This window comes from Rhodococcus sp. NBC_00294, from assembly GCF_036163995.1.
Lineage (GTDB): Bacteria > Actinomycetota > Actinomycetes > Mycobacteriales > Mycobacteriaceae > Rhodococcoides.
The window spans coordinates 2,870,219-2,927,889 of the sequence record NZ_CP108043.1; the positions used below are offsets into that span (position 1 = coordinate 2,870,219).

Annotated in this window: 54 protein-coding genes (2 of these 54 running past the window's edge); 39 read left to right on the forward strand and 15 right to left on the reverse strand. The window is 69.0% G+C overall.

All coding sequences use genetic code 11. The annotated features are described in order from the left end of the window. The 3 genes from OHB23_RS13470 to OHB23_RS13480 all read right to left on the reverse strand — a co-directional run. A protein-coding gene (locus OHB23_RS13470) for a fused (3R)-hydroxyacyl-ACP dehydratase subunits HadA/HadB (RefSeq protein WP_056444959.1) crosses the window boundary here: on the reverse strand, positions 1-951 show its 5' portion. 132 nt of this gene lie to the left of the window's left edge; 951 of the gene's 1,083 nt are visible here — the first part of the coding sequence; it begins with the start codon at positions 949-951; its stop codon lies off the left edge, out of view. 120 nt (positions 952-1,071) lie between these two features. Then, entirely contained in the window at positions 1,072-2,241 is a 1,170-nt protein-coding gene (locus tag OHB23_RS13475) for an NAD(P)/FAD-dependent oxidoreductase (RefSeq protein ID WP_328809702.1), read from the reverse strand. Continuing rightward, complete coding sequence (locus OHB23_RS13480) at positions 2,238-2,567, reverse strand: bifunctional 3-phenylpropionate/cinnamic acid dioxygenase ferredoxin subunit (protein ID WP_027505091.1); 330 nt, start codon at positions 2,565-2,567, stop codon at positions 2,238-2,240. Before OHB23_RS13480 ends, OHB23_RS13475 begins: the two co-directional genes overlap by 4 nt. A gap of 212 nt (positions 2,568-2,779) precedes the next feature. On the opposite strand from OHB23_RS13480, the gene OHB23_RS13485 reads away from it, so the two are divergent. From OHB23_RS13485 to OHB23_RS13550, 14 genes are all read left to right on the forward strand, one after another. After that, positions 2,780-5,254, forward strand: coding sequence for a GcvT family protein (locus OHB23_RS13485; protein ID WP_328809703.1), 2,475 nt, complete (start codon positions 2,780-2,782; stop codon positions 5,252-5,254). Then, entirely contained in the window at positions 5,251-6,393 is a 1,143-nt protein-coding gene (gene solA / locus OHB23_RS13490) for an N-methyl-L-tryptophan oxidase (protein ID WP_027505093.1), read from the forward strand. Before OHB23_RS13485 ends, solA begins: the two co-directional genes overlap by 4 nt. Next, a complete protein-coding gene (locus OHB23_RS13495) occupies positions 6,390-7,547 on the forward strand; it encodes an aromatic ring-hydroxylating oxygenase subunit alpha (protein ID WP_056444954.1) in 1,158 nt (385 codons plus the stop codon). The genes solA and OHB23_RS13495 overlap by 4 nt, the downstream gene beginning before the upstream one ends. A gap of 23 nt (positions 7,548-7,570) precedes the next feature. After that, positions 7,571-9,100, forward strand: a complete 1,530-nt coding sequence (locus OHB23_RS13500) for an aldehyde dehydrogenase family protein (RefSeq protein ID WP_051613194.1) — start codon at positions 7,571-7,573, stop codon at positions 9,098-9,100. 30 nt (positions 9,101-9,130) lie between these two features. After that, complete coding sequence (locus OHB23_RS13505; RefSeq protein ID WP_027505096.1) at positions 9,131-10,675, forward strand: APC family permease; 1,545 nt, start codon at positions 9,131-9,133, stop codon at positions 10,673-10,675. Further along, a complete protein-coding gene (locus OHB23_RS13510; protein ID WP_027505097.1) occupies positions 10,672-12,189 on the forward strand; it encodes a GMC family oxidoreductase in 1,518 nt (505 codons plus the stop codon). Before OHB23_RS13505 ends, OHB23_RS13510 begins: the two co-directional genes overlap by 4 nt. Continuing rightward, complete coding sequence (locus OHB23_RS13515; RefSeq protein ID WP_328809704.1) at positions 12,167-14,071, forward strand: DUF294 nucleotidyltransferase-like domain-containing protein; 1,905 nt, start codon at positions 12,167-12,169, stop codon at positions 14,069-14,071. The genes OHB23_RS13510 and OHB23_RS13515 overlap by 23 nt, the downstream gene beginning before the upstream one ends. A 31-nt stretch (positions 14,072-14,102) precedes the next feature. After that, positions 14,103-14,936 (forward strand): IclR family transcriptional regulator, encoded by an 834-nt coding sequence (locus OHB23_RS13520; protein WP_037185313.1) that lies wholly within the window; start codon positions 14,103-14,105, stop codon positions 14,934-14,936. Positions 14,937-15,056: 120 nt separating this feature from the next. After that, on the forward strand, positions 15,057-15,776 hold the full coding sequence (locus OHB23_RS13525; protein WP_222637672.1) for an AMP-binding protein: 720 nt from the start codon (positions 15,057-15,059) through the stop codon (positions 15,774-15,776). Positions 15,777-15,830: 54 nt separating this feature from the next. Continuing rightward, positions 15,831-18,524, forward strand: coding sequence for an MGH1-like glycoside hydrolase domain-containing protein (locus tag OHB23_RS13530; protein WP_027505101.1), 2,694 nt, complete (start codon positions 15,831-15,833; stop codon positions 18,522-18,524). Between the two features lie 9 nt (positions 18,525-18,533). After that, positions 18,534-19,640 carry a zinc-binding dehydrogenase gene (locus tag OHB23_RS13535; protein ID WP_056444936.1) on the forward strand — a complete coding sequence of 369 codons (1,107 nt, stop codon included), beginning with the start codon at positions 18,534-18,536 and terminating at the stop codon, positions 19,638-19,640. A 35-nt stretch (positions 19,641-19,675) separates the two neighbouring features. Then, positions 19,676-20,428 (forward strand): 4-hydroxy-tetrahydrodipicolinate reductase, encoded by a 753-nt coding sequence (gene dapB, locus OHB23_RS13540; protein WP_027505103.1) that lies wholly within the window; start codon positions 19,676-19,678, stop codon positions 20,426-20,428. Between the two features lie 70 nt (positions 20,429-20,498). Continuing rightward, positions 20,499-20,921 (forward strand): hypothetical protein, encoded by a 423-nt coding sequence (locus OHB23_RS13545; protein WP_197027766.1) that lies wholly within the window; start codon positions 20,499-20,501, stop codon positions 20,919-20,921. Then, the gene (locus tag OHB23_RS13550; protein WP_328809705.1) at positions 20,918-21,370 is read left to right on the forward strand and encodes a flavodoxin family protein; all 453 of its coding nucleotides are present in this window, start codon (positions 20,918-20,920) and stop codon (positions 21,368-21,370) included. Before OHB23_RS13545 ends, OHB23_RS13550 begins: the two co-directional genes overlap by 4 nt. On the opposite strand, the gene OHB23_RS13555 is transcribed toward OHB23_RS13550, so the two are convergent. After that, positions 21,371-22,024, reverse strand: a complete 654-nt coding sequence (locus OHB23_RS13555) for a DUF3105 domain-containing protein (protein WP_328809706.1) — start codon at positions 22,022-22,024, stop codon at positions 21,371-21,373. A 38-nt stretch (positions 22,025-22,062) separates the two neighbouring features. Further along, positions 22,063-22,833 (reverse strand): trans-aconitate 2-methyltransferase, encoded by a 771-nt coding sequence (locus tag OHB23_RS13560; RefSeq protein WP_056444928.1) that lies wholly within the window; start codon positions 22,831-22,833, stop codon positions 22,063-22,065. A 122-nt stretch (positions 22,834-22,955) separates the two neighbouring features. Here OHB23_RS13560 and OHB23_RS13565 point away from each other — a divergent pair, with 122 nt between their 5' ends. From OHB23_RS13565 to OHB23_RS13585, 5 genes are read left to right on the forward strand one after another with little or no spacing between them, the layout of a single operon-like run. After that, positions 22,956-23,876, forward strand: coding sequence for a DMT family transporter (locus tag OHB23_RS13565; protein WP_328809707.1), 921 nt, complete (start codon positions 22,956-22,958; stop codon positions 23,874-23,876). After that, positions 23,869-25,110 carry a winged helix-turn-helix domain-containing protein gene (locus OHB23_RS13570; protein ID WP_328809708.1) on the forward strand — a complete coding sequence of 414 codons (1,242 nt, stop codon included), beginning with the start codon at positions 23,869-23,871 and terminating at the stop codon, positions 25,108-25,110. Before OHB23_RS13565 ends, OHB23_RS13570 begins: the two co-directional genes overlap by 8 nt. A 26-nt stretch (positions 25,111-25,136) precedes the next feature. After that, positions 25,137-25,910 carry an FAD-dependent thymidylate synthase gene (thyX, locus tag OHB23_RS13575; protein WP_222630876.1) on the forward strand — a complete coding sequence of 258 codons (774 nt, stop codon included), beginning with the start codon at positions 25,137-25,139 and terminating at the stop codon, positions 25,908-25,910. A 57-nt stretch (positions 25,911-25,967) separates the two neighbouring features. Continuing rightward, positions 25,968-26,924, forward strand: a complete 957-nt coding sequence (dapA, locus tag OHB23_RS13580; RefSeq protein WP_081821173.1) for a 4-hydroxy-tetrahydrodipicolinate synthase — start codon at positions 25,968-25,970, stop codon at positions 26,922-26,924. Continuing rightward, positions 26,924-28,948 carry a ribonuclease J gene (locus OHB23_RS13585; protein ID WP_328809709.1) on the forward strand — a complete coding sequence of 675 codons (2,025 nt, stop codon included), beginning with the start codon at positions 26,924-26,926 and terminating at the stop codon, positions 28,946-28,948. Before dapA ends, OHB23_RS13585 begins: the two co-directional genes overlap by 1 nt. A gap of 78 nt (positions 28,949-29,026) precedes the next feature. Here the strand turns inward: OHB23_RS13585 and OHB23_RS13590 are convergent, their stop codons facing one another. After that, positions 29,027-29,800 carry a sulfite exporter TauE/SafE family protein gene (locus OHB23_RS13590; protein ID WP_056444919.1) on the reverse strand — a complete coding sequence of 258 codons (774 nt, stop codon included), beginning with the start codon at positions 29,798-29,800 and terminating at the stop codon, positions 29,027-29,029. Between the two features lie 36 nt (positions 29,801-29,836). Here OHB23_RS13590 and OHB23_RS13595 point away from each other — a divergent pair, with 36 nt between their 5' ends. The 3 genes from OHB23_RS13595 (at position 29,837) to OHB23_RS13605 (ending at position 34,597) form a co-directional block, all read left to right on the forward strand. After that, complete coding sequence (locus OHB23_RS13595; protein ID WP_056444917.1) at positions 29,837-30,466, forward strand: TIGR03085 family metal-binding protein; 630 nt, start codon at positions 29,837-29,839, stop codon at positions 30,464-30,466. 66 nt (positions 30,467-30,532) lie between these two features. Next, complete coding sequence (locus tag OHB23_RS13600) at positions 30,533-33,244, forward strand: DNA translocase FtsK (protein WP_328809710.1); 2,712 nt, start codon at positions 30,533-30,535, stop codon at positions 33,242-33,244. Between the two features lie 264 nt (positions 33,245-33,508). Then, a complete protein-coding gene (locus OHB23_RS13605) occupies positions 33,509-34,597 on the forward strand; it encodes a TerC family protein (protein WP_328809711.1) in 1,089 nt (362 codons plus the stop codon). A 76-nt stretch (positions 34,598-34,673) separates the two neighbouring features. Here OHB23_RS13605 and OHB23_RS13610 read toward each other — a convergent pair whose 3' ends face one another. Continuing rightward, positions 34,674-34,958 carry a YciI family protein gene (locus tag OHB23_RS13610; protein ID WP_027505116.1) on the reverse strand — a complete coding sequence of 95 codons (285 nt, stop codon included), beginning with the start codon at positions 34,956-34,958 and terminating at the stop codon, positions 34,674-34,676. A 37-nt stretch (positions 34,959-34,995) separates the two neighbouring features. Then, positions 34,996-35,478, reverse strand: a complete 483-nt coding sequence (locus OHB23_RS13615) for an amino-acid N-acetyltransferase (protein WP_027505117.1) — start codon at positions 35,476-35,478, stop codon at positions 34,996-34,998. Between the two features lie 284 nt (positions 35,479-35,762). Here OHB23_RS13615 and pgsA point away from each other — a divergent pair, with 284 nt between their 5' ends. The 9 genes from pgsA to OHB23_RS13660 all read left to right on the forward strand — a co-directional run bounded on the left by pgsA (position 35,763) and on the right by OHB23_RS13660 (position 42,407). Further along, entirely contained in the window at positions 35,763-36,317 is a 555-nt protein-coding gene (gene pgsA / locus OHB23_RS13620) for a CDP-diacylglycerol--glycerol-3-phosphate 3-phosphatidyltransferase (protein ID WP_328811642.1), read from the forward strand. 201 nt (positions 36,318-36,518) lie between these two features. Then, positions 36,519-36,869, forward strand: a complete 351-nt coding sequence (locus OHB23_RS13625; RefSeq protein ID WP_027505119.1) for a helix-turn-helix domain-containing protein — start codon at positions 36,519-36,521, stop codon at positions 36,867-36,869. Between the two features lie 161 nt (positions 36,870-37,030). Continuing rightward, entirely contained in the window at positions 37,031-37,849 is an 819-nt protein-coding gene (pspA, locus tag OHB23_RS13630; protein WP_027505120.1) for a phage shock protein PspA, read from the forward strand. A 31-nt stretch (positions 37,850-37,880) separates the two neighbouring features. After that, positions 37,881-38,720: a phage shock envelope stress response protein PspM gene (gene pspM, locus OHB23_RS13635; RefSeq protein ID WP_328809712.1), complete on the forward strand. Its 840-nt coding sequence runs from the start codon at positions 37,881-37,883 to the stop codon at positions 38,718-38,720. A gap of 198 nt (positions 38,721-38,918) precedes the next feature. Beyond that, positions 38,919-39,092 (forward strand): hypothetical protein, encoded by a 174-nt coding sequence (locus OHB23_RS13640; protein WP_027505123.1) that lies wholly within the window; start codon positions 38,919-38,921, stop codon positions 39,090-39,092. Between the two features lie 34 nt (positions 39,093-39,126). Next, the gene (locus OHB23_RS13645; RefSeq protein WP_328809713.1) at positions 39,127-40,305 is read left to right on the forward strand and encodes a glycosyltransferase; all 1,179 of its coding nucleotides are present in this window, start codon (positions 39,127-39,129) and stop codon (positions 40,303-40,305) included. A gap of 35 nt (positions 40,306-40,340) precedes the next feature. Continuing rightward, positions 40,341-40,535 carry a DUF3046 domain-containing protein gene (locus OHB23_RS13650; RefSeq protein ID WP_027505125.1) on the forward strand — a complete coding sequence of 65 codons (195 nt, stop codon included), beginning with the start codon at positions 40,341-40,343 and terminating at the stop codon, positions 40,533-40,535. Between the two features lie 166 nt (positions 40,536-40,701). Beyond that, a complete protein-coding gene (recA, locus tag OHB23_RS13655; RefSeq protein ID WP_027505126.1) occupies positions 40,702-41,748 on the forward strand; it encodes a recombinase RecA in 1,047 nt (348 codons plus the stop codon). A 17-nt stretch (positions 41,749-41,765) separates the two neighbouring features. Further along, the gene (locus OHB23_RS13660) at positions 41,766-42,407 is read left to right on the forward strand and encodes a regulatory protein RecX (protein WP_373425217.1); all 642 of its coding nucleotides are present in this window, start codon (positions 41,766-41,768) and stop codon (positions 42,405-42,407) included. 4 nt (positions 42,408-42,411) lie between these two features. Here OHB23_RS13660 and OHB23_RS13665 read toward each other — a convergent pair whose 3' ends face one another. The 4 genes from OHB23_RS13665 to gluA all read right to left on the reverse strand — a co-directional run bounded on the left by OHB23_RS13665 (position 42,412) and on the right by gluA (position 45,698). Next, complete coding sequence (locus tag OHB23_RS13665) at positions 42,412-43,335, reverse strand: amino acid ABC transporter permease (RefSeq protein ID WP_082544487.1); 924 nt, start codon at positions 43,333-43,335, stop codon at positions 42,412-42,414. Next, entirely contained in the window at positions 43,332-44,012 is a 681-nt protein-coding gene (locus tag OHB23_RS13670; protein ID WP_027505128.1) for an amino acid ABC transporter permease, read from the reverse strand. Before OHB23_RS13670 ends, OHB23_RS13665 begins: the two co-directional genes overlap by 4 nt. A gap of 86 nt (positions 44,013-44,098) precedes the next feature. After that, positions 44,099-44,932: a glutamate ABC transporter substrate-binding protein gene (locus OHB23_RS13675; protein WP_027505129.1), complete on the reverse strand. Its 834-nt coding sequence runs from the start codon at positions 44,930-44,932 to the stop codon at positions 44,099-44,101. A gap of 37 nt (positions 44,933-44,969) precedes the next feature. Beyond that, positions 44,970-45,698, reverse strand: coding sequence for a glutamate ABC transporter ATP-binding protein GluA (gene gluA, locus OHB23_RS13680; RefSeq protein WP_027505130.1), 729 nt, complete (start codon positions 45,696-45,698; stop codon positions 44,970-44,972). A 184-nt stretch (positions 45,699-45,882) separates the two neighbouring features. Between gluA and miaB the strand changes: the two genes are divergently transcribed. Beyond that, entirely contained in the window at positions 45,883-47,424 is a 1,542-nt protein-coding gene (gene miaB / locus OHB23_RS13685; RefSeq protein WP_328809714.1) for a tRNA (N6-isopentenyl adenosine(37)-C2)-methylthiotransferase MiaB, read from the forward strand. Then, positions 47,412-47,993 (forward strand): Rv2732c family membrane protein, encoded by a 582-nt coding sequence (locus OHB23_RS13690; RefSeq protein WP_037185326.1) that lies wholly within the window; start codon positions 47,412-47,414, stop codon positions 47,991-47,993. Before miaB ends, OHB23_RS13690 begins: the two co-directional genes overlap by 13 nt. Before the next feature lie 10 nt (positions 47,994-48,003). On the opposite strand, the gene OHB23_RS13695 is transcribed toward OHB23_RS13690, so the two are convergent. Next, a complete protein-coding gene (locus tag OHB23_RS13695; protein WP_051613197.1) occupies positions 48,004-49,461 on the reverse strand; it encodes a DUF349 domain-containing protein in 1,458 nt (485 codons plus the stop codon). Between the two features lie 155 nt (positions 49,462-49,616). On the opposite strand from OHB23_RS13695, the gene OHB23_RS13700 reads away from it, so the two are divergent. From OHB23_RS13700 to OHB23_RS13725, 6 genes are all read left to right on the forward strand, one after another. Then, entirely contained in the window at positions 49,617-50,339 is a 723-nt protein-coding gene (locus OHB23_RS13700; RefSeq protein WP_328809715.1) for a hypothetical protein, read from the forward strand. Continuing rightward, positions 50,336-51,250, forward strand: coding sequence for a tRNA (adenosine(37)-N6)-dimethylallyltransferase MiaA (miaA, locus tag OHB23_RS13705; protein WP_197027758.1), 915 nt, complete (start codon positions 50,336-50,338; stop codon positions 51,248-51,250). Before OHB23_RS13700 ends, miaA begins: the two co-directional genes overlap by 4 nt. Then, positions 51,247-52,101, forward strand: coding sequence for a TrmH family RNA methyltransferase (locus OHB23_RS13710; protein ID WP_328809716.1), 855 nt, complete (start codon positions 51,247-51,249; stop codon positions 52,099-52,101). The genes miaA and OHB23_RS13710 overlap by 4 nt, the downstream gene beginning before the upstream one ends. A 4-nt stretch (positions 52,102-52,105) precedes the next feature. Next, positions 52,106-52,978, forward strand: coding sequence for a diaminopimelate epimerase (dapF, locus tag OHB23_RS13715; protein ID WP_328809717.1), 873 nt, complete (start codon positions 52,106-52,108; stop codon positions 52,976-52,978). An 84-nt stretch (positions 52,979-53,062) separates the two neighbouring features. Further along, positions 53,063-54,526, forward strand: a complete 1,464-nt coding sequence (gene hflX, locus OHB23_RS13720) for a GTPase HflX (RefSeq protein WP_027505135.1) — start codon at positions 53,063-53,065, stop codon at positions 54,524-54,526. Further along, entirely contained in the window at positions 54,523-55,569 is a 1,047-nt protein-coding gene (locus OHB23_RS13725; RefSeq protein ID WP_328809718.1) for a hypothetical protein, read from the forward strand. The genes hflX and OHB23_RS13725 overlap by 4 nt, the downstream gene beginning before the upstream one ends. Before the next feature lie 65 nt (positions 55,570-55,634). Here the strand turns inward: OHB23_RS13725 and OHB23_RS13730 are convergent, their stop codons facing one another. Next, positions 55,635-55,892 carry an HPr family phosphocarrier protein gene (locus OHB23_RS13730; protein ID WP_027505136.1) on the reverse strand — a complete coding sequence of 86 codons (258 nt, stop codon included), beginning with the start codon at positions 55,890-55,892 and terminating at the stop codon, positions 55,635-55,637. 73 nt (positions 55,893-55,965) lie between these two features. Further along, on the reverse strand, positions 55,966-57,671 hold the 3' portion of the coding sequence (locus OHB23_RS13735) for a PTS fructose transporter subunit IIABC (protein WP_222649157.1). The gene runs 331 nt beyond the window's last position; the window shows 1,706 of its 2,037 coding nt (coding positions 332-2,037); its start codon lies beyond the right edge, outside the window; it ends in the stop codon at positions 55,966-55,968.

Sequence of the window (57,671 nt, forward strand, 5' to 3'; positions counted from 1 at the left end):
CGACTTGGACACCGGGTCGACCATGACGGGGCTGGTGAAGCGCACGGTGCAGTCCTTCAGGGCACCCGGGTCGCCGAGCCACTCGGACACGAAGCCGGTGCCGAGGCCCATGGTGAGCATGCCGTGGGCGACGACGGTGTCGAGCTCGAGCAGCGACGCGAAGTGGTCGCTCCAGTGCACGGGGTTGTTGTCGCCGACCACGCCCGCGTAGTTCACGAGATCGCCGCGCGAGAGCAGCACCGTCCTGGTGGGCAGTGCGTCGCCGACCGCCACGTCCTCGAAGCGCCGACGGGCATGGCCGGTGTGCGGGACGACGACGGGCGGGGCGTAGACCGTCTCGAGGTCGTCACCGCCGGGATTGACGTCGGCCACCTCGTCGGACGTGGACAGGGTGAACATGCCGTTCATGACCATGCCGCGCGCGACGTCCGCGATGCTGTCGTCGCCGTCGTCGGCGCGCCCGATGAGCAGTGTGGTGTACGTGATCTGCGCCAGCTCGTTGCGCTGGTTGGTGATGACGGTCTTGGTCACCATCATGTCGCGGCCGACGACCGTGCGGAAGGAGTCGAGCGAGACGTCGCACGTGAGCCGGTCGCCCGCCAGGATCGGCGCGAAGTACTCGGCATGCTGGTCTGTCTGCAGCATCCGGCTGAGGTCGTATCCGGTGGCGATGCGCTCGAGCAGCTTCTGCTGGGCGATGATGCCGACCAGCGAGAAGAACGTGGGCGGCGCCATCAGCGCCGGATAGCCGACCTCGAGTGCGCCCTCCTCGGTCCAGTGGACCGGATGGAAGTCGCGGACGGCTTTCGCGTACTCCCGCACCTTCTCGCGGCCGACCTCGTAGTAGTCGTCGGCGCGGTAGTGGTAGCCCACCATGTCCAGCGCATGCTGCGCCGGGTCGAACGTGGTGTCGCTCGCGACGGCGTCGGTGGCCAGGATCTCGGCAGTCATGACGGCAACCTAACCCCGGCGACGAGCGCTGTGCAGTGCCAACGGAGTTCTCCGGGCTGATCACAGAAAAGCGACTTCGAGATTGTTATACGCACCCAATGCTGATCGGCATGCGGAGAATCAGGCCCCGAGGCTCTTCCTCATCCTGGTGAACGATCGGGCGTTGTTCATCGCCAGGACGGCGACGACGTCGTCCGCTCGCTCGTACACGGCGACGAACGAGCCGGCCTCCGGGTCGCCCTCGACCACGCGCACCGAATCGGTCGACTGGCGACGGCCGGCGAACTGGATGCGAGAGCCGTACTGGTCCGACCAGAAATACGGAGCACCGGACGGCGCGGGCTGCGCCCCCACGATCGACCGCGCCACTCGCCGAGCCTGGGTGACCGCGTGCGACCAGTGTTCGCTGCGATGGTGGTCCTGCAGCACCTCGTCGAACGCGCGAGCGCAGTCCCCGATCGCGTAGACGCCCGGAACGGTGGTGCGGCACTGCGCGTCGGTGACGAAACCGCCGTCGATGGCGAGGCCGGACGCTGCCGCCCACTCCGTGTTGGGGATCGATCCGATTCCGATCACCACGACGTCGGCGGGCAGTACCGTCCCGTCCCCGAGCAGGACGGAGGTGACGGCCCCGTCGCGGCCCTCGAGAGAGTCGACGGCGGCGCCGAGCAGGAGGGTCACGCCGTTCGCACGATGCAGATCGACGCAGACCTCCGCCATCGTCAGGCCGAGCGGGCCGGACAGGGGAGCGGTGGACGCCTCGACGATGGTGACGGAGATGCCGAGGCCGGCGGCCGTGGAGGCCACCTCGGCTCCGATGAATCCCGCGCCGATCACCACCATGGTGGTCGCCGTGGCCAGCGACGAGCGCAGTGCGGCGGCGTCGTCCAACGTGCGCAGCGTGTGAACGCCGCGGAGGTCGTCGGCGCCCAGCAGGGTCCGTGCGCGCGCGCCGGTCGCGATGACGACGACGTCGGCACTCACCTCCCGCCCGTCCGCGAGCTCCACGCTCCGACCGGTCATGCCGACAGCCGGTGTCCCGAGCACCCAGTCGACGTCGAGCGCATCGGGTTCGGGAACGAGCCACGGGTCGGGAGCCGATCCCTGCAGGAAGGCCTTGGAGAGGGGCGGGCGATCGTACGGCAGGTGGGGCTCGTCGCCGACGACGGTGACGCGACCCGTGAACCCGTCCTCGCGGAGAGCGGTCGCGACGGTCGAGCCCGCGAGCGACGCCCCGACGACCAGGACGGAGTTCACCGTCTCGACGTCGGGCCTGTCGGGGGTCGTCACGAGCCGGGGAGGTCGAGCACGACCGCGCCGTCGACGACGTGCACCGCATATGTCCGAACGGGAGTCTTCGCCGGTGTGCCCGAGGGGGCGCCGGTCCGCAGATCGAAGCACGACTCGTGGAGCGGGCACTCGACCGCGCAGTTCTCCACCCATCCGTCGGCGAGCGAGGCGTCCTGGTGTGTGCACGTGTCGTCGATCGCGAAGAGGCCCTCCTCGGTGTGGAAGACGGAGATCGCGGTGTGACCCGGCGGGGTGACGGTGGCGACCTCGCCGACGGGGAGGGCCGATGCGGAGCAGACGGCGACGCGATGAACGGTGTCCGGCATGATGCCTCCCGCAAGTGTGACGGTGTTGCGTCGATCGCAACTGTGATCGATCTGCGCAACAGGATGCACCAGGACGATCCACCACGTCAATCGCTGCACCGGTGTGTCGAACCACAGCGTGCCGGGTTGACAGCCCGGCCCGGGGCGTCGAGTCTGTGTTGCGTAAACCACCCATCGTTGCGCTGATCGCAACAGGTCCCAGGGGGACGCTCGTGACACCTCGTATCGTCGTCATCGGCGCCGGCATCGTCGGGACCTCCCTGGCGGAAGAACTGACCGCCCGTGGGTGGACTGACGTCACCGTGCTCGACCAGGGGCCGCTGTTCTCCACCGGCGGATCCACCTCGCACGCCCCCGGGCTGGTGTTCCAGACGAATCCCTCGCGCTCCATGGCCCACTTCGCGGCCTACACGGCCGACAAGTTCCGCGCACTCACGCACGACGACGGGCCGTGCTTCGACACGCTCGGCGGCCTCGAGATCGCGACGACCGAAGCTCGGTGGACGGATCTGCAACGCAAGGCCGGGTGGGCGCGCTCGTGGGGCATCGAGGGACGGCTCGTCGACGCCGCGGCCGCAGCGGCTCTGCACCCGCTCGTGGACCCGGACGTCGTGCTCGGCGCGTTCCACACTCCGAGCGACGGTCTCGCCCGGGCGGTGCGGGCCGCCGAGATGCAGGCGCGTGCGGCGCAGGCCCGCGGGGCGGTGTTCCGGGGGGACAGTCCGGTGACCGAGATCCTCCAGGCGAGTGGACGTGTGACGGGAGTGCGGACCCCGCACGGCGACGTGCCGGCGGACATCGTCGTGTCGGCCGCGGGCTTCTGGGGTGCCGAGCTCGGGCGCACGGTGGGCCTCACGGTTCCCCTGGTCCCGATGGCGCACCAGTACGCCTACACTGGACAGATCGAGGTGCTGGTCGGCCGGAACACCGGTGCGACGGACGCGAGTCTGCCGATCCTTCGTCACCAGGACGGCGACCTCTACTACCGGGAGCACGGGGATCGTCTCGGTATCGGCTACTACGGCCACGACCCGATGCCCGCGGACATGGGCGCGCTGTCGTGGGACGCGGACGGTGACGCGTCGTCCGTGGCACCCCCACCGATGCCGTCGATGCTGCCGTTCACCGAGGACGATTTCGCGCCGGCCTGGCGTGAGTCCGCGAGAGTGCTTCCGGCGCTGCGGGAGTCGAAGGTCGAATCCGGATTCAACGGCATCTTCTCCTTCACTCCCGACGGTCACTCGATCGTCGGGGAGCACCGGGATCTGGCCGGCTTCTGGGTGGCGGAGGCGGTGTGGGTGACGCACTCCGCCGGTATCGCGCGCGCTCTCGCCCAGACCCTGATCGACGGCGCCTCGGAGATCGACCTCCACGAGTCCGATCTGTATCGCTTCGAATCGGTCGAGCGCAGTCCCGCCTTCATCGCCGCCACCAGCGCCCAGGCGTTCGTGGAGGTGTACGACATCGTGCACCCCCGCCAGCAGCGCACGGCGCTGCGAGGACTGCGGCGCAGCCCGTTCCACGCCGCGGAGGTCGCGCTGGACGCCCGCTTCGTCCAGGGCGGAGGCTGGGAGCGCCCCGCCTGGTACGAGAGCAACGCGGGCGAACTCGCGGCGCTCCTCGAGACCGGGTTCCACCTTCCGGCCCGCGACGAGTGGTCCGCGCGTCACTTCTCCGACATCGCCGTGGCCGAGGCCGCGGCGACGCGGAGCCGGGTCGCGATGTACGACATGACACCGCTCACCCGGTACGACGTGGAGGGACCCGGCGCAGCCCACTTCCTGCAGCACCTCACCACCAACGACGTGGACACCGCGATCGGCCGTGTCACCTACACGCTGATGCTCGACGAGAGAGGCGGGATCCGCAGCGACCTCACGGTCGCGCGACTCGGCGCCGATCACTATCGCGTCGGAGCGAACGGTCCACTCGACCTCGATGCGATGCTGCGCCGCGCCAGGGCGGGAACGCCCGACGGTCCGGTGACGGTGCGGGACGTCACCGGAGCGACGTGTTGTGTCGGAGTGTGGGGTCCCCGTGCCCGCGCGATGGTGGCACCGCTGGCCGACGCGGACCTGGGACACAAGGCCTTCGGCTACTTCCGCGCAGTGCGGACGTACCTCGGTGCGATTCCCGTGATCATGATGCGGGTGTCGTACGTCGGCGAACTCGGGTGGGAGATCTACACCGACGCCGAGTACGGCGGCGCCCTGTGGGACCTGTTGTGGGAGGCCGGGTCCGACCACGGGGTGATCGCTGCCGGTCGGCTCGCGTTCGACAGCCTGCGACTCGAGAAGGGGTACCGCGCGTGGGGGCACGACATGACCTCCGAGGACACCCCGGCCGACGCGGGCGTCGAGTTCGCCGTCAAGGACGCCACGGACTTCGTCGGTCGGTCGGCCCTGGCCGCTCGGCCCGCGACGCGACGGCTGCGGACCCTCGTGTTCGACGACCCGGACGCCGTGGTGCTCGGGAAGGAGCCGGTCTCGCTCGACGGCACGGTCGTCGGGTACGTCACGAGCGCGGGATGGTCGGCGACCCTCGGGCGGTGCGTCGCGTACGCCTGGCTTCCGCTGGACACTCCACTCGGCACCGCGGTGTCGGTGACCTACTTCGCCGCCGCACTGGGTGCGACGGTGTCCGACGACGCGGTCGTCGATCCCGCCGGACAGCTGATCAGGAGATGAGCCACGTGAGCTACGACGTCATCGTCATCGGACTCGGCGGCATGGGCAGCGCCGCCGCCTTCCATCTGGCCGACCGCGGACAGCGGGTGCTGGGGCTCGAGAAATTCACTCCCGCCCACGACAAGGGATCGAGCCACGGCGGATCGCGGATCATCCGGCAGTCCTACTTCGAGGACCCGGCCTACGTCCCGCTCCTCCTGCGGTCCTACGAACTGTGGGACGAACTGAGGAGCATGTCCGGCAAAGAGGTGCATCGGATCACCGGAGGACTGTTCCTCGGGCGCGAGAGCTCGGTGACGTTCTCGGGCTCGCTGCTGGCGTCACGGCAATGGTCGCTGCCGCACGAGATCCTGGATGCCGCGCAGGTGCGCGAGGCGTTCCCCACCTTCGATCCCGACCCCGACGAGGTGGCACTGTTCGAGGCCGCCGCGGGTTTCGCGAGGCCCGAACTCACCGTTCAGGCCCATCTGGATCTCGCCGAGAACCGCGGTGCGACATTGCAGTTCGGTGAGACGGTGCTCGGCTGGGAGGAGTCGGGGGACGGCGTCACCGTCACCACCGACAAGGGGACCCACACGGCGGGCCAGGTGGTGATCTGCCCCGGTGCCTGGGCGCCGCAGTTGCTCGAGCAGTTCGCGGTACCGATCGTCGTCGAGCGCCAGGTACTGCACTGGTTCGGCGCGAGCGCCGGTACCGCCGCGTACGAGAACAACCCGATCTTCATCCACGAGGCCGCGGACGGTATGCAGGACTACGGTTTCCCGGCGATCGACGGTCCCGACGGCGGCGTCAAGGTGGCCTTCTTCCGCAAGGGCATCGAGTGCACGCCGGACACCATCGACCGTACGGTGCACCCGCACGAGATCGAGGCGATGCAGACCCGGGTGCGGCAGACGGTGCCCGGCCTCGACGGGCCGAGCGTGCACTCCGCGACGTGCATGTACTCCAACACTCCGGACGAGCACTTCGTCATCGCGCGGCACCCCGACGCCACCAACGTCACCGTCGCGTGCGGGTTCTCCGGCCACGGTTTCAAGTTCGTGCCCGTCGTCGGTGAGATCCTGGCCGACCTTGCTACCACCGGGACGACCGCGCACCCCATCACCCTCTTCGATCCCCGCCGATTGGTGACCGTATGACAAGCGCCGCGCCCCGCACTCAGTCGTTGATCCCCACTCTCCCCGGATCCTGGTACACCAGCGCGGAGACGTTTCTGGCCGAGCAGGAGCACGTGTTCGAGACGATGTGGTTCTGCGCCGTCCGCAGTGCCGATCTCGCGGCACCCGGCGCCTTCCGCCGCGTCGACGTGGGCCGCGAGAGCGTGCTGGTGGTGCGCGGGCGTGACGGGGTCCTGCGCGCGTTCCTCAACGTGTGCCGCCACCGCGGCGCACAGATCTGCACGGAGGAGTCGGGCCAGGTCAAGCGTAATCTGCAGTGTCCGTACCACGCCTGGACGTACGGGCTGGACGGGAAGCTCGTGGCCGCTCCCAATCTGTCCGCGTTGTCGGACGGGTCCGGTGCCCCGCTCGACCGTACGGAGTGGGGTCTGATCCCCGTCGCGCTCCGGGAGTGGCTCGGCTACGCGTGGCTGTGCCTTGCGGACGAGCCGCCGTCCTTCGAGGACGAGGTGATCGGCGCGGTCACCGAGCGGCTCGGCGACCCGACGGCCATCGACCGGTACGACATGCCGTCTCTCGAACTCGGTCGCCGCGAGGTCTACGACGTGGCGGCCAACTGGAAGCTGATCGTCGAGAACTTCATGGAGTGTTATCACTGCGCCACGATCCACCCGGAGCTGACCGAGGTCCTCCCCGAGTTCGCGGACGGGCTCGCGGCCCAGTACTTCGTCGGCCACGGTGCGGAGTTCGGCGCGGAGATCGACGGATTCACCGTGGACGGGTCCGCGGGGTTCGGCGCCCTGCCGACGCTCTCGGAGGATCAGGACCGGCGGTACTACGCCATCACGATCAAGCCGACCGTCTTCGTCAACCTGGTTCCCGACCACGTGATCCTGCACCGCATGTACCCGGTGTCCGCGGACCGCACCGTCGTCGAGTGCGACTGGCTGTACACGCGGGACGTCGTCGAGTCCGGCCGCGACGTCAGCCGATCGGTCGAGTTGTTCCATCGCGTCAACGTGCAGGATTTCGACGCATGTGAGCGAACCCAACCGGCGATGAGCTCACGGGCATACCGTGACGGTGGCGTTCTGGTGCCGGCCGAGCATCACATCGGGCTCTTCCACGACTGGCTGGCGGAACGCCTGCGGGAGGACGGGCGCCTGCAGGGGTGACCGATCGGTGAAAGGGTGGGGCAGTGAATCAACAGACCGAGCACGACGTCGATCCGACACTGTTCGAGCGCGTTCTCCTCATCGGGGGTGAGTGGGTCCCTGCCACCTCGGGGGAGACCCGAGACTGCATCGACCCCGCGACCGGTCGCGTCCTGGTGTCGGTCGACGAGGCCTCGCCGGACGACGCCCGCGCCGCCGTCGCCGCGGCCCGTGCCACCTTCGATCGCGGCGACTGGCCCGCAACCCCGGTCGCGGAACGCTGTGCGGTGCTCGACCGCGTGGCGGATCTCCTGCAGCGCGACAAGGAGCGACTGTCGGTCATCGAGACCCTCGACACCGGGAAGACGTTGGCGGAGAGCCGCATCGACATCGACGACGTCACCTCGGTGTTCCGGTACTACGCTCAGCTCGCCGCCGTCTCGAGCGATCGTCTCGTCGACGTGGGTGATCCTGCGGTCATCTCGCGCGTGGTGCACGAGCCGATCGGTGTCTGCGTGATGATCGCGCCCTGGAACTACCCTCTGCTGCAGATCTCGTGGAAGATCGCGCCTGCGCTGGCTGCCGGCTGCACGATGGTGCTCAAGCCGAGCGAGGTCACCCCGCTGAGCACCATCGCGTTCACCCATCTGCTGGAGGAAGCGGGGGTGCCGGACGGTGTCGTCAATCTGGTGCAGGGCAGCGGCGCGACCATCGGGCCGGCGCTCACGGACAATCCGGACGTCGACTTCGTGTCGTTCACCGGTGGACTGGCGACCGGCAGTGCGATCCTCGCGAGTGCCGCGCCGCACGTGACCAAGGTGGCGGTGGAACTCGGGGGCAAGAATCCGCACATCGTGTTCGCGGACGCCGCCGACGAGGACACGTTCGACGCCTCCGTCGACCAGGTGCTCACCGGCGTCTTCCTGCACTCCGGCCAGGTGTGTTCGGCCGGAACACGTCTCATCGTCGAGGACTCGGTGGCGGATCGGTTCGTCGACGAGATCGTGCGCCGCGCCGAAGCCATCCGGATGGGACCGGGAACGGATCCGTCCAGCGAGACGGGGCCACTGGTCTCCACGACTCAGCGCGACAAGATGGAGGCGTTCGTCGAGACCGCCCTCGCGGAGGGTGCAGTTCTGCGCACGGGCGGCCGCGCACCGTCCGATCCGGCTCTGGCGGACGGAAGTTACTTCCTGCCCACGGTGTTCGACCACTGCTCTCGTGAGATGGACATCGTGCAGCTCGAGACGTTCGGGCCCATACTGACCGTCGAACGGTTCACCACCGAGGAAGAGGCACTGCGACTGGGCAACGACACGGACTACGGTCTCGCGGCCGGTGTGCGCACCACCGATCCCGAACGCGGCGAACGCATGGTGCGCGGGCTGCGACACGGAACCGTGTGGCTCAACGACTTCGGGTACTACACGGCCGCGGCCGAGTGGGGCGGTTTCAAGAAGTCGGGCAACGGGCGCGAACTCGGGCCCGCGGGACTCCACGAGTACCAGGAGACCAAGCACATCTGGAACAACACCGCAGCACCTCGGGCGGAGTGGTTCGGCACCACCAGCTAGTTTCTTCCATTCTCACGTGAGCGAGGCGACATGGTGTCTTCCACTTCCGACGTCGAGGACGGCGGTCTCGGCGATTTCGGATACAAGGAATCTCTCGACCGCAGTCTGGGCAAGTTCGCGAGTTTCGCGGCCGGCGTCAGCTACATCTCGATCCTGACCGGCACGTTCCAGCTGTTCTACTTCGGATTCGGGTCCGCGGGCCCGGCTTATCTGTGGTCCTGGCCCATCGTCTTCGTCGGGCAGATGGCCGTGGCGCTGTGTTTCATGGAACTCGCGGCCAAGTATCCGGTGGCGGGCTCGGTCTACAACTGGGCGAAGCTGCTCGGCAGCCGCATCGTCGGATGGTCGTCGGGGTGGCTCATGCTCACCGCGTCGATCGTCACGTTGTCGGCGGTGGTGCTCGCCCTGCAGGTGAACCTGCCTCGGTTGTGGTCCGGCTTCCAGCTCATCGGGGACGGCACGGGGGAGTACGACTACGCCACCAATGCCGTCGTTCTCGGCACCATCATGATCGCGTTCACGACTCTGGTGAACGCCGCGGGCATCCGGTTGATGGCGCGGATCAACAGTGCCGGCGTCTTCATCGAACTCGTCGCGGCCGTGCTCATCGCCGTGATCCTGGCGTTCAACATTCAGCGCGGCCCGGAGATCTTCTTCTCCACCAACGGGTACGGAACCGAGGAGAGTGCCGGGTACCTGGGCGCGTTCCTCGTGGCGTCGCTGGCGTCGGGCTACGTGATGTACGGCTTCGACACGGCGAGCTCGCTCGGTGAGGAGACCGTCGAACCGCGGCGTACCGCCCCCAAGGCGATCCTGCGGGCCATCCTCGCGTCGTTCGTCATCGGCGGCGCCATCCTCGTGTTCGCCGTCATGGCGGCGCCGGATCTGAACGATCCCGAGCTGGGCACGCCGCAGGGTGGACTGCAGTCCATCGTCACCTCGGTGCTGTCCGGACCCCTGGGAACGGTGTTCCTGATCTGCATCCTGGTGGCCGTCACGGTGTGCTCGCTCGCGGTGCACACGGCGGCGATCCGCCTCACCTTCGCGATGGCGCGCGACAACGCGCTGCCGTTCGGCGAGCGGCTGGCCACCGTGCATCCGAAGTACCAGACGCCCGTGGTGCCCGCCGTCGTGATCGGTCTGCTCTCGATCCTGATCCTGGTGATCAACGTGGGGCAGCCCAAGATCTTCACGGTGCTCACGTCGATCGCGATCATCATGATCTACCTGGCGTATCTGATGGTCACGGGACCGCTCTTGAAGAAGCGACTGAAGGGCGAGTGGCCGCCGAAGGACCTGAAGGAGGGTGGCTACTTCACGATGGGTCGCTGGGGTCTGCCCGTCAACATCTTTGCGGTCGTGTGGGGCGCCGGTATGGCGCTGAATCTGGCGTGGCCGCGCGAAGCCGTCTACGGGACACCCTGGTACAACACCTGGGGTGCGTTCGTCTACATCGGTGTCATCCTCGGGCTCGGATATCTGTGGTACTTCACCGTCGGTCGCGGACACATCGGTACGTTGACGTCACACGCAGCGACCACCACAGCGGGTACGGCGGAAGGCGAGAAGGTATGACGGACGCGATCTTCGACTACGTCATCGCGGGCGGTGGAACAGCGGGATGTGTTCTCGCCGCACGCCTCAGCGAGGATCCCACCGTGACCGTGTGTCTGGTCGAGGCGGGACCCACGGACGTCGGGAACGACGACATCCTGGTGCTCGACCGGTGGATGCATCTGCTCGACTCCGGCTACGACTGGGACTATCCCGTCGAGCCGCAGGAACGCGGCAACAGCTTCATGCGCCACGCGCGGGCGAAGGTGTTGGGCGGCTGCTCGTCTCACAACTCGTGCATCGCGTTCCATCCACCGGCCGGGATCCTGGACGACTGGGAGGCCATGGGCGCCACGGGCTGGAACGCCGAGTCGATCCTCCCGTACGTCTCGCGCGTCACCGGACCGGTGACGCTGCGGGACGTTCCGCCACTCGATCCGTGTGGTGCCGCCGTCCTCGAGTCCGCGGCCGGCGTGGGACTGCCGACCGTGCAGTTCAATCGCGGTGAGACGGTGCTCAACGGGGCCGGCTGGTTCCAGATCAACTCGTCCGACGACGGGTTGCGCATGTCCACCTCGCACGCGTACCTGCATCCGATCATGGCGACGCGCCCCAATCTCGAGGTCCGCACGGGTTGCTGGGTCAGCGAGATCGTCATCGACGACTCGCTCACGGCCACCGGAGTGCGGTATCAGCGTCCTGATCTGACGGGGCACGACGTCGTCTCCGCACGCCGTGAGGTCATCGTCACCGCGGGTGCGATCGACACTCCGAAACTGTTGATGCTGTCGGGAATCGGGCCCTCGGTGCACCTGCGCGAGATGGGGATTCCGGTGCGTGTCGACTCGGCGGGCGTCGGCGCGAACCTCGACGACCACGTCGAGGGCCTGGTGTTCTGGGAGGCGTCGAAGCCGATGGTCACCACGTCGTCGCAGTGGTGGGAGATCGGCCTGTTCGCCACGACCGAGGACGATCTGACGTATCCGGACGTGATGATGCACTACGGCAGCGTGCCGTTCGACATGAACACCCTGCGCTGGGGCTACCCCACCACGGACAACGGCTTCTGCCTGACTCCCAATGTGACACAGGGCCGTTCACGCGGAACCGTCCGACTGCGCTCACGCGATTTCCGTGATCGCGCCAAGGTCGATCCGCGGTACTTCACCGACAGCGAGGGGCACGACGACCGCGTGATGCTCGCGGGTCTCAAGCTCGCTCGACGCATCGCCGACCAGCCGCAGCTGAAGGACTGGATCGCCCGCGAGTTGGCGCCGGGGCCGGACGCCGTCACCGACGACGATCTCCTCGACTACGTGCATCGCACTCACAACACCGTGTATCACCCGGCCGGCACCGCGAAGATGGGTGCCGCGTCGGATCCGATGGCGGTGCTCGATCCCGAATTGCGCGTCAAGGGCGTGCACAATCTGCGGGTGGTCGATGCGTCGGCGATGCCGAAGCTGCCGGCGGTGAACCCGAACATCACGGTGATGACGATGGCGGAACGGTGTGCCGACCTCGTCACCGGCTGACACGCTCGCAGAATTCCTCGCCGGTCACTCGCCGTTCGACTCGCTGACCAGAAGCGATCTCGCCGATCTGGCGGCGACGGCGTCCACCGCCGAGTACGCGGCGGGCGACGTCGTGGTCGGACCGGGTGTCGACGACATCGACGCGGTGTGGGTGGTGTGGTCCGGCAGCGTCGACCTGCTGCACCCCGACGACGTCGACGGCGCCGCGCCGCTCGACACGATCGAGCCGGGTGGGCTGTTCGGCTTCTCGGCCATGCTCGTCGGTCTGCGCACGACCTTCACGGCGACGGCGGCGCGGCCGTCGGTCGTCGTGCGCCTGCCGGGTCCGTCCGTGCGACCGGTGTTCGCGAGCCCCGCGGGCGTGACGTACCTGGCTCGCACGATCGCGCAGTCCTTCGGCGGCCGGTCCATCGCCTCACCGAGTCCCGACGGCGCCGGTCTGTCGGCGGCGCCCGGCGGCACCGCGGCCGCCCTCGTGCGTCGTGCGGCGGCGACCGTGGACGCCGACACCTCGATCCGCGACGCGGTCTGCCTGATGACGGAGCGCGGGTCGTCGTGCGTGGTGATCCCGACGATGCGGGGCCGGTACGGCATCTTCACCGATCGAGACCTGCGGACGCGGGTGGTCGCCGCCGGTGTGCCGGTGGACACACGGATCGGATCCGTCATGACAGTGCCCGCGGCCGTGGTGGACGCGGACCGGACGCCCACCGGCGTCCTGTTCGAGATGCTCGAGCTCGGCGTGCAACACATGCCGGTCGTCGATGTCCGGGGCGGTCTGGTCGGTGTCCTCGAGAGCGCCGATCTGCTGGCCAACTCGACCACCCGCAGCTTCTCGTTGCGTCGGCACGTCGAGGCAGCCGTGTCCACCGACGCGTTGATCGAGGTGAGTGCGGGTCTGCGTCCGCTGATCGTCGATCTGTGGCGCACCGGGACCACCGCGGGGGCCGCGTCCGGGATCCTGTCCGTGGTGGTGGACGCCCTCGTCCGTCGTGCCGTGGAGCTGGCGATCGCGGCATCGCCGACCCCGCTCCGCGGCCGAGATCTCGCGTGGTTGTCGCTGGGAAGCGTCGGACGACGGGAGGCGATGCCGTCGTCCGACGTCGACAGCGCGTTGTCGTGGAGCGACGGCCTCGCCGGCCGAGAGGAGGCGCTCCGCCGCCTCGCCCGCGCCGTGCACCGCACGCTCGACGCCTGTGGACTGCCCGCCGACACCAACAACGCGATCGCGTCCAGCCCCCGCTTCGCCCGGTCGGCCTCCGCGTGGCGCGCGGCCGCGAGCGGCTGGCTCGACGACCCCCTGGGCGATCGCGGCATCGTCATGTCCTCGCTCCTGGTCGACGGCCGGGTGGTGTGGGGCGATCCCGATCTCCACTCGGTTCCGGACGCGTACCGCGAGATGGCCGTCGAGCATCCCGAGGCGCTGCGGCTCCAGCTCCGCGATGCGCTGGCCACCCGAGCACGGGTGCGGTCGGTGCGGGACGTGCTCGCGCGGCGCGGTACGACGGTGGATCTCAAGTCGCACGCGGTGTCGCCGATCGTGAACCTGGCGCGGTGGGGCGGTATGAGTGTCGGCGTCGCCTGCGCGTCGACACCCGCCCGGCTGACCGCGGCGGCGGGCAACGGATTGCTGTCGGAACTGGACTCACGCGTGCTCATCGACGTGTTCGAGCGGCTGCAGCACCTGCGTTTCGGCCATCAGGTGAACTGCCTGAGCGACGGGCGCACCCCGACTGACGTCGTGGCCCTCGGTGAGCTGACACCCCTCGAGCGCAGCATGGTGATGGACGCGATCCGGGAGATCGCGTCGGTCCAGCGCAGGGTGGGCCACGTGGCGTCCACCGTCGGTGTCCCCGTGCCCCGCGCGGTGCGCGACCGCTGACACCCGGTGCCGGATAGAATCGGACACCATCATGGCTTCTTCCGAGATCTCCGTGTCCGACACGTCCGGCACCGACGACGGCGACGACGCGGGGAGAGCGGTGACGCGCGGTACCGCGGTGCAGTCGGTCGACCGCGCTCTCGAGGTCCTCGAGATCGTCGCTCGACTCGGGACGGCCGGTGTCACGGCCATCGCCGACGAACTCGGGGTGCACAAGTCCACCGTCTCGCGGCTGCTGGGGGTGTTGGACGCCCGCGGCTTCGTGGAGCAGGTGGGTGAACGGGGCAAGTACCGGCTGGGGTTCACCATCGTCCGCCTCGCCGGGTCCGCGACGGCCGAACGCGACCTCGCGAAGGCAGCGCAGGGCATCTGCGACATGTTGGCCGAGAAGGTGGGGGAGACCACCAACCTCGCGGTGCTCGACGAGGACCGCGCCGTGAACATCGTCAAGGCTCGGTCCGAGTCCGAGGTCGCGCTGCGTACGTGGGTGGGCCAGGGCAGCCCGGTCCACGCCACGTCGAGCGGGAAGATCCTCCTCAGCGGACTGTCGCGGGACGAGGTGCGTCGGCGGCTCCCGTCCCGGTTGGACTCCTTCACGGAGACCACGGTGACCTCGTCGACCGCGCTGGAGCAGGAGCTCGAGGCGGTGCGCTCGCGGGGCTGGGCCTCGGTGCGTGAGGAACTCGAGATCGGTCTGAACGCGGTGTCCGCGCCCGTGCGTGACCACACCGGGGACGTCGTGGCTGCGCTCAGCGTCTCGGGTCCGGCCTACCGGCTCGAACCGGACGACTTCGCGTCCGTCGCGGCGGACGCGATGAGTGCGGCCCTCGAGATCAGCCGCAAGCTGGGATACGGCGGCGACTGACACCGTGACTTCTCACAGTCTCGGCGGTGAGTGTTACGAATGGAAACATACTTCAGGTATGGTTACGGAGTCCTTGACCTGATCGCCGATAGTTTCCTCGGCAGTTGGCGGTGTTGCGGTATGACCGGTCTCCACCCGCGCGGCGTGCTCGACGCACCGCCGTCGTCGGCGCTCCAGAGCGGTGTCGTCGCCGCGATCGACGCGGTGGCGCGGCGGAACCCGTCGAGTCTCGCGCTGGTCTCACCCGCCGACTCGATCACCTACGGCGAGCTCGCCGTGGCCGCCAGAAACCGCGGAGCCGCGCTGCGCCGTGCCCACGCCGGCGACCGCGTCCCGCTCGCCGTACTCGCCGACGGCTCGGTCGACGCGGTCACCTCCGTCCTGGCCGTCCTCGCCTCCGGACATCCCCTGTTCGCCGTCGACGCCGAACTTCCCGACGTGCTCCGCGCGCACGCCTGCGCGGCCGTCGGTGCCGTACCGGCCGCGTCGGTGACGTTCGATGCTCGTCGCGACGCCGTCGTGGATCACGAGGGTGTCTGGTGGGAGTCGCCCGCCTGGGATCAGGGTCTCACCGAAGCCGGCCGGCCCACCGCACTCGACACCTGGCGGCCCGCCCTCGTCGCGCTCGGTCCGGGCACGACCGGACGCGTCACCGTCACGCACGAGGAGTTGGCCGCGTCGGTGTCCGATCTCGCCGTCCGTGCGGGTCTCGCGCCGGGCACTCTCTTCGACCTGTCTCACCCGTCGGCCTCGGTCGCGGGTCTCGTCGGACTTCTGGCCGGTCTGGTCACCGGCTGCACCGTCAGCGCGCCCGGACGGGGATTTCCCGCGGCGGTGTGACGCCCGGGCCTCCGGTGCGATGCACGTCCGCGTCCGTCGGGGCACACTGTGGCGGTGACCGACGCCGCAGATCAGCCTGCACACCCGACCGTCGAGCACTCTCGGCTCGCCGAATCGCCCGGAGCACAGAGCGCCTGGCGTACCTGGGGCCCGTATCTCGCGGGCCGTCAGTGGGGCACCGTGCGCGAGGACTACTCCGAGGACGGCAACGCCTGGGAGTCCTTCCCCTTCGACCACGCCCGCTCGCGCGCCTACCGATGGGGCGAAGACGGCCTCGGGGGCATCTGCGACCGCTTCGGCTTCCTCAATTTCTCGGTGGCCCTGTGGAACCGGCGCGATCCGATCCTCAAGGAGCGGCTGTTCGGACTCACCAACGGTGAGGGCAATCACGGCGAGGACGCCAAGGAGTACTGGTGGGCGCTCGACGGAACGCCCACCCACAGCTGGATGACGTGGCTCTACCGCTACCCGCAGGCCGAGTACCCCTACGAGGGGCTGCGTGAGGCGAGCCGCGCGCGCACACGCATGGACCGCGAGTTCGAACTGGCCGACACCGGGGTGCTGGACGAGAACCGGTTCTTCGACGTGGTCGTCACCTACGCCAAGGCGTCGCCGGACGACGTGTGCATCGTCGTCGACGTCACCAATCACGGGCCCGAGGCCGCATCGGTCGACGTGGTGCCGCATCTGTGGTTGCGCAACACGTGGTCCTGGGGGCGCGACGATCGCACCGCCTCCATCGTCGACGTCACGGCGGACGCGCTTCCCGGAGACATGGCCGTGGTGCGTGCGGAGCACGGTTTTCTCGGCCGGTACCACCTCGCCGCTCAGGGTGATGCGCGAGTGCTGTTCTGCGACAACGAGACGAATGCGGTGGAGCTGTTCGGCGCCGCGGAGAACCTCTCGGCCTGGACGAAGGACGGCATCGGTCGGCGCATCGTCGAGGGCGACGAGTCGGCCGTCAATCCGGACGGCACGGGGACGAAGAGTGCGTTCTGGTACTCGCTCGACGACGTGGCGCCCGGCGAGACCCGCAGCATCCGTCTCCGGTTGAGCACCGCGGTGCCGGACTCGTTCACGTTCGGCCCCGGCTTCGACGCGGTCCTCGCCGACCGACGGTACGAGGCGGACCAGTTCTACGACCACGTCATCGGCCCGGATCTGTCCGCGGCCGACCGCCACGTCGCACGGCGCGCCTACGCCGGCCTGCTGTGGTGCAAACAGCTCTACCGCTACGACGTACGCGAGTGGGCGCAGGGTGATCCGGTGGGAGCGTCGGCGCCGCAGTCGCGACTCGACGCGACCGCCCGCAACCATGCCTGGTCGCACTTCTCGCTCGCGGACGTCGTCTCCATGCCGGACGAGTGGGAGTACCCGTGGTTCGCCGCATGGGATCTCGCCTTCCACACCATCCCGCTGGCGCACGTCGACCCGGACTTCGCCAAGGAACAGCTCGTGCTCATGTGTCGCGAGTGGGCGATGCACCCCAACGGTCAACTGCCCGCGTACGAGTGGGAGTTCGGAGACGTCAACCCGCCGGTCCACGCCTGGGCGGTGTGGCAGGTCTACCGCATCGACGGACACCGCGACCGTGAGTTCCTGGTCCGGGTGTTCACCAAGCTGCTGTTGAACTTCTCGTGGTGGGTCAACCGCAAGGACGCGGGCGGCTCCAACATCTTCGAGGGCGGCTTCCTCGGGATGGACAACATCGGGATGTTCAACCGCTCGGAACCACTGCCTCCCGGTTTCCGACTCGAGCAGTCCGACGCGACCAGTTGGATGGCGTTCTACTGCCAGCAGATGTTCAAGATCGCGATCGAACTGGCACGCCACGACTCCGCCTGGGACGACGTCGCGACGAAGTTCTTCGCGCACTTCCTGTCCATCGCGGAGGCCGTGGGATCCTTCGGGTCGGCGCAGATGTCGCTGTGGCACGAGGAGGACGGATTCTTCTACGACGTCCTCGCCCCACCGCACGGTGACGCGGTGCCGCTGCGGGTGCGCTCGATGGTGGGCCTCCTGCCGATCCTGGGGGCCACCGAGATCCCGTCGTGGGTGCCGAAGGAGTGTCCGGACTTGACGTCTCGCTTGCGGTGGTTGCAGCACCGGAGACCGGATCTGGTGTCCCCGATGATGTCGCGCAACGACAACGGGACCTGGCGCATGCTCCTCGCCCTCGTCGATCCCGATCGGCTGCGGCGCATCCTCGAGCGCATGTTCGACAGCGACGAGTTCCTGTCGTCCTTCGGTATCCGGTCGCTGTCCGCGTCCTACCGCGACGGCGTCACGATGGAGGTCGAGGGCCGATCACTGTCCATCGAGTACGAGCCGGGGGAGTCCCGCACGTCGATGTTCGGCGGGAACTCGAACTGGCGTGGTCCGGTGTGGTTCCCCGTCAACGTGCTGCTTGCCGACAAGCTCCGCGCCTATGGTCGCTACTTCGGCGACACGTTCACCATCGAGATCCCCACCGGGTCCGGCGTGCAGCGCACCCTGGTCGAGGCCGCCGAGATCATCGAGAACGGCCTCGCGGACCTGTTCCGCGTGCGCGGATCCGGTCGGCCGTCGGACGGCGATCGCATCGAGTCCTCGGACGATCCGCTGTGGTCGGAGCATCCGACCTTCAGCGAGTACTTCGACGGGGACACCGGAGAGGGGCTCGGCGCCAGCCATCAGACCGGCTGGACCGCGCTGGTCGCGCATCTTCTCAATCCCAGAGTGCCGCAACCGCCGACGCCGCCGGGTTAACGTGGCGGCATGAAGATTCGCGGAGCTGTCCTGGAAGAGATCGGCCGTTCGCGGCCGTTCGCGGAGTCGCGTCCCCTGACGGTGTCCGAGCTCGAGCTCGATCCTCCCGGCGAGGGGGAGATCCTCGTACGCATCGAGGCGGCGGGGTTGTGCCATTCCGATCTGTCGGTGGTCGACGGCAACCGCGTGCGCCCCGTCCCGATGCTGCTGGGGCACGAGGCCGCGGGCATCGTCGAGGGCGTCGGCCCGGGGGTCGATCTCGCGCTCGGCACGCGCGTGGTGATGACCTTCCTGCCTCGATGCGGTGAGTGCTCGGGGTGCCGGTCGAACGGGCGCACACCGTGCATCCCCGGCAGCGCGGCCAACAACGCCGGCACTCTGCTCGGCGGAGACGTGCGGCTGCGCCGCGACGGCGTCGAGATCAAGCACCATCTCGGGGTGTCCGGTTTCGCGACGCACACGGTGGTGGACCGCCGGTCGGTGGTGCCCGTGGGCGACGACGTCCCGCCGGCCGTCGCCGCGGTGCTCGGGTGCGCGGTGCTCACCGGCGGCGGCGCACTGCTGAACGCCGCGTCCCCCACCGAGGGCGACACCATCATGGTGGTGGGGCTCGGCGGAGTGGGCATGGCCGCGGTGCTCACCGCGGCCTCGCTCGGACTGGGCGACGTCATCGGGGTCGATTCGATGCCGGAGAAGCTGGAGACGGCCCGCGAGTTGGGCGCCACGTCCGTGTACACCCCGCAGGAATTGGCCGAGTCCGGCGTGCGTGCCCAGATCGTCGTGGAGGCCGCCGGCAACGCGCGCGCCTTCGAGACCGCTCTCGCTGCCACGGCTCCGGGCGGCACCACCGTGACAGTGGGCCTGCCGTCGCCGGACGCCCGAGCGTCGATCTCGCCCCTCACGCTCGTGGCCGAGGCGCGGACCATCGTCGGGAGCTACCTCGGGTCCGCCGTTCCCGAACGGGACATTCCGACGTACGAGCAGATGTGGCGCGAGGGCCGCTTCCCGGTGGAGAAACTGGTGTCCTCACGCATCACGCTCGACGGGATCAACCGGGCGATGGACGAACTGGCGGACGGCAAGGCGATTCGTCAGGTCATCGAGTTCGACCACTAGGCTGTCCCCGACGGTTCCAGGTGAGGGGTGAACAGGTGACAGAGGCGATACGTGTCGGAGTACTCGGCGCGGCCGGCAAGGTCGGCCAAGCGGTGTGCGAGGCCGTCGAGGCCGCGGCCGACACGGAGCTCGTCGCTCGCGTGGACAAGGACGACCGGCTCGAGACGTTCGCCGAGAACGGCGCGCAGGTCGTGGTCGACTTCACCCATCCCAGTGTCGTCATGGACAACCTGCAGTACCTGATCGGCGCCGGGATCCATGCCGTCGTGGGCACCACCGGGTTCGACGACGAGCGACTCGATCAGGTGCGGTCCTGGCTCGCGGACTCGCCCGCGACCGGAGTGCTCATCGCTCCCAACTTCGCCATCGGCGCCGTGCTGTCGATGGCGTTCGCGCAGCAGGCGGCACGCTTCTTCGACTCGGTCGAGGTGATCGAGCTGCACCACCCGAACAAGGCGGACGCGCCGTCCGGCACCGCGTACCGCACGGCGGCGCTCATCGCGGACGCGCGGCGCGCGGCGGGAGTGGGCCCGAGTCCCGACGCGACCACCACCGAACTCGACGGTGCGCGCGGCGCCGACGTCGACGGAGTGCGTGTGCACTCCGTGCGCCTCGCCGGTCTGGTGGCGCACCAGGAGGTGCTCCTGGGAACGCAGGGCGAGACTCTCACCATCAGGCACGACTCGATCGACCGCACCTCCTTCACTCCCGGTGTGCTGCTGGGCGTCCGGTCCATCGCGGCGCGGCCCGGGTTGACGTTGGGCATCGAACCGCTGATGGATCTGTGATGAGCAGCGGGAAGTCCGGAGGACGGTCGGCGTGAGCAAGTATTCGCGAGTGGTCGCGATCATCGCCGTGATGGTGTTGGTTCTCGGCGTCTACTTCGTCATTCTGGGCGGGCGGGGGATCGACTTCATCCAGCTCGGCGGTCCGGTGAACATCGGGCTGGGTATCGGTGTGCTGATCCTTCCGCTGCTGGGCCTGTGGATCGTGGCGGCGACGCTGCGGGCGGGTTTCCGGCACCAGCACCTCGCCCGTCGGATCCACGACGAGAATCTCGAGCTGGACGTCGACGACCTTCCGCGCATGCCGTCCGGGCGCATCGAGCGCGGCGCGGCGGATTCGCTCTTCGCGGACGTCAAGGCGGAGTACGAGAAGTCGCCCGACGACTGGCGCACGAACTACCGTCTCGCCCGTGCGTACGACTACGCGGGCGATCGCGGGCGCGCACGCGAGATCATGCGGCGCGCCGTGGAACTCGAGCGCACCGAGAGCGCGTGACCGTCCTGCTGGTGGTGCACCACACGGTGTCGCCGCCCATGGCGGAGATGCTGGAGGCGGTGCTGGCCGGGGCGCGGAGTCCCGACATCGAGGGTGTCGACGTCCGGGTGCGCCCGGCCCTGGGTGCCACGATCGCCGACGTGGTCGACGCGGACGGCATCCTCCTCGGCACTCCCGCGAACTTCGGGTACATGTCCGGTGCTCTCAAGCATTTCCTCGACACGGTGTACTACCCGACGCTCGGGTCGATGAACGGAAAGCCTTGGGGCGCCTGGGTGTACGGCAACAACGACACTGCGGGCGCGGTGCGCGCACTGACGAGCATCGTGAGCGGATGGGGCCTCGAGCCGGCCGCGGTGCCCGTCGAGGTGACCGGGTTCGACGCCGCTGCGCGGGAACGGCTCGTCGAACTCGGTGGCACGGTGGCCGCGACGATCATGCCTGCCTGATCACTCCGGAAGGGTCAGCGGGGATGCGGGATCCGGCGCGCTCTCGACGAACGCCGGCGGGTTCGCCGTGTCGAACGTGGTGGGCAGGGTCGCGCACGTCGCGCCGGGCTCCGGGAAAGTGTTCGGATTCAGGCGCAGTGCCGAGACGAAACGGTCGATGCGCTCGTCGTCGCTGCTCTCCACTGCCAGGCGATGCCCCCACGACTGCAGCGAGATCCGGCGATCCATGCCCGGATACGGCGACATCATCAGGTACGGCTCGCCCTCCACCCGCGCGGCCAGCGCTGCGATCTCGCTGTCGTCGAGCGCTGCGGGGTCGTATGCGATCCACACGGCACCGTGTTCGAGGGAGTGCACCATGTTCTCGGTGCGCACGGCCTCCGGATAGACCACGCCGGTGCACGTCGCCCACGCGTTGTCGTGTCGACCACCCATCGGCGGTGAGAAGGCGTACGCCACACGGTAGTTCGGCAGTACGTGGTAGGCGGGCGGGTAGTCGACCACCTCGATGCCGTCGAGCGCGAGAGAGGGGTCGGGATTGTCGGCGGTGGGCACCCACGCGTCGGCCGTCGGACGTCCCTCGACGGCCCTGCCGCAGCCCCCGGCGAGGAGGGCGGCCGACAGGATCAGGGGAACGAGCGCCGACCGATGCATGATTCGAGAGTATCCGTCCGGCCGCACCGTCCTGCTCGTCAGCCGTTCCGCACCACCGCGACGACGAAGACGCGTCGGAACGGGAAGAAGGTGGTCCCGTCGGATCGTGCCGGGTAGGCCTCGGCCAACAACGGAGCGAGGTCGTCGCGGAACTCGTCCCGACCCTTCTCGTCGAGGAGGTCGAAGATCGGGGTGAGAGCGGTGCCGGAGACCCAGTCGAGAACGGGCCGGGCACCACGGAGTTGCTGGACGTACGTGGTCTCCCAGGCGTCCACGGCGCAACCCCGGGCGGCCAGCAGGTCGGCGTACTGCTCGGGATCGTCCACGGCGTTCGCGTGCCGCAGCTCGAGAGTGGGAAGTCGCGGTGCCCAGGCGTCCGATGTCGCGAGGTCCCGGATGATGCGGTGCGACGGTGCATCGAAATTGCCGGGCATCTGGACGGCGATCACGGCACCGTCCGGCAACTGGCCGGGCCAGCGCGCCAGCAGTTCCCGGTGTTCGGGCACCCACTGCAGAGTCGCGTTGGAGACGACGACGTCGGTGTCGGAGGACGGCACCCAGTCCCGCACGTCGAGCACGGTGGCGTCCAGACCGGCAGCGCGCGCGGCCGCGACCATGTCCGGCGAGTTGTCCGACGCCTCGACGGCGGCGTCCGGCCAGCGGTGCGCGAGCAACGCCGTCGCATTGCCCGGGCCGCAGCCGAGATCGGCGACGCGCCGGGGACTCCCGACAGAGATGCGTGCGAGCAGTTCGCGGAACGGACGGGTGCGCTCGTCGGCGAAGGTGAGGTAGTCGGACGGGCTCCACATGATGGCTCCTTCGACGGGCCGGCAAACAGTACGCTTGTACTGTTACGCACGTTACGCCGGAGTGAGCAGTACTGTCCACCGGCGCTACGGTCGCTGGACACGTGAGGGTGAGGAGGCTGCCGGTGCCGCACACGAGTGCGCCGCGATCAGGTGTGGCGTTGCTCGTCGTCGCCGCCGTGCTGTGGGGGACCGGCGGTGTTCTCGGAACCGCGCTGGGTCGCTCCGCGGACCTCCCGTCCACCGCGGTCGCCGCGTACCGGCTCGGCCTCGGCGGGCTGATGCTCCTCGCGGTCGTGGCCGCGACCGGGGGCGTCCTGCCGCGCGGCCGACCTGTGTGGAGTCGCATCGCCGTCATCGGAACACTCGCCGCGGTCTTCCAGGGTGCCTACTTCGCAGCCACCGTCACGGCGGGCGTGGCGGCCGCGACCCTGGTGACCATCGGGTCGGCTCCGGTGGTGGTCGTCCTCGTGGAGTCGCTGACGGCACGTCGCCGCCCGGCGGGTGCCGTCGTGCGGACCGTCGTCGTCGGTGTCGCGGGGCTCGGGCTACTCGTCGGTTCCCCGGCCGACGGCGATCTGCGGTCCACCGTCGTGGGCGGCGCTCTGGCGGTGGTGTCGGGCAGTGCGTTCGCGACGATGACCCTCGTCGGTCGTCGACATGCCGCGCAGGGCGACGACACCGTCGTCACCGGATGGTCGTTCGTGCTGGGCGGGGCGCTGCTCGCGGTGGCAGCGACAGCCACGGACCGCACGGCGCTGCTCCCGGTCGTGTCGGTGACGAGCATTCTCCTCGTGCTCAGCTTCGCCCTCGTCCCGACGGCTGTGGCCTACAGCGCGTACTTCCGCGGACTGCGGACCGCGGCGGCGTCGACGGCGGCGGTCGTCGCACTCCTCGAACCTCTCACCGGTACCGTCCTCGCAGTGATCCTGCTGGACGAACGACTCACGGCGGTGGGCGCCGTCGGTGCGGTGCTGCTCCTGGTGTCCGTCGTCGACGCCGGAGTGACCCACGCCCGGACGAACGCAGGCGGTGCCCGTGCGTGAGCTGTCCGCTGCGGCTGCGCGTCGCACGGCCGTCGCGGCCCAGGGCTTCGGTCGAGCGCGGTCCGGTGCGGTCTCCGGCAGGCGCGCGGTGGCGGGTGTGGTGCGCTCGACGAAGTTGCTGCAGATCGATTCGGTGTCCGCGGCGGTGCGGGCGCACTACGCGCCGGTGTTCAGTCGTGTCGGCCCCTACGACCGTCAGGCGCTGGACGATGCGGCATGGACCGACACGGCGCGATCGCCGCGCCTGCTCGTCGAGTACTGGGCGCACGAGGCGGCATTCCTGCCCGTCGCCGACTGGCCGCTGATGCGGTGGCGGATGGATCAGTACGAGCACGGTCGGTGGGGCGGCGCCGCGAGGGTCGCTGCGCGCAGTCCCGGACTGGTGGAGGACGTGCTCGACGCGATCCGCGACCAGGGGCCCGTCACCGCGCGAGAGCTCGAAGTTCTGTTGGATCGCCGGAGACCCGGCCCCAAGGGGCCGTGGTGGGACCACAGTGACGTCAAGGTGGTGTGCGAACAGCTCTTCGCCGGCGGCATGTTGTCGGTACCGCGGCGGGAACGGTTCACGAGGCTGTACGACCTCGCCGAGCGCGTGCTGCCCCCGGACGTCGTGTCGCGACGGGTGGACGAGGTGGACGCGGTGCGTCAGCTCGTCGAGAAGTCGGCCGAGGCGATGGGGGTTGCCACGGCGGCCGACCTGCGCGATCACTACCGGCTGTCGGCGGCCCAGACCACTCGGGCCGTGGCCGACCTGGTGGACGCGGGCGTGCTGGTGCCCGTGACCGTGACCGGGTGGCGGGATCAGGCCTTCCTGCATCGAGACACCCGGGTACCGCGGTCGGTCGAGTCGGCCGCACTGCTGTGCCCGTTCGACCCGCTGATCTTCGGGCGTCCGCGCACCGAGCGTCTCTTCGACTTCCACTACCGCATCGAGATCTACACGCCCGAGCCGAAGCGGACGTACGGGTACTACGTCTTCCCGTTCCTGCTGCACGACGAGCTCGTCGCCCGCGTCGACATCCGGGTCGATCGCTCCGCCGGAGTGCTCACGGTGCCCGGTGCGTTCACCGAGCCCTCCGTCGACGCCCGCGGCCGCCGTGGCGAGGTGGCGGCGGCGCTGGCCGCGTCGGTGACGGAGATGGCGCGATGGCTGGACGTGGCCGACGTCGTGGTCGGTGACCGTGGTGATCTCGCGGCCGACCTGGGCCGCGAGGTACGCGCCGTCTCTCGATGACGCCGCCACCCCATAGTCTGTGTCGAATGTCCCAGCGTCCAGTGTCAGAGCATCGAGCCGGTGCCCCGTTGTCCGTTCAGCTCGTGGCCGCGACGTCCTTCACCCCTCCGTCGGAGGTGCCGTGGGAGACCGACGCCGACGGCGGTCAGGCGTTGGTCGAGTTCGCCGGCCGGGCCTGCTACCAGAGCTGGTCGAAGCCCAATCCGCGCACCGCGACCAACGCCGGGTATCTCAACCACCTACTGGCCGTGGGGAACTGGTCGGTGTTCGAGCACGCGTCCGCGAGTTTCTACATCACCGGCATCTCACGCTCCTGCAGTCACGAGTTGATCCGGCACCGCCACTTCTCCTTCTCGCAGCTCTCCCAGCGTTCGGTGTCCGAACGCGACGCGCTGATGGTCGTGCCTCCAGCTCTCGAGTCCGACGCGACGTTGCGTGAGTTGTTCCAGAATGCGACCGACTCGTCCCGTGCCGCGTACGACGCGTTGCTGTCCGCACTCGAAGCGGAGACCGGTGCGGACTCGCCTGCGGTCGTCGCCGGGAAGCAGGCGCGGCAGGCCGCGCGCTCGGTGCTCCCGAACGCCGTGGAGACGCGCCTGGTGATGACCGGGAACTACCGGTCGTGGCGGCATTTCGTCACCATGCGGGCCTCCGAGCACGCGGATCTCGAGATCCGACGGCTCGCGGTGGCCTGCCTGCGGCGCCTCGTCGAGGTCGCACCCGACGTCTTCGCCGACTTCGAGATCGAGACACTGGCCGACGGAACGGAAGTCGCCAGGAGTTCGTACGCGGGGGAATAGGCGGCGCGGGTCGTGGGGGTCCGGCGGCCGGACGGGGACCGGGTAACCTTCCTGACCATGACCATCGGTGACACCGCGAGGACTGTCGACGCTGCGGGGACTGTCGACACTGCGGCACGAGTGCAGACGAGCAGCACGCCCTCGCCGTTCGGTGCCGTCTCCGTCGCGATGGTGACACCGTTCACTCCGGACGGTGCTCTCGACATCGACGCCTCCGTCGCACTGGCCGCGCATCTGGTCTCGAGCGGGTGCGACAGCCTCGTGATCTCGGGAACGACGGGCGAGTCGCCGACCACGACGGATCGCGAGAAGGCCGACCTGCTGCGCGCCGTGGTCGCTGCCGTCGGAGATCGCGCTCGCATCGTCGCCGGCGCCGGTACCAACGACACCGCGCACAGCATCGAACTCGCTCGTGCCGCCGCCGACGCCGGGGCACACGGACTGCTCGTCGTCACCCCGTACTACTCGCGCCCGCCGCAGGCCGGCCTGTACGCCCACTTCGTCGCCGTAGCCGACTCGACCGATCTGCCCGTCATGCTGTACGACATCCCGCCCCGCTCGGTGGTGCCGATCGAGACGGAGACGTTGCGTCGCCTCGCCGATCATCCGCGCATCCTCGCCGTCAAGGACGCGAAGGGCGACCTCGCCGCGGGAGCCGAACTCATCGCCTCGACCGGTCTCGAGTACTTCTCGGGCGACGACCCGCTCAACCTGCCCTGGCTGTCCGTCGGGGCCGTCGGCTTCGTCAGCGTCATCGGGCACCTCGTGCCCGGCAAGCTCCGGGATCTCCACTCCGCCTGGGCCGCGGGCGACATCGCTGCAGCGCAGGCCATCAACGTCGGTCTGCTCCCGATCGTGCGGTCGTTCGCCCGACTCGGCGGCGTCACGGGCTCCAAGGCGGGCCTTCGACTTCTCGGCATCGACGTGGGGGAGCCCCGTCTGCCACAAGTTCCACCGTCCACCGATCAGATCGATGCTCTGGCAGCCGATCTTCACCGTGCAGGAGTTCTTTGATGACTCGACCGCCCAGGCGGCGCAGTGCCACCCGCAGTGCCGGACCGCCCGCGGAACTTCCTCCGCAGGAACAGCAGCCCGCTCCTCCCGCACCGAAGGCCGAGGCCGCGCCCGTGCAGGAGGCCCCCGCGGCGCAGGCGCCGGCGAAAGCCGCTCCCGTGAAGGAGGCGCCCGTGAAGGACGCGCCGACCGGCCGCGACCGCCAGTCGGGCGGCTCGCGATCGTCGAACGGCAACTCGGGCTCGGGTGGGGGCCGCGGTCCTCGGTCGCGTCCCGCGCGCACCCCGCAGAACTCCGCTGCCATCCAGCGACCCGATGCGCGCACGGTCGTGGACAAGACGCAGCGACTCGGAGCCCCGCCCAAGGCACCGAAGAACGGTCTCCGCGTCGTCGCCCTCGGCGGCATCGGCGAGATCGGCCGGAACATGACGGTCTTCGAGCACAAGGGCAAGCTGCTCATCGTCGACTGCGGTGTGCTCTTCCCCGAGGACGCACAGCCCGGTGTCGACCTGATCCTCCCGGACTTCCGTCACATCGAGAACCGGATGGACGACGTGGTCGCCCTGGTGCTCACCCACGGTCACGAGGACCACATCGGTGCCGTGCCGTTCCTGCTGCGCCTGCGCCCGGACATCCCGGTCATCGGCTCCAAGTTCACGTTGGCGCTGCTGGCGGCGAAGTGCCGTGAGCACCGCCAGAAGCCGAAGCTCGTCGAGGTGCGCGAGGGCGAGAGCACGAACCACGGACCGTTCGAGCTCGAGTACTTCGCGGTCAACCACTCGATCCCCGACGCGCTCGCCGTCGCCATCCGTACCGATGCCGGTGTCGCGCTGCACACCGGCGACATCAAGCTCGACCAGCTGCCGCTCGACGGCCGCCTGACCGATCTCGGCGGGTTCTCGCGACTCGGCGACGAGGGTGTCGACCTCTTCCTGGTGGACTCCACCAATGCCGAGGTGCCCGGATTCGTCACGCCCGAGCGTGAGATCGGCGGTGTCCTGGACACGGTCATCGGCAAGGCCAGGAACCGCGTGATCGTCGCGTCGTTCGCGAGCCACGTGCACCGCATCCAGCAGGTCATCGACGTCGCACACCGCTACAACCGCAAGGTCGCCTTCGTCGGGCGGTCGATGGTGCGCAACATGGCCATCGCCCAGGAGCTCGGGTACCTGACGGTGCCCTCGGGTGTCGAGGTCGACATGGACACCGCGACGAAGCTCGCGGACGACAAGCTGGTCCTGGTCTCCACCGGCTCGCAGGGCGAGCCGCTCTCCGCGCTGTCCCGGATGGCGCGGGGTGAGCATCGTCAGATCAACATCCGTGCCGACGACCTGGTCGTCCTCGCGTCGTCGCTGATCCCCGGCAACGAGAACTCCGTGTTCGCCGTCGTCAACGGGCTCGCGAAGCGTGGCGCCAAGGTGGTCACGCAGCAGAGCGCCAAGGTGCACGTCTCCGGCCACGCGTCGGCCGGCGAGCTGCTGTACCTCTACAACGCGGTCCGTCCCACCAACGCGATGCCCGTGCACGGCGAGTGGCGGCACCTGCGCGCCAATGCCGCTCTCGCGGTGTCGACGGGTGTGCCGGAGGAGCGCGTGGTGCTGGCCGAGGACGGCGTCGTCGTGGACATGGTCGACGGCCTCGCCGAGATCGTCGGCCAGGTGCCGGTGGGCCACGTGTACGTCGACGGCCTGTCCGTCGGCGACGTGGGCGACTCGACGTTGTCCGACCGCCTCGTCCTCGGTGAGGGCGGCTTCATCGCCATCACCATGGCCGTGGACACCACCACCGGCAAGTCCGTCGGCACTCCCGAGGTCTCGGGTCGCGGCTTCTCCGACGATCCCGCGGCACTGAAGGAAGCGGCGCAGCTGGTCGAGGCGGAGTTGGTGCGTCTCGCCGGCGAGGGTGTGCGGGACACGCACCGCATCGCGCAGTCGGTCCGCCGCATCGTCGGTCGCTGGGTGGCGGACAAGTACCGCCGCAAGCCGATGATCGTGCCGACCGTGCTCGAGGTCACGCCGAGCTGACACGGTCGCACTCGACAGGCCGGCCCCGGGGACACCCCGGCGCCGGCCTGTCGTGTCTCTCGCCCCGTCGTCGGCCGGCTAGGCGAGCAGGTTGTACAGACCGACGAGGCCCAGCAGGACGATGCAGGCACGCAGCACCCGCGGTGACAGACGCCGGCCGTACCGTGCTCCCACCGCGCCGCCGATCAGGGAGCTGACGGCGATGAGACCGGCTGCCGCCCAACTGATCCGGTCGAAGGCGAAGATGATGAACGATGCCGCCGCCACGACGTTGACCACGAGCGACAACAGATTCTTGGCCGCGTTCATGCGCTGGATGTTCTCCGGCAGCAACGCGCCCATGACGCCCATCAGCAGAATGCCCTGGGCCGCGGTGAAGTAGCCGCCGTAGACACCCACGGCGAACGTCCCGATCACCAGCAGCACGAAGCGTCCGCGGCCGATCCCGGCGGCGGTGTCCGGCTCGGAGCGCTTCTGGGCCCAGGCCTGGATGCGGGGGCCGGTGACCACCAGGACCAGCGCCAGGATCAGCAGCACCGGAACCACGGCGGTGAAGGTCTTCTCGGGCAGGTGCTGCAGGAGCCAGGCACCGAGCACGCCGCCGAGCAGCGATCCGGGGAGCTGCCAGCGCAACCGCGACCACTGGCCGCGTAGTTCGCGTCGGTAGCCCCATGCGCCGGAGGCGCTGCCTGCCACCAGTCCGATCGCATTGCTCATGGTCGCCGTGACGGGTGGGTAACCGAAGGCGATGAGAGTGGGGAACGTGATGAGCGTTCCTGACCCGACGACGGCGTTGATGCCACCGGCGGCGAACCCCGCGAGCAGCACGAGGACTATTTCGGAGACGGGCACACCGGCGACCGTACGACACGGCTAGATTCGTGTGTCATGAGCCTTGCGCACGACGAACGTCTGGAACTGGCCGACACGATGGCGAAGGTCGGTCCGGACGCTCCCACCCTGTGCGGTGACTGGACCGTCCGGGATCTCGCGGCGCATCTGGTGATCCGCGAACGCCGCCTGGATGCGGCTCCGGGCATCTTCCTGCCGCCGCTGGCGGGGTACACGCGCCGCGTGCAGGACTCGGTCGCCGCGGGGGAGTGGGTGGGCCTCGTCGACGACGTGCGCACGGGACCTCCGGTGTGGTCGCCGTACAAGCTCCTCGACGCGCAGATCAACCTCGGGGAGATGTTCGTCCACCACGAGGACGTCCGGCGGGCCGACGGATCCGCACCGACTCCGCGAGAACTGAGCGCCGAGATGCAGACCGCCCTGTGGGGTCTGCTGGGTCTGCTCGGCCGTGTCGCCTACAGGGGAGCCCCCGTGGCCGTGGACGTGGAGACCCCGGACGGTCGTCGGCGCACGTTCGGGAAGAAGTCGGCCTCGCGCCGGGTGGCGCTGCGCGGGGAGCCGTCGGAGCTGGTGCTGCACGCGTTCGGCCGCGATGCGGTGGTGCTGGAGTTCGACGGCGACCAGGCGGACGTCGCCGCGGTGAAGGGCCTCGACCGCGGCGTGTGAGAGCGGGCGAGCTGTTACTGGTGTTGCGGATGGTCCGGATGGGGTCGACCGACTAGCCTGACGGGTATGGCAGGCAAGACGAGTACGCGCGCGTCCCGATCCGGCGCGGCCGGATCGAGCAAGGCAGGCACCGGCACGAGTGGTGCCTCCACCGGACGCGGGCGGACGGTCACGACGCCGCGCAAGCCCACCGCCCCGCGGTCGTCCACCGGGCGCACCCCGGCGACTCGCTCGTCTGGTACCGCACGGTCGTCGTCCGGAGCCCGACCTCGCAGCGCCCCCAAGCGCACGATCTCGCCCGGTCGCGCGGCCCTGAACTCCGTGGGTCGCGGCATCGGCAAGGGGTGGGGCCTCGCCGCGCGCGGACTCGGTGCCACCACTCGCACCGTCGGCAAGGCCGCCGACATCGAACACGGCCACCGCCGCGACGGCATCGCCCTCGGGTGCCTCGCGGTCAGCGTGGTCGTCGCCGCCGGTCTCTGGTTCTCGGCCGGTGGCCCGGTCGGGGAGTGGATCGAGATCGGGCTGCGCGCCGTCGTCGGCAGCGCGGCCATCCTGCTGCCGCTGCTCGGCATCGGCGTCGCCGTAGCCCTGATGCGGACCGAACCCGCTCCCGACGACCGCCCCCGGCTCGTCCTCGGGTCTCTGCTCGTCGGCCTGCCGATGCTCGGACTCTGGCATCTGGGTTCCGGATCACCGGACGACCTGGCCGGGCGTGCGTCCGGCGGCGGCTTCGTCGGCTTCGTCGTCGGCGGTCCGCTCAGCAGCGGGGTCACCGTCTGGCTCGCCGTGCCGCTGCTCCTGCTCGCGGTCCTGTTCGGCGTCCTTCTCCTCACCGGGACGACCGTGCGCGACATCCCCGCGCGTCTGCGGACCCTGTTCGGTACGGCGAACCGCGGCGACGAGTACAGCGACTACGAGGACTGGGAGGAGGAGTCGCACCTCGGTGACTTCGCACCGGACGGGTACGACTCCGCGGGCTACGGCTCCTCGTACGACGAGTACGACCCGGCCCTGTTCGACGCCGACGGCTACCCGGTCGACGAGAAGCCGGCGAGGTCGCGCCTCCGCCGATCGTCCGCGCCGGCCGACGCGTACCCGGTGGAGGAGTCGGCACCGGTGGACGACGCTCCCACCGAGTACGTGCCGGTGCCGCCGCCCGTCCGCACGCGTGCGAAGGAACCGGTGGTCGAGCCGACGCCGAAGCCCGCTCCGGTCGTCGCGGCGACTCCGCCGAAGCCGAAGGAGGACGACAAACTCGTCGTGGACCGCGTCGTCGACGGCGACTACGTCCTGCCCTCGCTGTCCCTGCTGATCGACGGCGACCCGCCGAAGACGCGCAGCCAGGCGAACGACGCGATGATCGAGGCGATCTCCGAGGTCCTCGAGCAGTTCAAGATCGACGCCGCCGTCACCGGCTTCACCCGCGGACCGACGGTCACGCGCTACGAGGTCGAGCTCGGACCGGGCGTCAAGGTCGAGAAGATCACGGCGCTCGCCCGCAACATCGCGTACGCGGTGGCCACCGACAACGTGCGTCTGCTGGCCCCCATCCCCGGCAAGTCGGCGGTGGGCATCGAGGTGCCCAACTCCGACCGCGAGATGGTCCGCCTGGCCGACGTGCTGACGGCGCCCTCGACCCGCAAGGATCACCATCCTCTGGTCATCGGCCTCGGCAAGGACATCGAGGGCGACTTCGTCAGCGCCAACCTCGCGAAGATGCCGCACCTCCTGGTGGCGGGCTCCACCGGCTCGGGCAAGTCGAGCTTCGTCAACTCCATGCTGGTGTCATTGCTCGCGCGGGCGACGCCGGAGGAGGTCCGGATGATCCTCATCGACCCCAAGATGGTCGAGCTGACCCCGTACGAGGGGATCCCGCACCTCATCACGCCGATCATCACGCAGCCGAAGAAGGCTGCCGCGGCCCTCGCCTGGCTGGTCGAGGAGATGGAGCAGCGCTACCAGGACATGCAGGCAAACCGGGTGCGCCACGTCGACGACTTCAACAAGAAGGTGAAGTCGGGCGAGATCACCGCACCGCTCGGCAGCGAGCGCGTCTACAAGCCCTACCCGTACATCCTCGCGATCGTCGACGAGCTCGCGGACCTGATGATGACCGCGCCGCGGGACGTGGAGGAGGCGATCGTCCGCATCACGCAGAAGGCGCGCGCGGCCGGCATCCACCTCGTGCTCGCGACCCAGCGCCCGTCCGTCGACGTCGTCACGGGCCTGATCAAGACCAACGTCCCGTCCAGGCTCGCGTTCGCCACGTCGTCGCTGACCGACTCCCGCGTCATCCTGGATCAGCAGGGTGCGGAGAAGCTCATCGGTATGGGCGACGCCCTGTTCCTGCCGATGGGCGCGGGCAAGCCCACCCGTCTACAGGGCGCCTTCATCACCGACGAGGAGATCACCGCGGTCGTCGACTTCGCCAAGAACCAGGCGGAGCCGGAGTACCAGGAGGGCGTCACCGCGCAGAAGGCCGCGGAGAAGAAGGACGTCGACGCCGACATCGGCGACGATCTCGACGTGCTGCTCCAAGCCGTCGAACTCGTCGTGACGAGTCAGTTCGGCTCGACGTCCATGCTGCAGCGCAAGTTGCGCGTCGGCTTCGCCAAGGCCGGCAGGCTCATGGATCTGATGGAGACGCGCGGCGTGGTCGGCCCGAGCGAGGGATCGAAGGCCCGCGACGTCCTGGTCAAGCCCGACGAGTTGGACGGGCTGCTGTGGTCGATCAAGGGCGGGGATCCGGGAGAGTCGGACAATCCGGACGAGTGACGGTGGCCCCGTTGTGAATTGACTCTCACGCTAGCTGAGTTTTACCTGTGCATTACCCTTCGCGTGCCTCCATACGGCCGGGGCTGTGGCATGGTTGTTCTCAGGAGGGGAGTATCCCCAGCTTGCGAAGGACCCGTCAGCACGATCGAGCCCTGCCTCGATCCGGGTCATCGGCAGACACAGTGGTCACACGAGACATCATCACTGGTTCTGTGGGAGAGACCTCCGGAGCCCACCCATGGACTACCGGAGGTAGTTGCTCACATGAATGTCTCGTCCACAGTCTGGATCGTCACCATCGTGGTGATCCTGGGACTCTTCGTCTTCGACTTCTTCGCTCACGTGAAGACCCCCCACGAGCCGACCTTCAAGGAATCGGCGACGTGGTCCGTCGTCTACATCACGATCGCCATCATCTTCGGCGGAATCGTGTTCTGGCAGTACGGCGCGACCTACGGCGGTGAGTACTTCGCCGGGTACGTCACCGAGAAGGCGCTCAGCGTCGACAACCTGTTCGTCTTCCTCATCATCATGACGACGTTCGCCGTACCGCGTCAGTACCAGCAGAAGGTGCTGCTCATCGGCATCGTGATGGCGCTCGTGATGCGCGGTGGCTTCATCGCCCTCGGTGCCGCGGCCATCAACAACTTCAGCTGGGTCTTCTACCTCTTCGGTGCGTTCCTCATCTACACGGCCTACAAGCTCATCAAGGAGGCCGGGGAAGAGGAGGAGAACGAGGTCCAGCAGGACACCAAGATCATGAAGTTCGCCAAGAAGATCCTCCCCACCACGGACGAGTACCACGGTGATCGTCTGACGGTGAAGATCGACGGCAAGCGCGTGGTCACCCCGATGCTGCTGGCCCTGGTCGTCATCGGTTTCACCGACATCCTGTTCGCGTTGGACTCGATCCCGGCGATCTACGGTCTCACCACCGAGCCGTACATCGTCTTCACGGCCAACGCGTTCGCCCTCATGGGTCTGCGCCAGTTGTACTTCCTGATCGGCGGACTGCTCGATCGCCTGGTCTACCTGTCCTACGGCCTGTCCCTGGTACTGGCGTTCATCGGCGTCAAGCTCGTCCTCCACGCGCTCCACGAGAACGAGCTCGGCTTCATCAACGGCGGCGAGAACCTGTCGGTCCCCGAGATCAGCACCGGAGTGTCGCTCAGTGTCATCATGGGCATCCTGATCGTCACCACCGTGGCCAGCCTGCTCAAGACCCGCGGCGACGCGAAGCCCGCGGTGAAGGACGGCGAGACCGGAAGCCCGGTCCTCGGCGACGACACCACGGCCGCCTCGACCGGTACCACGTCGACCGGCGTCATGGACACCGAGCGCGACTCGCGCTGATCCGTCCCGCACGAGAACAGCCCGGCACCGAGAGGTGCCGGGCTGTTCGTGTGTCCGGCGGGTGCCGGAGGGCGGGTCACTCCGCGAGGACGCCCATCACCGGCTTCCACTCCTGGATCGCCACGGCGTCGACGAGCTTCTCCACCGCGAACGGGTCCTCGGCGAACAGCGTTCCCACCTGGTCCGCACTCTCACCCTTGACGATGATGGTGGCGCCGCTGTCGTCCGCGTACGGCCCCGCCACCACCACGATGTCGCGAGCGAGGAGATCCCGCAGCCAGTCGCGGTGCTCGGCGCGGACGCGGTCGCGTCCCTCGGCGGTGGCCGACGAGTACGTGTAGTTGACGAGGAAATGGGCCATCGATGTTCTCCTGCGGTGTGAGCGGGTGGTGGGTGATCTAGAGCGTGAGCAGCATGCGGGTGTTGCCGAGAGTGTTCGGCTTGACGTAGCTGAGATCGAGGAACTCGGCGACACCGGTGTCGTACGAGCGACACATCTCCGCGTAGACCTCGGCGGTGACCGGGGTCCCGTCGATCTCGGAGAACCCGTGGCGGGCGAAGAACGGCACCTCGAAGGTGAGCACGAAGATGCGGGAGAGCTGCAGTTCGCGGGCGACGTCGATCAACCGGGACACGATGAGGTGGCCCACGCCGTGGCCCTTGACGGACGGATCGACGGCGACCGTGCGGATCTCGCCGAGATCCGCCCACAGCACGTGCAGCGCGCCGCAGCCGGCGACGACACCGTCGACCTCGGCGACCCAGAACTCCTGGACCGCCTCGTAGAGGGTCACGAGATTCTTCTCGAGCAGGATCCGGCCCGCGTAGATGTCGATGAGTCGCTTGATCTCCGGGATGTCGGAGGTGCGGGCACGGCGCAGGCGCACGCGCTCGGTGGTGGACCCGGACGCGGTCCGGACGTCTGCGCGATCCTGCGCCGCCCGGGAGTCCGTCTCCGGATCGAGGTCGGAAGTCATGGGGTGAACAGTAGTCATCGGGCGTACCGATATTGTGACCGTGTGTCCCGCGCCGGTAACTCACGTCACGTCCCGAGAGCGGGCTCGGCGACGTGAGCGCTCAGTACGACGTCGGTCGTGGCCCCGGTGACGCGTCCGCGCCGACGCCGGACGCCGTCGTCGGCTCGGGCCCGCTCACTCCGGCTCCACTGCTCAACATCGCCAACGTCCTGACCGTCCTGCGGATCGCGCTGGTCCCGGTGTTCCTGTGGGCTCTGTTCGCGGACGGTGGCCAGGAGACCGGGTGGCGGCTCGCGTCCTTCGGGATCTTCGTCGTCGCGGCGATCACCGATCGCATCGACGGCCAACTGGCGCGCAAGCACGGGCTCGTGACGGAGTTCGGCAAGATGGCGGACCCCATCGCCGACAAGGCACTGATCGGGGCGGCCCTGGTCGGACTGTCCATGCTGGGGGACCTGCCCTGGTGGATCACCCTCGTCATCGGTGCCCGCGAGATCGGCATCACGCTCCTGCGGTTCGCCGTCCTGCGGCACGGTGTCATCCCCGCGGGACGCGGCGGCAAGCTCAAGACCCTCGTCCAGAGCGTGGCCATCGGGGTCTACGTTCTGCCGCTTCCCGACGCTGTGATCCCGGCAGCGATGGTGCTGATGATCGTGGCCGTGGCGCTGACCGTGATCACAGGCCTCGACTATGTGGTGCAGGCAGTGCGGCCGCGGGTCCGGACACCACACGACGGGCGATGAGCCGTCCGGTGCTCCGCCGCGTGCGGATCGCGGGCGGGGGTTAGGGTTCTCTCACCCGTTCCGACGGGTGTCCACACGCGTCGCGGGAACCGATCGGACCGTTCCGGCGTTGTAGGTGGACGAGGGTCGAGCGACGGTGCACCGACAGGCGTTCCCGCGGTCGACCACGACGTAGTTCGAACACGATGAAGGAGGGGCCACATGGCGCTGCTCTTGCGTGAGGCATTGGGCGACAGTCTTCGCCGCACACGGGTCGCTCAGAGCCGCACGTTGCGCGAGGTCTCCAACACGGCGCGCGTCAGCCTCGGGTATCTCTCGGAGGTCGAGCGTGGCCGCAAGGAGGCGTCGAGCGAACTGCTCAACGCCATCTGCGATGCCCTCGACGTCCCACTGTCGGACGTTCTGTTCGATGTGAGCGAATCGCTCACGGACACGATGGCGAGTGCGGCCGCGTCGACGGGTGTTCCCGCCGAGCGCGGTGCGGCCCACATCTCGGACGAGACGCGCGTGGTCATCCCGGCCCCGACCGCGCGAGCACTCGCCGCTGCCTGATCTTCGCGTCCCGTTTCCGACCATTCGTGGTTCGACATGGGATCATGGCGGGTACCGATCACAGACAGACCGCGTGTCCCGGACACGCGCAGCATCACCGGCGGTGACGGTCGCCAGCCGGGTCGCGTACGCGGCGGATCACATGGAGGCAGGAAGAACCGATGGCCAATCCTTTCGTCAAGGGCTGGAAGTATCTGATGGCTCTGTTCAACTCCAAGATCGACGAGAAGGCGGATCCGCAGGTCCAGATCCAGCAGGCCATCGAGGACGCCCAGCGTCAGCACCAGGCGCTCTCGCAGCAGGCCGCGTCGGTCATCGGTAACCAGCGCCAGCTCGAGATGAAGCTCAGCCGCCAGCTCGACGAGGTGGAGAAGCTGAACGCCAATGCGCGCCAGGCCGTCACCCTCGCCGACCAGGCCAATGCGGCTGCCGACGTCGAGAAGGCCACCCAGTACACCAATGCCGCCGAGGCGTTCGCGGCTCAGCTGGTCACCGCCGAGCAGAGCGTCGAGGACCTCAAGGTTCTGCACGACCAGGCGCTCCAGGCCGCCACCCAGGCCAAGAAGGCCGTCGAGCAGAACGCCATGACGCTGCAGGCCAAGGTCGCCGAGCGCACCAAGCTGCTCAGCCAGCTCGAGCAGGCCAAGATGCAGGAGCGCGTCAGCGAGTCGCTCCGCTCGATGGACTCCACGTTGTCCGCTCCGGGCAACACGCCCAGCCTCGACGCCGTCCGGGACAAGATCGAGCGCCGCTACGCCAACGCGCTCGGCTCCGCCGAGCTCGCTCAGAACTCCGTGCAGGGCCGCATGATGGAGGTCCAGCAGGCGAGCGTCCAGATGGCCGGACACAGCCGCCTCGAGCAGATCCGCGCCTCCATGGCGGGCGACTCGCTCACCGCTGGCCCCTCCGCGGACGGCGTGTCCACGCAGAAGAACCTGTCGTCCCCGCAGGCGACCCCCGAGCCTCCTCAGGCCAACTGATCCGCCTGCACGAGACCCTCACGGAGCGTTGATGTCCGGACACGGCGACCCGCACCGACGGCCGATGTGGCACGAGCGGCCCACTGCTCCGGCCGAGGTGGGGCGCGCGGCCGATCTGGTGCGCGCTCGGGCTCGTGGCGTCGTCGACGTCACGCGGCCGTTCCTCGACGCCGCCAAGTCGTGGAACGACCCGCGGAAGAAGGCCGAACGGCGGATCCGTCGGACTCGCCGGCGGGCCACGCTCTTCGGTGCGGCGTCCGGGTCGATGGGCGTCGCCACCGTCACGGTGGCGGCCACGTCCGCACCCGACTGGATCGTCGTCGGGGGATCGGGCACCACGGTGTTGTTCGCGGTGCCCGCCGTGGCCGCGGCGGCGGCCTACCGACGGCTGCGGGCCCAGCCACTGCCGGCAGCAGCGCCGGTCCGCCGTGCTCTGCCTCCGGTGGGCTCCGCCGCTCGCGAGCCCATCGAACGTCTCGCGGCCGCCGAACGCAGTTTGCACGAGCTGACGGGCATCCTCGCTCGATCCGGGGCGGTCGCCGCGGACGACGTGCACGACACGACTCGGATCGCCGCGGCCGCGTCGGTAGCCCTCACCGAGGTCGCGCACGACATCGTCGCGATGGAGAGAGCAGCGCTGGGAAGTCCGGCTGCAGCGGTCCATCTGTCCGGGTCCATCGGGTCCACCGCGGCCCGGTTGACGGACGGTGTGCACCAGTTCGACGGGCTCGTCGCCGCGGCTGCGTTGCTCACCGCGCCGGGCGCCTCCGGTTCGCTCACCGCACTCGACGCGCGACGGGACGCCCTCCAGTTCGCGTCCGATCGCCTCGAGGGCTGGGCATTCGGCCTCGAGCACCTGCAGAAGCCCTGACCTCGGCGGCGGTCTCACCCCGACCGCGACCCTGAGATCGACCTACCGTCCTCGGGGTCGACCCCGATCCTCACCCTGAACTCCGCGACGATTCGGTGCTGTGCCAGTTCGGTTCTGGCAGTGTCGAACTCGTCGACGGATCGCCGGTGAACTCCACCGCGGCCGGCGACGGGAGTCCCCGACGAGAAGGAGTTCGACATGTTCTGGAAGATTCTCGGTGCGATCGTTCTGGTGTGGATCGGCATCGTCGTTCTCGGCGCCCTGCTGAAGGCGCTGTTCCCCCTGGTGGCGCTGGCCGTGGTGGGAACCGGTCTCTACTTCCTCTTCCGCGCGATGAGCGGCGATCGCGACTCGGCGAAGTCACCCTTCTGACGTCCCCGGTGCCGCGCTGACCTAGGCTTCGCCCATGCTCGTCGCGGTGGTCGCCGGCCCCGATGCGGGGCACGCCTTCCCTGCCATCGCGCTCGCGAAGGCGCTGACGGCCGCAGGAGAGACGGCCGTGGTCTACACCGGCGATCGGTGGCTCGACGCCGCGCGAGCGGACGGGGTGGACACTCGCCTGCTGCCGGGACTGGAACCGCGACCCGAGGACGACGACGCGGACGCCGGCCGCAGAATCCACGAGCGAGCGGCCCACATGTCCTCGATGCTGCTGCCGGTGCTCTCCGAGGCGGCTCCCGATCTGGTGGTCTCGGACATTCTCACGGCCGGCGGCGGTCTCGCCGCCGAGCGGCTGGGAGTTCCCTGGGTGGAACTGTCTCCGCACCCGCTCTACCGGCCCTCCGTGTCGTTGCCCCCGATCGGGAGTGGTCTCGCACCGGGCACGGGACTGCGAGGTCGGTTGCGGGACACCGTGATGCGAGCTCTGACGGACCGCTCCGTCCGAGCGGGGCTGGCGCAGCGCGCTCGGGCGCGCGAGGGCGTCGGTCTGCCCGCGTCGGACCCCGGCCCCGCGCGGCGCCTCGTCGCGACCATCCCCGCGCTCGAGGTGCCGCGGTCGGACTGGCCGGCCGAGGCGCGGGTCGCCGGTCCGTTGTTGTGGGAGCCGACGACCGCTCTCCTCGACCCGCCGCCGGGGACCGAACCGCTGATCCTGCTGGCACCGTCGACGGCCGCGACCGGCGCCGTGTCCATGGTCGAGGCCACTGTCGAGGCGGCGGCGGCCTCACGTGCGCGCGGCCGGAGTCGTCGACTGGTGATCACCACGGTGGACGACGTTCCGGCCGGTCTACCGTCCTGGGCGGTGGGCGGACTGGGGCGCCAGGACGCGCTGCTGCCGCTGGCGTCGGTCGTGGTGTGCGGCGGCGGCCACGGGATGTTGGCGAAGTCGCTGTCCGCCGGCGTCCCGGTGGTCGTGATCCCCGGCGGGGGAGATCAGTGGGAACTGGCCAACCGCGCGGCCCGGCAGGGAAGCGCCACGATCGTGCGTCCGGTGTCCGCCGACGCCGTGGCGGAGGCGATCGACCGGGTGCTGAGCGACTCGACGTACGCCGCCGCGGCAGGTCGCGCCGCGGCGACCGCCGCCGCGGTCGAGGATCCCGTCGCGGTGTGCCGCAGCGTGATCGTCGACTCCCGCCCGCGCTGAGGGGGAGCGCGGACGTCCCGGGTTACGGTGACATGGTGCGCCTGACCGACTTCCACGACCGTGTCGCCGAACAGTTCGGAACCGTGACCGGGGACTCGATGCTGGTCGACCACCTGCTGCTGAGCCTCGGGAACCGCACCGCCGCGCAGGCCATCGAGGACGGCGAGGATCCGAAGGACGTGTGGCGTGCACTGTGCGTCGAGTTCGACGTTCCCCGATCGCGGTGGTGAACCTCCGGCGTGTCGCTGGGTATCGAACACCTGTTCGCTTATAGTCGTGTGCAGAGTCGACGGGAATCGCACGGCAGCGGTTCTTGTCGGTACCCCCCTCTACCTTGGCGACAGATCGACGGGGTACAGACGCTTCGGGGACAAGAACTTCGAGAAGGAGACCATGATGGCTGCAGCTGCATACGATCGGGACAAGGCGCTCGATCTCGCGCTCGCGCAGATCGACAAGAACTTCGGCAAGGGGTCGGTCATGCGTCTCGGCGACGAGGCCCGTGTGCCCATCGCCGTCATCCCCACGGGTTCGATCGCGTTGGACGTCGCGCTCGGCATCGGCGGACTCCCGCGCGGCCGCATCGTCGAGGTCTACGGCCCGGAGTCCTCGGGTAAGACGACGGTCGCGCTCCACGCGGTCGCCAACGCACAGGCCGCCGGCGGCATCGCCGCGTTCATCGACGCGGAGCACGCCCTCGATCCGGACTACGCCGCCAAGCTCGGTGTCGACACCGACGCGCTGCTGGTCTCCCAGCCGGACACCGGTGAGCAGGCGCTCGAGATCGCGGACATGCTGATCCGGTCCGGTGCCATCGACATCCTGGTCGTCGACTCCGTGGCAGCCCTGGTTCCCCGTGCTGAGATCGAGGGCGAGATGGGTGACAGTCACGTCGGTCTGCAGGCCCGCCTGATGAGCCAGGCCCTGCGCAAGATCACCGGCGCCATCAGTTCGTCCGGCACCACGGTCATCTTCATCAACCAGCTGCGCGAGAAGATCGGCGTCATGTTCGGCTCGCCCGAGACCACGACGGGCGGTAAGGCGCTGAAGTTCTACGCATCGGTGCGCCTGGACATCCGTCGTATCGAGACGCTCAAGGACGGAACCGACGCAGTCGGTAACCGCACCCGCGTCAAGGTGGTCAAGAACAAGGTGTCGCCGCCGTTCAAGCAGGCCGAGTTCGACATCCTGTACGGCAAGGGCATCAGCAAGGAAGGCTCGCTCATCGACATGGGTGTCGAGCACGGCTTCGTGCGCAAGTCCGGCTCCTGGTTCACCTACGAGGGTGATCAGCTGGGCCAGGGCAAGGAGAACGCACGCAAGTTCCTGCTCGAGAACACCGACATCCGTGACGAGATCGAGAAGAAGATCAAGGAGAAGCTCGGCATCGGTGCAGACGTGCGTACGCCCGACGAGGCCGTCGCTGCTCCGGTCGACTTCTGACAGCAGGTCTCTCGACTGTGAACGACGACGAGTTTCCGGACTCGCGTGCACCGGGCGCCCGACGTACGTCGGGCGCCCGGTCCCGTTCCGGCCGCCGATCGGGCGAGACGCCGCCCCCGGGCGGGGGCACGGCGGTGCAGGCCAAGGATGCCGCGTTGCGGTTGCTCACCGATCGCGCCCGGAGCCGCGTCGAGCTCGAACAGCGGTTGGCCGCCAAAGGATTCACGGACGAGATCATCACGTCCGTGCTCGACAGGCTGACCGAGATCAAGCTGGTCGACGATCGCGACTTCGCCCATCAGTGGGTCCGCTCGCGACACACGTACTCGGGCCGAGGCAAGCAGGCGCTGCGCACAGAACTACGCACCAAGGGCATCGATCCGGTGCTGGCCACCGAGGCACTCGACATGATCGAGCCCGAGGACGAGCGGGAGCGTGCGCGCGAACTGGTCGTCAAGAAGCTCCGAGCCCCGGCTCTGCTGTCCGCTCTGAACGAGGAGATCGAGGATCCGCGGGAGCGGCGTGCGCAACGCGACAAGGTGGTGCGCAAGCTCGTGTCGATGCTCGCGCGTCGCGGGTTCGCCCAGGGCATGGCCTTCGACGTGGTTCGGACAGAACTCGAGGCCCTCGGAAACGATTCCGAAGGCCTCGAGTACTAGAACGTCAGACTGTCGCGCCACCCATGGCGGCACCCTGATCGACAGGAACCGGACTCTTCTTCGCTCGTCGCAGTCGCTTCTCCACCTTCGTGGCGAGGTACGTCAGCAGCGAGTTCAGGATGATCATGATGATGGCCACGATGATCAGCGCCGGCAGGAAGTTGCCGTAGAAGGCACCGACCTGCTGGCCCGACCGGACCACCTCGACATAGCCGATGATGTAGCCCAACGCGGAGTCCTTCAGCGCCACCACCATCTGCGAGATGATGGCCGGCAACATCGCGGTCACGGCCTGGGGAAGCAGGATCATGCGCATGATCTGGCCCTTGCGCAGGCCGATGGCCATGGCCGCCTCGGTCTGACCCTTCGGCAGGGACTGGATGCCCGACCGCACGATCTCGGCGATGACCGAGCCGTTGTAGAGCGTCAGGCCCGTCACCACCGCGGCCAGGGCCAGGTAGCGGGACTTGAACACCTGGTACTCGGCGAAGAACTGGTACAGGAAGATCATCAGGATCAGCACCGGGATGGCGCGGAACAGTTCGACGAAGAATCCGGCGACCAGCCGCACCGGCCGGTGGTCCGACAGGCGCGCGATGCCCAGGACCGCGCCCAGGATCAGCGCCAGCACGATCGACAGCCCCGCGGCGACCAGGGTGCCCTGGATGCCGGGAACCAGGTACGTCGTCCAGGTCGACGACTCGACGAACGGGCTCCACTTCTCCGATGTCAACTGGCCCTTCTCGTCCAGCTTCGCGTAGATCACGTACGCCGCCAGCAGTACCAGGACGAGCACGACGGCCGAGATGATGTGATTGCGCACCTTGGCGCGGGGCCCCGGAGCGTCGTAGAGAACGGTGGCGCGTTCGGCGGAGGCGACCTTCTTGGGCGGTGCCTCGGTGCTCAGAGGTGCGTTCGCTGTGGTCATCGGGCAACCGCCAATCGCTTGCCGAGGTAGCCGAAGAAGAGGCCGGTGGGGAAGGTCAGGATGACGAAGCCGAGCGCGAAGATACCGCCGACGACGAAGATCGCCGCCTCGTTCTCGATCATTTCCTTCATCAGGATGGCCGCTTCGAGGACGCCGATCGCCGCGGCGACGGTCGTGTTCTTCGTCAGGGCGATGAGCACGCTGCCCAGCGGGCCGATGACCGCACGGAACGCCTGGGGGAGCACGATGAAGCGCAGGTTCTGCGAGAACGTCAGACCGAGCGAACGCCCGGCCTCCGCCTGACCGACGTTCACGGTGTTGATTCCGGACCGCAGCGACTCGCACACGAACGAGGCCGTGTAGATGCTGAGACCGAGAACGGCGAGCCGGAAGTTGTTGTCCGCCTGGCCGGTCGGGGACGCCTGATCGGCGAGCGTGACGCCCAGGGTCTGGTAGAGGCCGAAGGCGCAGAACAGCAGGATCAGCGTGAGCGGGGTGTTGCGGAAGATGGTGACGTAGGTGGCACCGATCCACCGCGCGACGGGAACGGGGGAGACCCGCATCGCCGCGAGCAGGGTGCCGAGGACGAGAGCGCCGATGGCGGAGAGCACCGTCAGCTTGATCGTCATCCAGAACGCGTCGAGGAGTTCGGGCGCGTAGTCACTCAGTATGTCCACCGGCGACTCCTTCCGAGAGCGGTGACGAGTCGAACGGACGGTTCACCGGTGTGAACCGCCCGTTCGGGTCTCGCGAAGAGTGGTGATCAGTAGCGATCGACGGTCGGCTGTGCGGGCAGCGGGTACCCGGACGGTCCGACGGTGTCCTCGAATGCCTTCTGCCACGACCCGTCCTCGATCATGGCGTCGATCGCGTCGTTGATCTTGGTGCGGGTCTCGTCGTCGCCCTTGGCCAGGCCGATGCCGTAGCGCTCCTCGGTGAACGGCTCGCCGACCACCTTGAGCTCACCCGGGTACTGAGCCGCGTAGCCGGCCAGGATGATGTCGTCGGTCGTGACCGCGTCGACGGCGCCGTTGCGCAGTGCCTCGACACAGGCGGAGTAGGTGTCGAACTCCTGCAGCTGCACGTCCTGCGCGTACTGGTCCTTGACCTTCTGCGCGGGGGTGGAGCCCGAGACGGAGCAGAGGCGCTTGCCACCGCTGAGCGACTCGGGGCCCGTGATGTCGGTGTTGCCGTCGGCGACGAGAAGCGACTGTCCGGCGACGAAGTACGGTCCGGCGAAGTCGACCTTCTCCTTGCGGGCGTCGGTGATCGAGTAGGTGGCGACGATGTAGTCGACCTCACCGTTCTCGATCAGCGTCTCGCGCTGCGCCGACGGCGACTCCTTGAACGTGATGTTCTCCGGCGTGACACCGAGCTTGCCGGCGACGTACTTCGCGACCTCGACGTCGAAGCCGCTGAACGAGCCGTCGGGGGTGCGCAGGCCCAGGCCCGGCTGGTCGAACTTGATGCCGACGGTCAGCTTACCGCTCTCGGCGCTGGACGATGCGCTGGTGGCCTCGTCGCCACCACACGCGGTGGCGGCGAAGGCGAGCGCGAGTGCGGCGACGCCGACACGGGCGGTACGGGTGATTCTCATCGAGATCCTCCAGAAGGTGTGACGAGCGGGTGGGAGATCAGTGACTCAGGATCTTGCCGAGGAAGTCCTTGGCGCGATCGGACTTCGGTGTGGTGAAGAAGGTTTCGGGATCGGTGTCCTCGACGATCTGACCGTCGGCCATGAAGATGACACGGTCGCCGGCGCGGCGGGCGAAGCCCATCTCGTGGGTCACCACGACCATGGTCATTCCCTCCTTGGCCAGCGAGGTCATGACGTCGAGCACTTCGTTGACCATCTCGGGGTCGAGCGCGGACGTCGGCTCGTCGAAGAGCATCACCTTGGGGTTCATGGCGAGTGCACGCGCGATGGCGACACGTTGCTGCTGGCCGCCGGAGAGCTGTGCGGGGTACTTGTCCGCCTGGTTGGCGATGCCGACGCGCTCGAGCAGACGCTGCGCGGTCTTCTCGGCCTCGTCCTTCTTCATCTTGCGGACCTTCGTCGGCCCGAGCATGACGTTCTCACGAATCGTCTTGTGCGCGAAAAGATTGAAGGACTGGAAGACCATGCCGACGTCCGCGCGGAGCGCGGCGAGCGACTTGCCCTCGGAGGGAAGTGCCTTGCCGTCGACCTCGATGGTGCCCTCGTCGACGGGCTCGAGCCGGTTGATGGTGCGGCACAACGTCGATTTACCCGACCCGGAGGGGCCGAGGACGATGACGACCTGGCCGCTGGGAACGTCGAGTTCGATGTCCTTGAGGACGTGCAGATCACCGAAGTGCTTCTGCACGCCGTGCATCGCGATCATGGGGGCAGACGATGCTGTGGACGAGCGATGTTCGCGCTCGCCGTCAGGGTGGGTCATGGCGATGACCCTAGAGGTAGTTTCCTCCGCCACTGCTCGTTTTGGTGCGGGGACCGCGGATATGTAATGGAAACTTTACTCGGACCGCTCGGTGGGTCGGGTTCGAGCGCCGCCGTACCCTGGAGGGGTGGACACGATCGACACCCAGACCCTGCCTGCGCGGTCCGGGACTGCGCGCACCTACGAGGTGCGCACGTACGGCTGCCAGATGAACGTGCACGATTCCGAACGACTGTCCGGCCTTCTCGAGAAGGCTGGTTACGAGAAGGCCGACTCCGGGTCGTCCCCCGATCTCGTCGTCTTCAACACGTGTGCGGTACGGGAGAACGCCGACAACAAGTTGTACGGCAACCTCGGCCAACTCCGGCCGGCCAAGGACGAGAACCCGGACATGCAGATCGCCGTCGGTGGGTGCCTCGCACAGAAGGACCGCGACGTCGTGGTCACGAAGGCGCCGTGGGTGGACGTCGTGTTCGGCACCCACAACATCGGATCCCTGCCGGCGCTGCTCGATCGGGCGCGCCACAACCAGCGCGCCGAGGTCGAGATTCTCGAGTCGTTGGACGCGTTCCCCTCGACTCTCCCGGCCAAGCGCGACTCCGCCTACTCCGGGTGGGTGTCCATCTCGGTGGGGTGCAACAACACCTGCACCTTCTGCATCGTGCCCGCACTGCGCGGCAAGGAGGTCGACCGCAGGCCGGGCGACATCCTCGCCGAGGTGCAGGCCCTCGTCGACGAGGGCGTGCTCGAGGTGACGCTGCTCGGACAGAACGTCAACGCGTACGGCGCCTCGTTCGCGGATCCCGAGCAGCCGCGTGACCGGGGTGCGTTCGCATCGCTCCTGCGCGCGTGCGGGGAGATCGACGGTCTCGAGCGCGTCCGGTTCACCTCGCCGCATCCCGCCGAGTTCACCGACGACGTCATCGAGGCGATGGCGTCGACGCCCAACGTGTGCCCGACGCTGCACATGCCTCTGCAGTCCGGATCGGACCGCGTGCTGCGTGCCATGCGCCGCTCGTACCGCAAGGAGAAGTTCCTCGGCATCATCGACCGGGTGCGCGAAGCCATCCCGCACGCGTCACTGACGACGGACATCATCGTGGGCTTCCCCGGGGAGACCGAGGAGGACTTCCAGGAGACCCTCGACGTCGTCCGTCGCGCTCGCTTCAGCAGCGCCTACACGTTCCAGTACTCCAAGCGACCGGGAACGCCGGCCGCCGACATGCCGGATCAGGTGCCGAAGGCCGTCGTGCAGGAACGCTACGAACGGCTCGCCGCTCTGCAGGAGGAGATCTCCCACGAGGAGAACCGTCGCGTCGTCGGAACCGAGGTGGAGTTGCTCGTCGCCGACGGGGCCGGACGCAAGAACGCCGTCACCGAGCGGATGAGTGGACGCACCCGCGACGGGCGACTCGTGCACTTCACCCCGACGGGCGCCATCGACCGCGCCGTCCGGCCCGGCGACGTCGTCGTCACCACGGTGACCGACGCGAAGCCGTACCACCTGGTCGCCGACGTCCCGGTGCGCTCGCACCGGCGCACCACGGCCGGCGACCGACACGAGCGGGGCACGATGCCCCGGACCGCACCGGTCGGTGTCGGGTTGGGGTTGCCGTCCGTCGGCGCCCCGGCGCCCGAGCCGGTCACGACGATGGGATGTTCACTGTGAGTACCGAGCCGACGACCGGGTCCGATCCGGCGGCCGCCGAGAAGCGGATCTCGGGTCGTATCGACCCGGGGGTCCGCGCCGTCGTCGTGGCAGTGGTGGTGTTGTTGCTGCTATTGAGCTTCGCACTGCCGCACACAGGTTCGGCCAACGCGTGGGACGTGCTGGTGCACGACGAGGACGCCGTGGCGGAGTCGGTGGCACTGCCGTCACGCATCTTCGTGTGGCTGACCCTGGTGTTCGCGGTCGGCTTCTCGGCCCTCGCCCTGGTCACTCAACGCTGGGCGCTGGCCTGGGTCGCGCTCTACGGGTCCGGGGTGGCGACGGTGCTGGGCATCCTGGCCATCTGGTCGCGTCAGACCGTTCCCGTCGGCCTCACCGGGGCCGGCCCCGGGCTGGGCCTCGTCCTCGGCTGGTTGCTCGTGGTCGTGCTGGCGTTCCACTGGTTCAAGGTGGTGTGGAACCGCTCCAACGCTCAGTGGGCGGCTGCCGCCGCCCGGCGCGACGCGGCCGTGATGGACGAGGCGCGGCGCGAGAACGTGCTGGACACGTCCCGGCGCCGCGACAACTGATCCTCCGGAGTCACAGACCGCCGAGGGCGCTGTCGGCGGCGTCGGCCCACTCGCGCCACTGCTGTGCCTGCGCACGGGCCTTCTCGGCGTCCTTGGCCTTGCCCGCGGCCTCGGCCTTCTGGGCCTGCTCCTCGAACTGCGCGACCCGCTCGCGGAACTGAGCCGCGCGCGCCATCGCCTCGGGGTCGGTGCGTCGCCACTCGGAGTCGGCGGCGTCGCGGACGCGCTTCTCGATCGCGCGGAGCTTGCCCTCGAGATCGTGCATCTTCTCCCGCGGGACCTTGCCGATGGCGTCCCACTTGTCCTGCAATGTCCGCAGTGCTGCGCGGGCCGCCTCGATGTCCTTGGACGGGTCGATGTGACCGGACTCGGCCAGCAGCCGTTCCTTCGCCTCGGCGTTCTGCTCGAACTCCGCGTTCTGCTCGGACTGAGCCGCGTTGCGTGCCTCGAAGAACACGTCCTGGGCGCCCTTGAACTTCTGCCACAGCGAGTCGTCGGCGTCGCGGGGAGCCCGGCCGGCGGCCTTCCACTCGGTCAGGAGATCGCGGAACACCTGCGCGGTGCCCACCCAGTCGGTGGACGACGACAGTTCCTCGGCCTTGGCGACCAGTTCTTCCTTGCGCACCTTGGCGGCACCGCGTTCGCGGTCGAGATCGGCGAAGTGCGCGCCGCGGCGGCGGTTGAACGCCTCCCGTGCCTTGGAGTAGCGCTTCCACAGGGCGTCGTCGACCTTGCGGTCGACGCCGCGGATGGTCTTCCACTCCTCGAGGATCACGCGAAGACGGTCACCCGCGGCCTTCCACTGCGTGGATTCGCTGCCGATGGTCTCGGCCTCGACGGCCAGCGCCTCCTTGCGTGCCGTCGATTCGGTCCGCTCGGAATCCTTGCGCTTGCGATGCTCGGCGGCGACCTCGTCGGAGTGTTCGATCACGGCCTGCAGGCGGGTCGCCAGCGCGTCGATGTCGCCGATCACAGCAGCGGTGGGCAGGGTCTCGGCGAGCGCGACGGCGGCGGTCTTCGTCTTCTTGGCGTCGCCGGCGCCGGAGGCGAGTCGCGCTTCGAGGAGTGCGACCTCCGTGGCGAGATCGTCGTAGCGGCGCCCGAAGTGTGCGAGGCCCTCGGCCGCGTCACCGGCCTGCCAGGAACCGACCTGCCGCTCTCCGTCGGTGGTACGTACCCACGCGGAACCGTCCTCGTCGACCCGGCCCCAGCGGGACGGATCGGTCACGACCGGGACGACAGCGGGCGTCGTCGGCACGTGGTGTGCAGCCGGATGCGGCGTCGGGTGCGACTCCCCGTCGCCTGTGGACGACGACGGTGCGGACGGATCGGCCGGGGCACTGGGCCGGGTGGGCGCCGGGCGCGGTGCGCCGCCGGGTCGAGGACCCGGTCGGGGCCCGGGCCGGGGAGGTGTGGGGCTCGCCTGCGCCTCGCCGGGGGCGTTCTCGGTCGTCTCGTGCTCGGTCATGGTTCTCTCCGTCTCTGCCGCGCGTCACGGCTGCCTGGCGCTACGTGGTTCTCTGCTCGGTCGTTCTCGGCCCATTCAACCCCCTCCGCGCGTCGGCGACCATGCAAACCCCGAGGGACGCGCGGAAAAGGGACGCCCTCGGACGGTCGACTACCGTGGCGTCCGTGCTGTCCGCCCTCGCCTTCGTCCCGTCGCCTCCGTTGCTGCTCGCGGAGCTCGCCGGTTCCGCCACAGGCGAACTGGACGATCTGCGTGCAGCCGTGCGCGAGGTGTGCGACGACCTGGGGCAGTCCTGTCACGGCTGGATCGGGGTCGGGGTCGGTGCGACCACGACCTGGATCGACGGCGATGCCGCGGGTACGTACGCCGGTTTCGGGGCCGATGTCGTGGTCGGTCTCGCCCCGGATCGCGGGCCTGTCGATCGCGCGATGGAGTTGGCCGCGCTGACCGTCGGGCTGCTTCGCGAGCAGGCTGTTCCGCAGTGGTCGGTCCCCGTACAGCTCGTCGCTCGGAACGCGAGTGTCCAGGACGTGGCGGCGGTGGCGCTCGACCTGCGCGGCCGCGTCGACGCCGCGCCCGGCCCCGTGGGGCTGCTCGTCGTCGGTGACGGGGCGACGACCCTGACCGACAAGGCGCCCGGCGCGTTCGACGACCGGGCCGAGGCGGTGCAGCACGCGATCGACGATGCGCTCGGCAGAGCCGACGTCGATGCGCTGGCGTCCCTGGATCCTGCTCTGTGTGATGCCCTCGGCGTGGACGGGCGGGTGGCATGGCAGGTGGCGGCCACGCTGGTCGGACCCACACGAGTGGTGCCGCACAGTCTCTTTCGCGGTGCCCCCTACGGAGTCGGGTATCACGTCGCCTCGTGGTCGCTGTGACGCGACCGACACCGGTCGCGGTGATCGGACCCACGGCCACGGGCAAGTCGGCCCTCGCGCTCGATCTCGCCGAGCGCCTCGGCGGGCACATCGTGAACATCGACGCGATGCAGCAGTACCGAGGCATGGACATCGGTACCGCGAAGACGCCGGTCGCGGAGCGTCGCGGCATCCCGCACCACCGACTCGACGTCCTGGACGTCACGGAGACGGCAACGGTGGCGGCGTACCAGGACGCCGCGGTGCGGGAGATCGAGGAGCTGCTCGAGCAGTCCGTCGTGCCCGTCGTCGTCGGCGGATCGATGATGTACGTCCAGGCTCTGCTGGACCGATGGCAGTTCCCGGCCACGGATGCCGCGGTGCGTGCCGAACTCGAGGCCAGGCTCGCCGCCGAGGGGGTCGCGGCGCTGCATCGCGCACTCGCCGAGTCCGATCCGGCGGCCGCGGCATCGATCCTGCCGACCGACGGCCGACGCATCGTCCGCGCGCTCGAGGTGGGACGCCTCACCGGGAAGCCGTTCGCCGCGTCGGCGCCCACCATCGGCGAGCCGCGCTGGGACACCGTCGTCCTCGGCATCGACCGTGACACCGACGAGCTGGACGCGCGCATCGCGGCACGCACCGACGCGATGTTCGCCGAGGGGCTCGTCGCCGAGGTCGAGACCCTCGTGGGTCGAGGACTGCGCGAGGGAGTCACCGCCCCGAGAGCGATCGGCTACGCGCAGGTGCTGCAGCTGCTGGACGGCGAGATCGACGAGGCGGCCGCGCGCGAGGCGACCTTCGTCGGTACCCGTCGCTATGTTCGCCGCCAACGGTCCTGGTTCGGCCGCGATCCCCGCGTGCACTGGCTGCGCGGGGGCGCATCGGACCTGCTGGACGCCGCACTGCGCACGAGGGGAGAACACCGATGAGCGATGCGCTCGTCCTGTCGAGGAACGCGCGGTTCCAGCAGTGGCAGTCCTACCTCGTCACCCGCGGCAAGCGCACCAAGGCGGGAGTCTTCCTCGTGCAGGGAGTGCGGCCGGTCACACTGGCCGTCCAGCACGAGTGGCCTCTCGAGTCCGTGCTCTATCGAACCGGCGACCCCTTGTCGTCCTGGGCCACGTCGACTGTGGACCGCTGCCGGGCCGCAGGCGTGTCCGCGGTGGGTGTCGCGCCGGAGTTGATGGCGGAGCTCGGCGAACGCGTCGATCAACCACCGGAGGTCCTGCTCCTCGCACGGTCCCGGCTCCTCGATCCCGGCCACTGGACTCCGACGGGCGACGCGCCGGTGGTGGTCGCGTTCGATCGGCCGACGTCGCCGGGCAATCTCGGCACCCTGATCCGGTCCTCGGACGCCTTCGGAGCGTCCGGGCTGCTGGTCAGCGGGCATGCCGCGGACCCGTTCGATCCCGCGTGCGTCCGCGCGACCACCGGGTCCCTGTTCGCACTCCCCGTGGGACAGGTCGGAGGTCCGGAGCAGGTTCGCGCGATGGTGGACAGGCTGCGGCAGCAGGGCACCGACATGACGATCGTGGGCACCGACGAGACCGGCACGGTGGCAGCGCACGAGCACGACTTCACAGGAGGAACGGTGCTGGTGGTGGGCAACGAGACCCGCGGCATGAGTGCCGCGTGGCGGGATGCCTGCGACGTCGTCGTGTCCATCCCGATAGGCGGCGCGGCGAGCTCCCTCGGAGCACCGTCCGCCGGCGCCGTCGGGCTGTACGAGATCACCCGCCAACGGCTGATCGCGCGGACGTCCGCGCCGGTGGGAGACTGATCCCATGCAGTTCACCAAGGGACACGGAACGCAGAACGATTTCGTCGTGCTGCCGGACCCGGACGCACTCCTCGATCTGAGCGCACACCGCGTGGCGACGCTGTGCGATCGCCGAGCCGGGCTCGGCGCGGACGGGGTACTGCGAGTCGCCCGCAGCGGTGCTCTCGTCGACCGCGGCGTGCTCGACGTGCTGCCCGAGGGCGTGTCCGCCGGCGACTGGTTCATGGACTACCGCAACGCGGACGGGTCCATCGCGGAGATGTGCGGCAACGGTGTCCGGGTGTTCTCCCATTACGTTCGTGCGGCCGGTCTCGTGGACTCGGACGAGTTCGTCGTCGGATCGCGCGCCGGCGGAAAACCGGTCACGGTGCACTCGCACGACGCCACCGACGCCGTGGTCACCGTCGAGATGGGCACCCCGCAGGTCTTCGAGACCTCCGACACCGAGGTCGACGGCAGGTCCTTCACGGGCATCGGCGTCGACGTCGGCAATCCGCACCTGGCCTGCGTGTCCGCCGATCTCGATGCGGAGACCCTCGGCGACCTCGACCTCACGGCGCAACCCACCTTCGACGGTGCGGTGTACCCGCACGGGGTCAACATCGAGTTCGTCACCGTGCCGAAGGACGGTGCGGTGAGCATGCGTGTCCACGAGCGCGGCGTGGGGGAGACCAGATCGTGTGGCACGGGCATCGTCGCCGCCGCGGTCGCGGCCCTGCGCTTCGACGGGTCCGGCGACGGCGAGCTGGCCGTCCACGTTCCCGGTGGTGTCGTGTCGGTGCGCGTGTCGAACGGTTCCGCGTCGATGCGGGGGCCGTCGGTGCTGGTGGCGTCGGGGGAGCTGTCGGACGCCTGGTGGGCGGGGCTGGAAGCGTGACGGCCGGGGTGCGGGTATTCCCCGCGACACGGTTGCGTAAATGACAGTGCACGTCAGGACGTTCTCGTGGATCATGGGTCTCGTATGACGACAACGAATGCAGCGGCCGACAGGGCCGACACGACAGGTTCCTCCCACAGCGACGGGTTCGAGCAGGACGCCGAGTGGTCCACCGGCGACATGCAGCTCGACGATCGCAGCGCACTGCGCCGTGTGGCCGGACTCTCCACCGAGCTCACCGATGTCACCGAGGTCGAGTACCGCCAGTTGCGGCTCGAGCGCGTGGTGCTCGTCGGTGTCTGGACCAGCGGTTCCGCCGAGGAGGCGGAGTCCAGCATGACCGAACTCGCGGCTCTGGCCGAGACGGCGGGTTCCGAGGTGCTCGAAGGGCTGGTGCAGCGTCGCGACCGACCCGACGCCTCCACCTACATCGGCTCCGGCAAGGCGAAGGAACTGCGCGAGGTGGTCATCGCGACCGGCGCGGACACCGTCGTGTGCGACGGTGAACTCACGCCTGCGCAGCTGACGGCACTGGAGAAGATCGTGAAGGTGAAGGTCATCGACCGCACCGCGCTGATCCTCGACATCTTCGCTCAGCATGCCTCCTCCCGCGAGGGCAAGGCGCAGGTCGCCCTGGCGCAGATGGAGTACATGCTTCCGCGTCTGCGCGGCTGGGGTGAGTCCATGTCGCGTCAGGCGGGTGGCCGCGCCGGCAGCAACGGCGGTGTGGGCCTGCGTGGTCCCGGTGAGACGAAGATCGAGACCGATCGTCGTCGCATTCGCGAGCGCATGGCGAAGCTACGTCGCGAGATCCGGGGCATGAAGCAGGCCCGCGACACCAAACGTGAGCGCCGGCTGCAGGGCAACGTGCCGTCAATCGCCATCGTCGGCTACACCAACGCGGGGAAGTCGTCGCTGCTCAACGCGTTGACCGGATCCGGTGTGCTGGTGCAGAACGCACTGTTCGCGACCCTGGATCCGACCACGCGCAAGGCGACGCTCGAGGACGGCCGCGAGTGCGTGCTCACCGACACCGTCGGCTTCGTCCGCCACCTGCCGACCCAGCTGGTCGAGGCGTTCCGCTCCACGCTCGAGGAGGTGACGGACGCCGATCTGCTGCTGCACGTGGTGGACGGGTCCGACCCGCTCCCCATCGGGCAGATCGAGGCGGTCCGCGAGGTCATCGTCTCGGTGGTGCGCGAGCAGAACGCCGCGGCGCCCGAGGAACTGATCGTGGTCAACAAGATCGACGCCGCGGATCCCGTCACGCTGACGCAGCTGCGGGGCCTGCTGCCGGGTGCGGTCTTCGTGTCCGCGAAGACCGGTGAGGGCATCGAGGAGCTGCGGACACGACTCGGCGAGCTGGTCCGCCCGCCCGAGGTGTCGGTCAGCGTCCTGCTGCCCTACGACCGCGGCGACCTGGTGTCGCGCATCCATGCGGACGGACGGATCTCGAGCACGAGTCACGAGAGCGGCGGTACGCGCATCGACGCGACCGTACCGACGGCGCTGGCCTCGATACTCACGCGATACGCCCACAGCGCGTGAGCCGTCGGTTCGCGCCAGTGCTCGGCGCTGCCGTGGTGGCGCTCGTGGCAGCGTCTCCCGCGGCGGCGCAGACCGAGGCACCGGATGCGGAGCCGTACTGTGTGCCGACCGATCCGGGACTGTCCGAACTCTCGGGTATGACGGTGCTCGACGGGACGGTGTACGCGATCGGGGACAGCGGCGCCGACGACCGTGTCGCGCGCCTCGACTCCGAGTGTGCTGTCGCGGAGTGGCTTCCGAATCCGGTGGATCCGTACGACGTCGAGGATCTCTCGTCGTTCGAGGGGTCGTTGTGGCTCGCGGACATCGGCGACAACGACCGTCGACGCGACGCCGTGGCCCTCACCCGGATGGATCCTGCGGCCGGTGGTGCCGGTGAACTGCACCGGCTCACCTATCCCGACGGTGCGCACGATGCCGAAGCACTCCTCATCGGGCCCGACGGCCGTCCCGTCGTCCTCACGAAGGACGGTCTCGGAACCGGTGCCGTGTACACCGCGGACACGTCGGTGTCCGATCTCCCGAGTCCCGGTCCCACCCCGCTGCGCCGCGTGGCCGACTTCGCGCCGTCCGCGACGACCACACCCGGGGGTCCGCCGCTGCTCGACGGCAGTCGCCTGGTCACCGGCGGCGCCGTGAGCGCCGACGGGTCCATCGCTGCCGTGCGCACCTACACCGATCTGTACCTGTGGTCCGTGCGGGACGGTGACGTGGCCGCGGCCTTCGCGTCGGCCCCCGCCCGCGTCGTCGCGCTCCCGCCGCAGCCGCAGGGCGAGTCGATCGCCTTCACCTCGGACGACGAGGTGCTGCTCGGGTCCGAGCAGGGTGTGGACACGGCTGCAGCTCGTCCCGCCGTCCTCGTCCTGCGCGATGTGGCACCCTCCGCCGAGGCCGGCCCGGAGGCCACCGAGACCGCGGACTCCGAATCACCCGCCGAGCCCACCGGGTCCATCCTCGTTCCGTTGATCGCCGCCGCGGCCTCGGTCGGTGTGGTCGTGGTGCTGACCCTGTTCTTCGTGCGTCGACTGTTCCGGTCGCGGTAGACACAGAAGCACACATGACGACGGCCCCCACGGTGTGTGGGGGCCGTCGTCGTCTGTGCGGAAGATCAGGCGTCGAGGTCCGACGCGACCAGTGCGGCCACCTTGTCGAGCGTGGCCTGATCGTCGCTGGTGATCGTGACCTCGGTGCCCTTGGTGGCCCCCAGCGTCATGATCATGAGCGCGGAGCCGCCGTCGACGGCCTCTTCGCCCTCCACCTCGAGGGTGACGTCGACGCCGGAGTCGGCGACCGCCTCGGCGATGACGGCGGCGGGACGGGCGTGCAGGCCGATGGCGGATCCGACCGTGACCGTGGTGCTGGGCATCGTGGTGATCTCCTTCTTCGTCAGGTGAGTGCTGGTGTCGATACTGCCAGCTGTGGGGGTGGTGACGTGGGTGTCAGGCTGCGACGGCGACGGGTTCGTCGACGATCTCCGCAGGCTTCTTGCCGGCGAACTGCTTGGCTGCGGTGATGAGCGCCGCGGAGACCACGGTGCCGATCGCCAGAGCCAGCAGGAACAGGAAGAAGTTGTTCATCGCGAAGAACACGAGCAGTCCGCCGTGGGGTGCGCTGAGCGTCGTCCCGAAGGACATGATCAGGGCGCCGGTCACAGCGCCTCCGGCCATCATCGAGGGGATGACACGTAGAGGGTCGGTCGCGGCGAACGGGATCGCACCCTCGGAGATGAACGCAGCTCCGAGAAGCCATGCAGCCTTGCCGTTCTCGCGCTCTGCCTCGCTGTAGAGCTTCGGTCGCAGAGTCGACGAGAGTGCCATGGCGAGCGGGGGAACCATACCGGCAGCCATGACGGCGGCCATGATGCGCAGCGATGCCTCGTTGTCGACGCTGAGCCCGGCGGTGGCGAAGGCGTAGGCGGCCTTGTTCACCGGTCCACCGAGGTCGAAGCACATCATGAGGCCCAGGATGATGCCGAGGATGATGACCGACGAGCCCGAGAGGCCGTTGAGGAAGTTGGTCAGGCCGGTGGTGATGGCAGCGAGCGGGCGACCCAGCACGAGGAACATCAGACCGCCGACGACGAGGGTCGCTCCCAGCGGGATGATGACGACGGGCATCAGGCCACGCAGCCACGGCGGCACCGCGATCCGGCTGATCCACAGCGCCACGAAGCCGGCGATGAGGCCACCGACGAGGCCACCGATGAAGCCGGCACCGACGAACAGGGCCACCGCACCGGCGGTGAAGCCGGGTGCCAGACCGGGACGGTCCGCAATGGCGAAGGCGATGTAACCGGACAGAGCCGGGACGAGGAAGCCGAAGGCCAGGCCGCCGAGCTGGAACAGCACCGCACCGATGAAGATGCGGAGCCCGCCGTCGGGCAGGTTGGTGAGGCTGTTGTTGGTCATGATGTCCTCGGCGACACCCTTGATCTCGTATCCACCGAGAAGGAAGCCGAGGGCGATGAGGAGTCCACCGGCCGCGACGAACGGGATCATGTAACTGACACCGGTCAGGAGGATCTGGCGCAACCGCGTGCCCCAGCCGAGTCCACCGGCAGCGGCGGCAGCGGACGCTCCCGGTGCGGTACCGGAGACGCGTGCGGCGTTCGGGTCACCGCCGGCGCGCAGAGCCTCGGCAACCATCTTGTCGGGCTCGTTGATCGCGCGCTTGACGCCGGACTCGATGACAGGCTTGCCCGCGAAGCGCTCGCGGCCCTTGACGCCCACGTCGGTGGCGAAGATGACGGCCTCGGCCGACGCGATGAGAGCCGGGTCCAGTGCCGTGGAGCCGCTCGAGCCCTGCGTCTCGACGTGCACGGTGACGCCCGCACGGTCGCCGGCGTCCTTGAGGGAGTCGGCAGCCATGTAGGTGTGGGCGATGCCGGTGGGGCACGCGGTGATGGCGACGATGTGCTTGGCAGCGTCCGCCGTGGCGGTCGGAGCGGGAGGAGCGGTCTTCGTGGTGGTGACGGGGGCAGCGGCCTTCGGAGCTTTCGGGGCCAGAACGCCCTCGACCAGTGCGACGACGTCGGCGGGGGTGGCCGCCTCGCGCAGCGATGTCACGAATGCGGGCTTGACCAGCGCGCGTGCGAGCGAGGACAGCAGCTTCATGTGCTCCGCGCCTGCGCCCTCCGGTGCGGCGA

Excerpts from the sequence above, each read along its gene's own strand:
- OHB23_RS13605 (WP_328809711.1), top strand. The coding sequence starts at position 33,509 with ATGAATGTCTCGTCCACAGTCTGGATCGTCACCATCGTGGTGATCCTG.
- OHB23_RS13730 (WP_027505136.1), bottom strand. The coding sequence starts at position 55,892 with ATGCCCAGCACCACGGTCACGGTCGGATCCGCCATCGGCCTGCACGCC.
- OHB23_RS13535 (WP_056444936.1), top strand. The coding sequence starts at position 18,534 with ATGAAGATTCGCGGAGCTGTCCTGGAAGAGATCGGCCGTTCGCGGCCG.
- OHB23_RS13555 (WP_328809706.1), bottom strand. The coding sequence starts at position 22,024 with ATGCATCGGTCGGCGCTCGTTCCCCTGATCCTGTCGGCCGCCCTCCTC.
- OHB23_RS13690 (WP_037185326.1), top strand. The coding sequence starts at position 47,412 with ATGTTCACTGTGAGTACCGAGCCGACGACCGGGTCCGATCCGGCGGCC.
- OHB23_RS13495 (WP_056444954.1), top strand. The coding sequence starts at position 6,390 with ATGACAAGCGCCGCGCCCCGCACTCAGTCGTTGATCCCCACTCTCCCC.
- hflX (WP_027505135.1), top strand. The coding sequence starts at position 53,063 with ATGACGACAACGAATGCAGCGGCCGACAGGGCCGACACGACAGGTTCC.
- OHB23_RS13510 (WP_027505097.1), top strand. The coding sequence starts at position 10,672 with ATGACGGACGCGATCTTCGACTACGTCATCGCGGGCGGTGGAACAGCG.
- OHB23_RS13665 (WP_082544487.1), bottom strand. The coding sequence starts at position 43,335 with ATGACCACAGCGAACGCACCTCTGAGCACCGAGGCACCGCCCAAGAAG.
- OHB23_RS13525 (WP_222637672.1), top strand. The coding sequence starts at position 15,057 with ATGACCGGTCTCCACCCGCGCGGCGTGCTCGACGCACCGCCGTCGTCG.
- OHB23_RS13480 (WP_027505091.1), bottom strand. The coding sequence starts at position 2,567 with ATGCCGGACACCGTTCATCGCGTCGCCGTCTGCTCCGCATCGGCCCTC.
- OHB23_RS13640 (WP_027505123.1), top strand. The coding sequence starts at position 38,919 with ATGTTCTGGAAGATTCTCGGTGCGATCGTTCTGGTGTGGATCGGCATC.
- OHB23_RS13545 (WP_197027766.1), top strand. The coding sequence starts at position 20,499 with ATGGTGTTGGTTCTCGGCGTCTACTTCGTCATTCTGGGCGGGCGGGGG.
- recA (WP_027505126.1), top strand. The coding sequence starts at position 40,702 with ATGGCTGCAGCTGCATACGATCGGGACAAGGCGCTCGATCTCGCGCTC.
- OHB23_RS13520 (WP_037185313.1), top strand. The coding sequence starts at position 14,103 with ATGGCTTCTTCCGAGATCTCCGTGTCCGACACGTCCGGCACCGACGAC.
- solA (WP_027505093.1), top strand. The coding sequence starts at position 5,251 with ATGAGCCACGTGAGCTACGACGTCATCGTCATCGGACTCGGCGGCATG.
- thyX (WP_222630876.1), top strand. The coding sequence starts at position 25,137 with ATGTCCCAGCGTCCAGTGTCAGAGCATCGAGCCGGTGCCCCGTTGTCC.
- OHB23_RS13675 (WP_027505129.1), bottom strand. The coding sequence starts at position 44,932 with ATGAGAATCACCCGTACCGCCCGTGTCGGCGTCGCCGCACTCGCGCTC.
- OHB23_RS13505 (WP_027505096.1), top strand. The coding sequence starts at position 9,131 with ATGGTGTCTTCCACTTCCGACGTCGAGGACGGCGGTCTCGGCGATTTC.
- gluA (WP_027505130.1), bottom strand. The coding sequence starts at position 45,698 with ATGATCGCGATGCACGGCGTGCAGAAGCACTTCGGTGATCTGCACGTC.
- OHB23_RS13645 (WP_328809713.1), top strand. The coding sequence starts at position 39,127 with ATGCTCGTCGCGGTGGTCGCCGGCCCCGATGCGGGGCACGCCTTCCCT.
- pspM (WP_328809712.1), top strand. The coding sequence starts at position 37,881 with ATGTCCGGACACGGCGACCCGCACCGACGGCCGATGTGGCACGAGCGG.
- OHB23_RS13710 (WP_328809716.1), top strand. The coding sequence starts at position 51,247 with ATGAGCGATGCGCTCGTCCTGTCGAGGAACGCGCGGTTCCAGCAGTGG.
- OHB23_RS13600 (WP_328809710.1), top strand. The coding sequence starts at position 30,533 with ATGGCAGGCAAGACGAGTACGCGCGCGTCCCGATCCGGCGCGGCCGGA.
- OHB23_RS13695 (WP_051613197.1), bottom strand. The coding sequence starts at position 49,461 with ATGACCGAGCACGAGACGACCGAGAACGCCCCCGGCGAGGCGCAGGCG.
- OHB23_RS13585 (WP_328809709.1), top strand. The coding sequence starts at position 26,924 with ATGACTCGACCGCCCAGGCGGCGCAGTGCCACCCGCAGTGCCGGACCG.
- OHB23_RS13560 (WP_056444928.1), bottom strand. The coding sequence starts at position 22,833 with ATGTGGAGCCCGTCCGACTACCTCACCTTCGCCGACGAGCGCACCCGT.
- OHB23_RS13625 (WP_027505119.1), top strand. The coding sequence starts at position 36,519 with ATGGCGCTGCTCTTGCGTGAGGCATTGGGCGACAGTCTTCGCCGCACA.
- OHB23_RS13610 (WP_027505116.1), bottom strand. The coding sequence starts at position 34,958 with ATGGCCCATTTCCTCGTCAACTACACGTACTCGTCGGCCACCGCCGAG.
- dapA (WP_081821173.1), top strand. The coding sequence starts at position 25,968 with ATGACCATCGGTGACACCGCGAGGACTGTCGACGCTGCGGGGACTGTC.
- pspA (WP_027505120.1), top strand. The coding sequence starts at position 37,031 with ATGGCCAATCCTTTCGTCAAGGGCTGGAAGTATCTGATGGCTCTGTTC.
- OHB23_RS13595 (WP_056444917.1), top strand. The coding sequence starts at position 29,837 with ATGAGCCTTGCGCACGACGAACGTCTGGAACTGGCCGACACGATGGCG.
- dapF (WP_328809717.1), top strand. The coding sequence starts at position 52,106 with ATGCAGTTCACCAAGGGACACGGAACGCAGAACGATTTCGTCGTGCTG.